General features: G+C 71.6%; 42 protein-coding genes and 1 pseudogene. 25 read left to right on the top strand and 18 right to left on the bottom strand.

The genetic code is table 11. The features are described from left to right. On the bottom strand, positions 1-1,131 hold a 1,131-nt coding region (locus C1J01_RS13115; protein ID WP_146615579.1), incomplete at its 3' end, for a tetratricopeptide repeat protein. Positions 1,132-1,383: 252 nt separating this feature from the next. Further along, positions 1,384-2,760, bottom strand: coding sequence for a DUF4331 domain-containing protein (locus C1J01_RS13110; RefSeq protein ID WP_111179219.1), 1,377 nt, complete (start codon positions 2,758-2,760; stop codon positions 1,384-1,386). A 214-nt stretch (positions 2,761-2,974) separates the two neighbouring features. Here C1J01_RS13110 and C1J01_RS13105 point away from each other — a divergent pair, with 214 nt between their 5' ends. The 3 genes from C1J01_RS13105 (at position 2,975) to C1J01_RS13095 (ending at position 7,375) form a co-directional block, all read left to right on the top strand. Continuing rightward, the gene (locus tag C1J01_RS13105) at positions 2,975-4,681 is read left to right on the top strand and encodes an ABC transporter ATP-binding protein (RefSeq protein WP_235854409.1); all 1,707 of its coding nucleotides are present in this window, start codon (positions 2,975-2,977) and stop codon (positions 4,679-4,681) included. 168 nt (positions 4,682-4,849) lie between these two features. Next, a complete protein-coding gene (gene hutU, locus C1J01_RS13100; protein ID WP_220039888.1) occupies positions 4,850-6,502 on the top strand; it encodes a urocanate hydratase in 1,653 nt (550 codons plus the stop codon). 39 nt (positions 6,503-6,541) lie between these two features. Further along, entirely contained in the window at positions 6,542-7,375 is an 834-nt protein-coding gene (locus C1J01_RS13095) for a MurR/RpiR family transcriptional regulator (RefSeq protein ID WP_111179216.1), read from the top strand. On the opposite strand, the gene C1J01_RS13090 is transcribed toward C1J01_RS13095, so the two are convergent. From C1J01_RS13090 to C1J01_RS13080, 3 genes are read right to left on the bottom strand one after another with little or no spacing between them, the layout of a single operon-like run. Next, positions 7,355-8,104 carry an ABC transporter permease gene (locus tag C1J01_RS13090; protein ID WP_111179215.1) on the bottom strand — a complete coding sequence of 250 codons (750 nt, stop codon included), beginning with the start codon at positions 8,102-8,104 and terminating at the stop codon, positions 7,355-7,357. The genes C1J01_RS13095 and C1J01_RS13090 overlap by 21 nt on opposite strands. Continuing rightward, positions 8,101-9,054 (bottom strand): ATP-binding cassette domain-containing protein, encoded by a 954-nt coding sequence (locus C1J01_RS13085; RefSeq protein ID WP_111179214.1) that lies wholly within the window; start codon positions 9,052-9,054, stop codon positions 8,101-8,103. The genes C1J01_RS13090 and C1J01_RS13085 overlap by 4 nt, the downstream gene beginning before the upstream one ends. 20 nt (positions 9,055-9,074) lie before the next feature. After that, positions 9,075-9,605: a PadR family transcriptional regulator gene (locus C1J01_RS13080; RefSeq protein WP_111179213.1), complete on the bottom strand. Its 531-nt coding sequence runs from the start codon at positions 9,603-9,605 to the stop codon at positions 9,075-9,077. Positions 9,606-9,661: 56 nt separating this feature from the next. Here C1J01_RS13080 and C1J01_RS13075 point away from each other — a divergent pair, with 56 nt between their 5' ends. The 5 genes from C1J01_RS13075 (at position 9,662) to C1J01_RS13055 (ending at position 15,058) form a co-directional block, all read left to right on the top strand. Beyond that, positions 9,662-10,348, top strand: coding sequence for an SDR family oxidoreductase (locus C1J01_RS13075; protein WP_111179212.1), 687 nt, complete (start codon positions 9,662-9,664; stop codon positions 10,346-10,348). A gap of 43 nt (positions 10,349-10,391) precedes the next feature. Further along, positions 10,392-11,558: an allantoate amidohydrolase gene (locus tag C1J01_RS13070; protein ID WP_111179211.1), complete on the top strand. Its 1,167-nt coding sequence runs from the start codon at positions 10,392-10,394 to the stop codon at positions 11,556-11,558. Next, the gene (locus tag C1J01_RS13065) at positions 11,549-12,871 is read left to right on the top strand and encodes a formimidoylglutamate deiminase (RefSeq protein WP_111179210.1); all 1,323 of its coding nucleotides are present in this window, start codon (positions 11,549-11,551) and stop codon (positions 12,869-12,871) included. The genes C1J01_RS13070 and C1J01_RS13065 overlap by 10 nt, the downstream gene beginning before the upstream one ends. Continuing rightward, complete coding sequence (gene hutI / locus C1J01_RS13060) at positions 12,868-14,052, top strand: imidazolonepropionase (protein ID WP_111179209.1); 1,185 nt, start codon at positions 12,868-12,870, stop codon at positions 14,050-14,052. Before C1J01_RS13065 ends, hutI begins: the two co-directional genes overlap by 4 nt. A 67-nt stretch (positions 14,053-14,119) precedes the next feature. Further along, positions 14,120-15,058 carry a sigma-70 family RNA polymerase sigma factor gene (locus C1J01_RS13055; protein WP_111179208.1) on the top strand — a complete coding sequence of 313 codons (939 nt, stop codon included), beginning with the start codon at positions 14,120-14,122 and terminating at the stop codon, positions 15,056-15,058. Between the two features lie 352 nt (positions 15,059-15,410). Here C1J01_RS13055 and C1J01_RS13050 read toward each other — a convergent pair whose 3' ends face one another. Beyond that, positions 15,411-15,809: a VOC family protein gene (locus C1J01_RS13050; protein ID WP_111179207.1), complete on the bottom strand. Its 399-nt coding sequence runs from the start codon at positions 15,807-15,809 to the stop codon at positions 15,411-15,413. 92 nt (positions 15,810-15,901) lie between these two features. Between C1J01_RS13050 and C1J01_RS13045 the strand changes: the two genes are divergently transcribed. Then, positions 15,902-16,891, top strand: a complete 990-nt coding sequence (locus tag C1J01_RS13045) for a helix-turn-helix transcriptional regulator (RefSeq protein ID WP_111179225.1) — start codon at positions 15,902-15,904, stop codon at positions 16,889-16,891. A gap of 184 nt (positions 16,892-17,075) precedes the next feature. Here the strand turns inward: C1J01_RS13045 and C1J01_RS13040 are convergent, their stop codons facing one another. Further along, a complete protein-coding gene (locus tag C1J01_RS13040) occupies positions 17,076-17,642 on the bottom strand; it encodes a TetR/AcrR family transcriptional regulator (RefSeq protein WP_111179206.1) in 567 nt (188 codons plus the stop codon). A gap of 82 nt (positions 17,643-17,724) precedes the next feature. Here C1J01_RS13040 and C1J01_RS13035 point away from each other — a divergent pair, with 82 nt between their 5' ends. Both C1J01_RS13035 and C1J01_RS13030 read left to right on the top strand, forming a co-directional pair. Then, complete coding sequence (locus C1J01_RS13035) at positions 17,725-18,528, top strand: alpha/beta fold hydrolase (protein WP_111179205.1); 804 nt, start codon at positions 17,725-17,727, stop codon at positions 18,526-18,528. A gap of 10 nt (positions 18,529-18,538) precedes the next feature. Beyond that, positions 18,539-19,312 (top strand): MOSC domain-containing protein, encoded by a 774-nt coding sequence (locus tag C1J01_RS13030; RefSeq protein WP_181448730.1) that lies wholly within the window; start codon positions 18,539-18,541, stop codon positions 19,310-19,312. On the opposite strand, the gene C1J01_RS13025 is transcribed toward C1J01_RS13030, so the two are convergent. Next, positions 19,296-20,222, bottom strand: a complete 927-nt coding sequence (locus tag C1J01_RS13025) for an ABC transporter substrate-binding protein (protein ID WP_111179204.1) — start codon at positions 20,220-20,222, stop codon at positions 19,296-19,298. The two genes, C1J01_RS13030 and C1J01_RS13025, sit on opposite strands and share 17 nt — an antisense overlap. Before the next feature lie 205 nt (positions 20,223-20,427). Here C1J01_RS13025 and C1J01_RS13020 point away from each other — a divergent pair, with 205 nt between their 5' ends. The 7 genes from C1J01_RS13020 to C1J01_RS12990 all read left to right on the top strand — a co-directional run bounded on the left by C1J01_RS13020 (position 20,428) and on the right by C1J01_RS12990 (position 29,004). After that, positions 20,428-21,738, top strand: a complete 1,311-nt coding sequence (locus C1J01_RS13020; RefSeq protein WP_181448729.1) for an ammonium transporter — start codon at positions 20,428-20,430, stop codon at positions 21,736-21,738. Continuing rightward, on the top strand, positions 21,735-22,073 hold the full coding sequence (locus C1J01_RS13015; protein WP_043616024.1) for a P-II family nitrogen regulator: 339 nt from the start codon (positions 21,735-21,737) through the stop codon (positions 22,071-22,073). Before C1J01_RS13020 ends, C1J01_RS13015 begins: the two co-directional genes overlap by 4 nt. 154 nt (positions 22,074-22,227) lie before the next feature. Next, positions 22,228-24,453 (top strand): [protein-PII] uridylyltransferase, encoded by a 2,226-nt coding sequence (locus tag C1J01_RS13010; RefSeq protein WP_111179202.1) that lies wholly within the window; start codon positions 22,228-22,230, stop codon positions 24,451-24,453. Positions 24,454-24,585: 132 nt separating this feature from the next. Then, the gene (locus C1J01_RS13005) at positions 24,586-27,615 is read left to right on the top strand and encodes a sensor histidine kinase (protein ID WP_111179201.1); all 3,030 of its coding nucleotides are present in this window, start codon (positions 24,586-24,588) and stop codon (positions 27,613-27,615) included. A gap of 21 nt (positions 27,616-27,636) precedes the next feature. Then, positions 27,637-28,059 carry a roadblock/LC7 domain-containing protein gene (locus C1J01_RS13000; RefSeq protein ID WP_111179200.1) on the top strand — a complete coding sequence of 141 codons (423 nt, stop codon included), beginning with the start codon at positions 27,637-27,639 and terminating at the stop codon, positions 28,057-28,059. Between the two features lie 26 nt (positions 28,060-28,085). Next, positions 28,086-28,448, top strand: coding sequence for a DUF742 domain-containing protein (locus C1J01_RS12995; protein ID WP_111179199.1), 363 nt, complete (start codon positions 28,086-28,088; stop codon positions 28,446-28,448). Beyond that, on the top strand, positions 28,429-29,004 hold the full coding sequence (locus C1J01_RS12990; RefSeq protein ID WP_111179198.1) for a GTP-binding protein: 576 nt from the start codon (positions 28,429-28,431) through the stop codon (positions 29,002-29,004). The genes C1J01_RS12995 and C1J01_RS12990 overlap by 20 nt, the downstream gene beginning before the upstream one ends. A gap of 6 nt (positions 29,005-29,010) precedes the next feature. Here C1J01_RS12990 and C1J01_RS12985 read toward each other — a convergent pair whose 3' ends face one another. Beyond that, a complete protein-coding gene (locus C1J01_RS12985; protein WP_111179197.1) occupies positions 29,011-29,802 on the bottom strand; it encodes a nitroreductase/quinone reductase family protein in 792 nt (263 codons plus the stop codon). 75 nt (positions 29,803-29,877) lie between these two features. Between C1J01_RS12985 and C1J01_RS12980 the strand changes: the two genes are divergently transcribed. Continuing rightward, positions 29,878-30,330 (top strand): MarR family transcriptional regulator, encoded by a 453-nt coding sequence (locus tag C1J01_RS12980; RefSeq protein WP_111179196.1) that lies wholly within the window; start codon positions 29,878-29,880, stop codon positions 30,328-30,330. Position 30,331: 1 nt separating this feature from the next. Here the strand turns inward: C1J01_RS12980 and C1J01_RS12975 are convergent, their stop codons facing one another. Next, the gene (locus C1J01_RS12975) at positions 30,332-31,288 is read right to left on the bottom strand and encodes a TIGR03619 family F420-dependent LLM class oxidoreductase (protein WP_111179195.1); all 957 of its coding nucleotides are present in this window, start codon (positions 31,286-31,288) and stop codon (positions 30,332-30,334) included. A 93-nt stretch (positions 31,289-31,381) separates the two neighbouring features. Between C1J01_RS12975 and C1J01_RS12970 the strand changes: the two genes are divergently transcribed. Further along, on the top strand, positions 31,382-31,822 hold the full coding sequence (locus C1J01_RS12970) for a MerR family transcriptional regulator (protein ID WP_111179194.1): 441 nt from the start codon (positions 31,382-31,384) through the stop codon (positions 31,820-31,822). Positions 31,823-32,139: 317 nt separating this feature from the next. Here the strand turns inward: C1J01_RS12970 and C1J01_RS12965 are convergent, their stop codons facing one another. Then, positions 32,140-32,949, bottom strand: a complete 810-nt coding sequence (locus tag C1J01_RS12965; protein ID WP_111179193.1) for an ABC transporter permease — start codon at positions 32,947-32,949, stop codon at positions 32,140-32,142. Then, complete coding sequence (locus tag C1J01_RS12960; protein WP_328589621.1) at positions 32,946-33,872, bottom strand: ATP-binding cassette domain-containing protein; 927 nt, start codon at positions 33,870-33,872, stop codon at positions 32,946-32,948. The genes C1J01_RS12965 and C1J01_RS12960 overlap by 4 nt, the downstream gene beginning before the upstream one ends. Before the next feature lie 80 nt (positions 33,873-33,952). Here C1J01_RS12960 and C1J01_RS12955 point away from each other — a divergent pair, with 80 nt between their 5' ends. Next, positions 33,953-34,726 carry a TetR/AcrR family transcriptional regulator gene (locus tag C1J01_RS12955; RefSeq protein ID WP_111179222.1) on the top strand — a complete coding sequence of 258 codons (774 nt, stop codon included), beginning with the start codon at positions 33,953-33,955 and terminating at the stop codon, positions 34,724-34,726. A 290-nt stretch (positions 34,727-35,016) separates the two neighbouring features. Next, positions 35,017-35,748, top strand: a complete 732-nt coding sequence (locus C1J01_RS12950; protein WP_111179192.1) for an alpha/beta hydrolase family protein — start codon at positions 35,017-35,019, stop codon at positions 35,746-35,748. On the opposite strand, the gene betA is transcribed toward C1J01_RS12950, so the two are convergent. The 4 genes from betA to C1J01_RS12930 form a co-directional block, all read right to left on the bottom strand. Next, on the bottom strand, positions 35,745-37,376 hold the full coding sequence (gene betA, locus C1J01_RS12945) for a choline dehydrogenase (RefSeq protein WP_220039887.1): 1,632 nt from the start codon (positions 37,374-37,376) through the stop codon (positions 35,745-35,747). The genes C1J01_RS12950 and betA overlap by 4 nt on opposite strands. Before the next feature lie 197 nt (positions 37,377-37,573). Beyond that, positions 37,574-38,548, bottom strand: coding sequence for an ABC transporter substrate-binding protein (locus C1J01_RS12940; protein WP_111179190.1), 975 nt, complete (start codon positions 38,546-38,548; stop codon positions 37,574-37,576). Further along, entirely contained in the window at positions 38,545-40,458 is a 1,914-nt protein-coding gene (locus C1J01_RS12935; protein ID WP_111179189.1) for an ABC transporter permease, read from the bottom strand. The genes C1J01_RS12940 and C1J01_RS12935 overlap by 4 nt, the downstream gene beginning before the upstream one ends. Then, positions 40,455-41,510: a quaternary amine ABC transporter ATP-binding protein gene (locus C1J01_RS12930; RefSeq protein WP_328589620.1), complete on the bottom strand. Its 1,056-nt coding sequence runs from the start codon at positions 41,508-41,510 to the stop codon at positions 40,455-40,457. Before C1J01_RS12930 ends, C1J01_RS12935 begins: the two co-directional genes overlap by 4 nt. A 237-nt stretch (positions 41,511-41,747) precedes the next feature. Here C1J01_RS12930 and C1J01_RS12925 point away from each other — a divergent pair, with 237 nt between their 5' ends. The 3 genes from C1J01_RS12925 to C1J01_RS12915 are packed head-to-tail and all read left to right on the top strand — an operon-like array spanning position 41,748 to position 43,022. Then, complete coding sequence (locus tag C1J01_RS12925; RefSeq protein ID WP_111179187.1) at positions 41,748-42,170, top strand: roadblock/LC7 domain-containing protein; 423 nt, start codon at positions 41,748-41,750, stop codon at positions 42,168-42,170. Between the two features lie 38 nt (positions 42,171-42,208). After that, positions 42,209-42,475 carry a DUF742 domain-containing protein gene (locus tag C1J01_RS12920; protein WP_235854408.1) on the top strand — a complete coding sequence of 89 codons (267 nt, stop codon included), beginning with the start codon at positions 42,209-42,211 and terminating at the stop codon, positions 42,473-42,475. Next, on the top strand, positions 42,456-43,022 hold the full coding sequence (locus tag C1J01_RS12915) for a GTP-binding protein (RefSeq protein WP_111179186.1): 567 nt from the start codon (positions 42,456-42,458) through the stop codon (positions 43,020-43,022). The genes C1J01_RS12920 and C1J01_RS12915 overlap by 20 nt, the downstream gene beginning before the upstream one ends. 4 nt (positions 43,023-43,026) lie before the next feature. Here the strand turns inward: C1J01_RS12915 and C1J01_RS12910 are convergent, their stop codons facing one another. Beyond that, the gene (locus tag C1J01_RS12910) at positions 43,027-43,980 is read right to left on the bottom strand and encodes an SIS domain-containing protein (RefSeq protein WP_111179185.1); all 954 of its coding nucleotides are present in this window, start codon (positions 43,978-43,980) and stop codon (positions 43,027-43,029) included. Beyond that, positions 43,977-44,534, bottom strand: a pseudogene (locus tag C1J01_RS49800) (hypothetical protein); the annotation flags it as partial. The pseudogene C1J01_RS49800 and the gene C1J01_RS12910, both read right to left, overlap by 4 nt.

The following is a 44,534-nucleotide window of genomic DNA, read 5'->3' as shown; positions in this document are numbered from 1 at the left end:
GGTGAGGGACTGCTCGATGCGGGTGCGGTGGTAGGCGATCAGCGCGTTGCGCCAGCCGGTCGCGGTGGCCTCCTTCGCGTAGGGCAGCGCGTCCTCGGGCCGGTCCGCCTTGAACAGGGCCCAGGCGAGGGCGTCGGCGGCGACGAGGCTCGGGTTGCGGGCGTACTCGGCCCTGGCGTGTTCGACGGCACGGGCGGGGTCGCCGTGGTCGGCCTCGAACTCGGCCCAGGTCAGGTCGTCGCGCACCCCCGCGGCCTCGAACAGCCGGCGCTGCGCCTTCAGGAGCGTCCAGTCGGCTTTCAGGCCCGCCTTGAGACGGGTCTCGCCCTGTTCGATGAGGTACTGGGGGAGCGGGAGCCGTTCGACGACGGTCTCGTAGAGGTCGAGCGCCCGGGGGAGGTCGCCGCTGAGCGCCGCGGCCCTGGCCTGGCCGGCGAGGGCGGGCGTGTAGGCCGGGTACGCCCGCAGCGCCTTGCCGTACCAGTCGGCGGCCGTGGCGAGGTCGCCGGAGTGCAGGGCGAGCTCGCCCAGGTAGTGGCGGGTGTAGGCGAGATCGGCGGGCGTCCAGGCGTCGGCGTGGGCGTACTCCAGGTAGCGGCGTGCCTCGCCCGTGTCGCCGCGCAGCTCGGCCGCGTACGAGGCGCGGGAGAAGGCGGCGACGCCGGGCCGCAGCTCCATCATCCGGTCCACTGCCCGCCGGGCCGCGCGCAGGTCGCCGAGCTGGGTGCGGGCGTCGGCCAGCACGCCGTAGGCGGCGGCGCCGTACGGGTTGGCGTCGACGGCGCGCTCCGCCAGTCTGGCCGCCTCGGCGAACTCGTGGCGTCCGGCCGCCAGCGCCGCCTGCCCGGTGAGCACGGCGTCGTCGCGCGGGCTCAGCCGCGCGGCCGTGGCGAGTACGCCCTCCGCCTTGGCGTAGTACGACGGGTCGCCGGTGACCCGGGCCTGGTCGACGTACTGGATGCCGAGCTCGGCCCAGCCGCGGTGGTCGTCCGGCAGGCGCCTGAGCCGTTCCTGCAGCGTCTCACGGAACGGCGCCGCCGCCACGGGCGCGGGTGTGGGCGCGGCGACGAAGGAAAGGACGGTGAAGGCCATCGCCCCGGCCAGGGCGACGGCGATCGCGAAGGCACGCATGTCCACGAGCTCCAGGTGGTGGATGGGGGCGGCCGGTCCCTGACGCGATGCACGGGCCGGCCGTCCTTTCGTCGGTGACGGACGGGTGGCCCGCCGTAGGTGGGCGTCGAACGGGCGATCCGCCATGGACGGCGAACGGACGGGGCCTGCCGGTCATGGGGCGGGCAGAGGGGATCAGCGGCCTCGTCCGGAGAGAGCAGGGGTGGCCGTTCGGGCCAGGGTGCCGCCGTGCGGGGCGGCGGGTGGCGGAGGTCAGCCTTGGGTGGCGGCCGTGTTGCTGGGCAAGGGGATGTACGGGAACGACGGGAGGAAGGGCTTGTCGTTCCTGTCGACCTTGTCCGTCAGCCCGGGGACGAGCTTGCCGGTCAGGGCGGCGCCGGCGACGGCCTGCAGGGAGATGTCCACGACGTCGTCCCCGAGGCGGCGGCCGTTCGGGAAGCCCTGGAGGTCGCCGGCGAGCACGCCGAGCCGGTTCGGGTCCTTGGACGGCGGGATCGCCATGTTGAGCCGGAGCATCTCCGACGGGCGCAGCTTGGCCGCGTCCCGGTTGAGGGACTGGGAGTTGAGGTCGGCCTTGATGGGGCCGTTGGCCTTGGCGATGCCGGTCAGGAAGATCTCGACCAGGTCGTCGCGCGGGGTGGCGGGCGCCTTGATGCCGTAGATGCCTTCGAGGAGCCGGGCCACCTCGGGGTCGGTGACGCGCTTGACGAGCGCGGGCACGCCGGCGTCCTTGTCCGGGGGCAGCGCGTTGAACGCGTCCTTGAGCCCCGCGGGCGCCACGACCTCGTTGACCAGTGGGTTGCCCAGGCGCGAGACCTGCACGAACCGGTGGCCGTTGTGCTTGTCGGTGGTGGACCAGACGCCGATCACCGGGTTGCGCCGCACGTCGCCCTTGACGGCCAGGTCGGACGCGGGCACCTGCACGGCGAGGGTGCTGACGTTGTAGCCCCTGGTGGTGTCCTGGCCGACCTCGGACAGGTCGCCGCCGTAGAGCAGGTCGAACACCCGCAGGTCCAGGAAGAACGCCTCGTCCGACTGTCCGGCGAACGCCTTGCCGCCGCCGGGCAGGCCCCTGATGGACTGGGCGCGCAGCCTGCCGTAGTCGGGCATGGAGGCGGGGCCGACGTTGCTGGGGGCGACGACGCCGTTCGAGACCAGCGTCCGGGTGCCGCCGTGGGTGATGCGCTTGAGGGTGTAGTGCTGGCGGTAGAGCAGGTTCGGGTCGTCCAGGGAGGTGACGGGCCCGTTGTTGTACAGGAACGTGCTGGTTCCGCGCTTGTCGTCGTCGCGGAACGTCCACTGGTAGGTGATGTCCGGCTTGGCGTCGCCGTTGTTGTCGATCTTGATGTTGTAACGCGACTTCGTGTCGAACGTGTAGAAGTTCGGGCCGCCCTGCGGCTCCTGGAACGGGATCCAGTTGGCCATCAGGGTGACCGTGCTCGCCTTGTCAGGGCTGACGAACGCATACACGTCGGTGTTGTCATTGCGCGGGTCGCCCGCGATCATCGGGGCCTCGCGGTGCGAGGAAGCGGTGCCGGAGTCGGTGCGGAGCACGGCCGTCGACGCCGCGGCGAGTGCCGCGGCGAGGCCGAGCCCGACTAGAGCGCGCCGGGTGATCCGGAGCTCCATGGTCGGTCCTTTCGGGAAGGGCTGATGGGCAGAGGTTCCGGCCGGGTTCCTCGACGGCCTATTCGTCCGTGGGCCGCGTCTGGATGTCGTCTCCTCCTGGAGAATGAGCGTCAACGAAAGTTGACATACTCAGGTCGTCAATTTAGGTTGACTGGTGCGGAATTCGCGGCCCCGTTCGTTGGGGCGAATGAGACATGTCGTGAAAGGAGATGCGGTGGTCAAGGAACTGCTCACCTATGTCCGCCCGCACCGGAACGTCCTCGTCCTGGGCGGATTATTGGGCCTGGTCGGCTCGGCGGCGGGCCTGGCCATGCCGCTGCTGGCCAAATACGTGGTGGACGCCTTCGGCGAGAACCGCTCGATGAGCGGGCCGCTGCTCTGGCTGACCGTCGCGGTGGTGGCCGGCGCGGCCGTGAGCGCCGCGGGAAGCTATCTGATGGAACGCACGGGCGAGGGCATCGTGCTCGGCGCCCGGCGCAGGCTCGTCGACCGCATGCTCCGGCTCAGGGTCGCCGACGTGGACCGGCTCAACCCCGGCGACCTGTTGTCACGGGTGACCGGCGACACGACGTTGCTGCGGTCGGTGCTGACCAACGGCATCGTGGAGTCCGTCGGCGCGGTGTTCATGCTCGTCGGCGCGATCGTCATGATGAGCGTCATGGACGGCGTGCTGCTGCTGGTCACGCTGCTCGTGGTGGTGGTGATCGGCGGGCTCGTCGGCCTCATCATGCCGCGGATCCAACGGGCGCAGACCCAGGCCCAGGAGGCCGTGGGCGAGATGGGCTCGGTGCTGGACCGGGCGCTGCAGGCGTACCGGACGGTCAAGGCCAGCGGAGCCGAGGAACGGGAGATCGCGATGGTCGCCGAGGCGGCGGGACGCGCCCGCGACCGCGGGCTGCGCGTCGCCGGCTGGACGTCGCTCGCGGGGGTGGCGACGTTCATGGCGGTGCAGATCGCGTTCGTCGCCGTGCTGGGCGTCGGCGGCGCGCGGGTGGCCTCCGGCGCGCTGGAGGTGTCGTCGCTGATCGCGTTCCTGCTCTATCTCTTCTACCTCGTCGCGCCGATCGGCCAGCTCGTCAACGGCGCCGTCCAGCTCCAGCAGGGGCTGGCCGCGCTGAAGCGGATCAAGGAGATCGAGGAGCTGCCCGCCGAACCGGTCGGCGCCCCCGCGCGGGCCTCCGCCGAGCCGGTCGGGGTGACGTTCGACGACGTGAGCTTCCGGTACGGCGACGACCGCCCGGTCGTGCACGACGGCGTGAGCTTCGCGGTGCCGCCCGGCGGCCTGACCGCGCTGGTCGGCCCTTCGGGGGCGGGCAAGTCGACGGTGTTCGCCCTGATCGAGCGCTTCTACGAGCACCAGGGCGGCACGATCACGATCGGCGGCCGCGACATCCGCGACTGGCCGCTGACCGAGTTGCGCGCGGCACTCGGCTACGTCGAGCAGGACGCCCCCGTGCTGGCCGGCACCCTGCGGGAGAACCTGCTCTTCGCCGCCCGCGACGCCACCGAGGACGACCTGCGCGACGCCATCGCCCGCACGAGGCTGGACGACCTGGTGGCCCGGCTGCCCGAGGGCCTGGAGACGCCCGTCGGGCACCGCGGCGTGCTGCTGTCGGGCGGCGAGCGCCAGCGCGTGGCCATCGCCAGGGCGCTGCTGCGCAAGGCCCGGCTGCTGCTGCTCGACGAGGCCACCTCGCAGCTCGACGCGGTCAACGAGCTGCGGCTGCGCGAGGTCATCGCCGAAGCGGCCAAGGAGACGACCGTGCTCGTCATCGCCCACCGCCTGTCCACGGTGACGGGCGCCGACCGGATCGTGGTGATGGACCGCGGCCGGGTGCGCGCGGTCGGCACCCACGACGAGCTGGTGGGTGAGGACGACCTCTACCGGGAGCTGGCCGCGACCCAGTTCCTCGTGGGGTAAGCGCGGGGGTCGTGGGCCCTTTGGAGGCGCGATCCCCGCTGCCTGCAACGGTCCGCTGGACGCGGGCCGTTGTAGGCGCGAATCCCGCTGCCTGCAACGGTCCGCTGAACGCGGGCCGTTGTAGTCTGCGGGTGACATGGGTGAATGTTCTCATTCAGGAGGGTCACGATGAGCCGCAGCGTCCGGGCGCCGCGAGGCACTGCGATCACCGCCAAAGGGTGGCCGCAGGAAGCCGCGCTCCGCATGCTCCAGAACAACCTCGACCCCGAGGTCGCCGAGCACCCCGAGCAGCTCGTCGTCTACGGCGGCTCGGGCCGGGCGGCACGCGACTGGCCGTCGTACGACGCCCTGGTCAGGACGCTGACGACGCTGGAGGGCGACGAGACCCTGCTGGTGCAGTCGGGCCGGCCGGTGGGCGTCTTCCGCACCCACGAGTGGGCCCCCCGGGTGCTCATCGCCAACTCCAACCTGGTGCCCGACTGGGCGAACTGGGAGGAGTTCCGCCGCCTGGAGGCGGCCGGGCTCACGATGTACGGGCAGATGACCGCGGGCTCGTGGATCTACATCGGCACCCAGGGCATCCTCCAGGGCACCTACGAGACGTTCGCCGCCGTGGCCGCCAAGCGCTTCGGCGGCTCGCTGGCCGGCACGATCACGCTCACCGCCGGCCTCGGCGGCATGGGCGGCGCCCAGCCCCTCGCCATCACCATGAACGGCGGCGTCGCCATCTGCGTCGACTGCGACCCCCGCTCGGTCACCCGCCGCATCGAGCACCGCTACCTCGACGTCCAGGCGGCCACGCTGGAGGAGGCGCTGCGGCTGGCGTACGAGGCGCGCGACGCCCGCAGGCCGCTGTCGATCGGCGTCGTCGCCAACGCGGCCGAGGCCGTGCCCGACCTGCTGGCCCGGGGCGCCGAGATCGACGTCGTCACCGACCAGACCTCGGCCCACGACCCGCTCGCCTACCTGCCGGTCGGTGTCGCCTTCGAGGACATGGCGGCCGAGCGCGACAAGGACCCGGCCGGGTTCACCGAGCGGGCGCGGGCGTCGATGGCGCGGCACGTCGAGGCCATGGTCGGCTTCCAGGACGCGGGGGCGGAGGTGTTCGACTACGGCAACTCGATCAGGGGCGAGGCCAAGCTGGCCGGTTACGAGCGGGCCTTCGACTTCCCCGGGTTCGTGCCGGCGTACATCAGGCCGCTGTTCTGCGAGGGCAAGGGGCCGTTCCGGTGGGCGGCGCTCAGCGGCGACCCCGCCGACATCGCCGCCACCGACCGGGCGATCCTCGAGCTGTTCCCCGACAACGAGCCCCTCGCCAGGTGGATCCGCAAGGCGGGCGAGAAGGTGCACTTCCAGGGCCTGCCGGCGCGCATCTGCTGGCTCGGCTACGGCGAGCGCGACGTCGCCGGCGAGCGCTTCAACGACATGGTCGCCTCCGGAGAGCTGCGCGCGCCGATCGTGATCGGGCGCGACCACCTCGACAGCGGCTCGGTCGCCTCCCCCTACCGCGAGACCGAGGCGATGGCCGACGGCTCCGACGCGATCGCCGACTGGCCCCTGCTCAACGCCATGCTCAACACCGCCTCCGGCGCCTCCTGGGTCTCCATCCACCACGGCGGCGGCGTCGGCATCGGGCGTTCCATCCATGCCGGGCAGGTCACCGTGGCCGACGGCACCGCCCTCGCGCGCGAGAAGCTCAACCGCGTGCTCACCAACGACCCCGGCACGGGCGTCATGCGTCATGTGGACGCCGGTTACGAGGAGGCGGCGCGGGTGGCCGCCGACCGTGGCGTACGCATCCCGATGCGTGAGTCACTCTGAAAGGGATGAGAAAAGCGGTGCCGGTGCGTTGGAGGTTGCGTGGCGGACGGATATCACGGTGGGCTGGGCTTGCTGCTGGATGGCCGGAGGTTGTCGCCCGTACAACGCAGGATCGCGCACTATCTGAGCGAGCACCTGGACGAGGCGATCTTCCTGTCCAGCGTCGAGCTGGCCGAGCGGGCCGGGGTCAGCCAGCCGTCGGTGACGAGGTTCGCCATGGTGCTCGGCTTCGCCGGCTATCCCGAGTTGCGCCAGGCGCTGCGCCCGCTGGTGCTCGGCGGCGGCGCGGGTGAGCCGCGGGAGAGCGTGCTGCGCGGCGCCATCGACCGTGAGATCCGCAACCTCGCCGTGGTGCGGGAGCGCCTGCAGGCGTTCCCGCTCAAGGAGCTGGGCGAGCACCTGGCCGCGACCGAGCCGCTGCCCGTGGTGGGGCTGCGCGTCTCGTGCGGGCTGGCCACCACCTTCGCCTACTACGCCCGCCGCATCCACCCCGACGTGCGGCTGCTCACGCACGGCGGGTCGGAGCTGGTCGACGGGCTGCACGCGGCCCGCAGGGCCGGGGCCGAGTGGGTGGTGGCCGTGGTGCTGCCGCGCTACCCGCGCGAGACCGTCGAGGCGCTCGAGTACGCCGGGAAGCTGGGCCTGCGGGTGGCCGTCATCACCGACCGGCCCGACTTCCCGGCCGAGATCGTGCTCGACGCGCCGGTGAGCGACCGGCTCGTGTTCGACTCCCACGCGGCGCCGCTCGCGCTGGCCATGGCCCTGGTGGAGGCCATGGCCGACGCGGTCCCGCTGCGCACGCGGGCCCGGCTGGAGGAGTACGAACGCATGACCGACGAGGCCGGGACGTTCCTAACCGGCGATCTTCCGTAGCGAGCGCATCGACCACATCGTGCTGAGCACCGCGAGCACGAGGAAGACCGCGAACGCGATCGGGATCGCCGGCTCCGACAGCCGCCCGTCGAACAACGCCCGCCCCGCCTCCACGGCGTGGTAGAGCGGGTTGAACGGGGCGAGAAGCCGCATCCAGTCGGGCGCGAACGCGATCGGCACGAGCAACCCGCCGAGCAGCATGAGCGGCAGCATGAACAGGTTGATCGTCTGCGACATGCCGTTCTCGTCGCGGATGGTCAGCGCCAGGCCCTGCGACAGCCCCGAGGCGAACAGCCCGGTCGCCGCCATGAGCAGCAGCACCAGCACGAGGTCCAGGGCGCCGATCCGCACGCCCATCACGATTGCGACGACCAGCACCAGGACGGCCTGGAGGACCAGCACCACCATGTCCCTGGCGACCCGCCCGAGCACGATCGCCGGCCGCCAGGCGGGGCTGACGGCGTAGCGCTCCAGCGAGCCGTTGCGCAGCTCGGCGATCAGGCCGAAGCCGGAGAACAACGAGCCGAAGACCGCGATCATCATCATCGCCGCCGGGGTGAACATGCGCAGCGCGTCGACCGTCGTGCCGCCCGGCGTCATGGTGCGCAGCAGCGGCGCGAACATCAGCAGATACAGCAGCGGCTGCATGATGCCGAACAGCGGCCAGATCGGGTTGCTGAACTGCTTGCGCAGCTCGTAGCCGGTGAACAGGAGGGTGTGGCGGATCATGCGGCGGCTCCCGCGTCGCGGAGGGTCCGGCCGGTCTTGGCCAGGAACACGTCGTCGAGGGTGGAACGGTCGAGTGCGATCGAGGTCAGCGAGACGCCCTGCTCCTCCAGGGCGCGCAGCAGGCCGGGCAGGGTGTGCTCGCCGTCGTCCACGTAGACGCGCAGCAGGTCGTCGTCCACGCGGGTCTCGCGGGCCAGCGCCTTGACCGTCTCGGCCGCGCGGCCCGGCTGGTCGGTCCTGAGCGTGATGACGTCGCCGGACACCTCGCGCTTGAGGTCGGCCGGGGTGCCCTCGGCCACCACGCGGCCGTGGTCGACGATCATCAGCCGGTCGCAGAGCGCGTCGGCCTCGTCGAGGTAGTGGGTGCTGAGCAGCACGCTCGTGCCCGACTCGCGCAACTGCCTGATGCGGTCCCAGAGGTTGGCGCGGTTCTGCGGGTCGAGGCCGGTGGTGGGCTCGTCGAGGAAGAGCAGCGGCGGGCCGTGCACGAGGCCGAGCGCGATGGCCACGCGCCGTTTCTGCCCGCCCGACAGCGTGCGGCCCGGGCGGTCGGCGAGCTCCGTCAGGCCGAAGCGGTCGAGCGCCTCCGCGGTCGCCCGCCCCGGGTCGGCCACGCCGTGGATCCGGGCGGCCATCATGATCTGGGCGCGGGCGCTCGCGGTGTCCTCGACCCCGCCGGCCTGGCTGACGTAGCCGAGGTGGCGCCGGACCGCCGCGGGCTCCTTGAGCAGGTCGTGCCCCGCGATCACGGCCGTGCCCGCGTCGGGGGTGATGAGCGTGGCGAGCATGCGGATCGTGGTGGTCTTGCCCGCGCCGTTGGGGCCGAGCACGCCGAAGATCTCGCCCTTCTCGACGTCGAGGCCGACGCCGCGGACGGCCTCGACCGTCTGGACGCCCTTCCTGCTCCTCGTGGTGAACGTCTTCCGCAGGCCGTGTGCCTGGATGATCATTGGGGGGTTCAGCTCCTTAGTCAGGGCAACTCGTCGGACTCGACGCGCGGGATGGCCTGCTCCACCCAGTCGAGCTGGGCCTGGAGCATGGCTCCCATCAGGCGGAGGTTCTCGTTGACGTGGCCGGGGGCCCCGTAGCGCTGCTTGGCGCCGACGGCCTGCGCGGTGGCCTCGACGTTCATCGCCAGCTGCCGCCTCCGCTCGTGGAGCGCGGCGACGATCTCCTCCTTCCGCAGCCTGTCCATGAACGTCAAGGCCACCTGGAACGGGTCGATGATCGGCTGGACGGTGCTCCAGGAACCCATCAGCAGCCGGTAGAACTCCATGCGGCCGGTGTCGTTGACCGCGTAGACCACCTTGCCGCCCTTGCCCGCCTCCACGACGTCGAGCAGGCCCTCGTCGGCCATCTTGCTCAGTCCGTGGTAGATCGAGCCGAAGGCCACGTTGGCCCACTGGTCGGCCCCCATGATCTCCAGGCGGCGGCGGACGCCGTAGCCGTTCATGGGGCCGTCGAGGAGGGCGCCGAGGATGAGGATGCGCGTCGGTGACATGCACTCAAGTTTGTATTCAAATTTGAGTAGCTGTCAAGGGTCAATAAGCTCCTGCCATGACTGAACGACCGACCGCGCTGGTCACCGGCGCTTCCCGGGGGGTCGGCGCGGCCGTCGCCCGCGCCCTGGCCCCCACCCATGACGTCCTCCTCGGCGGGCGCGACGAGCAGGCCCTCGCCGCCCTGGCGGCCGAACTGCCCGGCGCCCGCGCCTGGCCGGTGGAGCTGACGGCCGTCACCGAGGCGGACGTCGCGGGCGTCGAACGGCTCGACGTGCTCGTCCACAGCGCCGGCATCGCCGAGCTCGGCCGCCTCGCCGACCAGCCGGCCGACGCCTGGCGGCGGACGATGGAGGTCAACGTCGTCGCGGTCGCCGAGCTGACCCGGCTGCTGCTGCCCGCGCTGCGCAGGGTCGGCGGCCACGTCGTGTGCGTCAACTCCGGCGCCGGGCTGCGCGCGAACCCCGAGTGGGGCGTGTACGCGGCCAGCAAGTTCGCCCTGAGGGCGTTCGCCGACGCGCTGCGGCTGGAGGAGCCCGCACTCAGGGTCACGACGGTCTACCCCGGCCGCGTCGACACCGACATGCAGCGCGGCGTGCGCGACTACGAGGGCGGGCCGTACGAGCCGGGCAAATACCTGCAGGCCGAGACGGTGGCGCGGGCGGTGCTGGCCGCCGTCACCGCCGGCCCCGACGCCCACCTCACCGAGCTGACCCTCCGCCCGAGCGGCGGTCCCGTCAGCTGAGCCCCGCCCCTCGGTGAATGGTTCCATTCATTACAGTGGGGCCATGCTTGAGCCACTCGCGCACATCGGACGAGATCCCCGCACCGGCGGCTATCTGCGGGACGCCTGGTCGCCCGCCGACCTGGAGCTGCGCGAGTGGTTCGCCGGCGAGGCCGCGCGGCGCGGTCTCGACCTGCGCGAAGACCGCAACGGCAACCTCTGGGCGTGGTGGGGCGACCCGTCGCCGTCCCGCCCGGGAGTGGTGACCGGCAGCCATCTCGACTCCGTCCGCCAGGGCGGCGCGTACGACGGCCCGCTCGGCGTCGTGTCGGCCTTCGCCGCGCTCGACGTCCTGCGCGAGCGCGGCGTGCAGCCGTCCGTGCCGGTGGGCGTCGCCTGCTTCACCGACGAGGAGGGCGCCAGGTTCGGCGTGCCCTGCGTCGGATCGCGGCTGCTCACCGGCGTGCTCGCCCCCGAGCGGGCGCTCGGGCTCACCGACGACGAGGGCGACACGCTCGCCGACGTCCTGCGCAAGGCCGGGCGCGACCCGGACGCGCTCGGGCGCGACGACGAGACGCTGCGCGGCGTCGGCGTGTTCGTGGAGCTCCACGTCGAGCAGGGCCGCGGGCTCGTCACCGAGGGCCGGCCCGTCGGCGTGGCCAGGGCGATCTGGCCGCACGGCCGCTGGCGCTTCGACTTCCGCGGCCGGGCCGACCACGCGGGCACGACCCGGCTGGCCGACCGCGACGACCCGATGATGCCGTTCGCCCGCCTGGTGCTCGCGGCCCGCGAGGAGGCCGAGCGGCTCGGCGTCGTCGCCACCGTCGGAAAGGTGCGCGTCTCGCCGGGCAACGCCAACGCGATCCCCGGCCTGGTCTCGGCCTGGCTCGACGCCCGTGGGCCCGGCGAGCGGGCGGTGCGCGAGCTGGTCGCCGCCCTCACCGGCGGCGCCGCCGTGCACGAGGAGTCGTGGACCCCCGAGGTGCGCTTCGACGCGGCGCTGCGCGACCGGCTGGCCCGGGTGGCCGGCGGCGGCGAGCCCGTCCCGATCCTGCCCACCGGCGCCGGTCACGACGCCGGGATCCTCGCCGCCGCGGGCGTGCCGAGCGCCATGCTCTTCGTCCGGAACCCGACCGGCGTGTCCCACTCCCCGCAGGAGCACGCCGAGCGGGCAGACTGCGAGGCGGGCGTGGTGGCGCTCGCGGACGTGCTGGAGGACCTGTGCCGCTGACCTACTGGTGCGAGCGGGCCTGGCTGCCCGACGGGGTCGCCGACGACGTGCTCGTCGAGATCGACGGCGACCGGATCACCCGCGTCGAGCAGGGCCCGCCCGGCGCGGCCGAGCAGCTGCCGGGCCTGACGGTCCCCGGCCTGGCCAACGCCCACTCCCACGCCTTCCACCGGGCCCTGCGCGGCGTCGTCCAGCAGGGCAGGGGCGACTTCTGGACGTGGCGCGAACGCATGTACGAGGTCGCCGGCCGCCTCGACCCCGACTCCTACCTGCGCCTGGCCCGCGCCGTCTACGCCGAGATGGCACTGGCCGGCGTCACCTGCGTGGGCGAGTTCCACTACCTGCACCACGCCCCCGGCGGCACCCCGTACGACGACGCCAACGCCATGGGCCACGCCCTCGTCGGCGCCGCCCGCGAGGCCGGGCTGCGCATCGCGCTGCTCGACACCTGTTACGTCTCCGGCGGCATCGGCGCGCCCCTCGCCGGGCCGCAGCTGCGTTTCAGCGACGGCGACGCCGACCGGTGGGCGGTCAGGGCCGAGGAGCTGGCGGCGGCGTACAAGGGGCAGACCGACGTGCTGGTCGGCGCGGCCATCCACTCGGTGCGGGCGGTGCCGCCGGAGCAGATGTGCGTCGTCGCCGAGTTCTCCCACCGCCACGCCGCGCCGCTGCACGCGCACGTCTCCGAGCAGCGCGCCGAGAACTCCGCCTGTGTCGAGATGTACGCCGCCACACCCGTCCAGGTGCTGCACGAACGCGGGGCGCTCGGGCCGCGCTCGACCGTGGTGCACGCCACCCACGTGACCGACGTCGACATCGAGCTGATCGGCCACTCCGGCACCTACGTCTGCATGTGCCCCACCACCGAACGCGACCTCGCCGACGGCATCGGCCCCGCCAGGGCGCTGGCCGACCGGGGCGCGGGCATCACGCTCGGCTCCGACAGCCACGCCGTGATCGACCTGTTCGAGGAGGCCAGGGCGGTGGAGCTGGACGAGCGGCTGGCCACCGAGACCCGCGGCCACTGGACCGCCGCCGACCTGCTCGCCAGCGCCACCGGCGCCGGCCACACCTCGCTCGGCTTCCCCGACGCCGGCATGCTGATCCCCGGCGCCTGGGCGGACCTGGTCACCGTGCGCCTCGACTCCGTGCGCACCGCCGGCGCCGGCGGCCTGGAAGCCGTGGTGTACGCGGCCACCGCGGCCGACGTGCACTCCGTGGTCTCCGGCGGCCGGCGCGTCGTCGAGAACGGCCGCCACGTGCTCGGCGACGTCGGCGCCCTGCTGGCCGAGGCGATCGGAGCACTGCGATGACCACGACCCTGATCGACCGCATCGGCCTGCTCTACACCGGCGACCCCGAGCGGGAGGAGATCGCCGACGCCGCGCTCGTCGTCGAGGACGGCCTGGTCGCCTGGACCGGCCCCGCCTCCCGGGCCCCCGACGCCGACCGCCGGGTGGACGCCGCGGGCCGGGCCGTCATCCCCGGCTTCGTGGACAGCCACGCCCACCTCGTCTTCGCCGGCGACCGCACGGCCGAGTTCCAGGCCCGCATGTCCGGCGAGCCCTACACCGGCGGCGGCATCAGGACCACCGTCGCGGCCACCCGCCGGGCCGGCGACGCCGAGCTGACCGCCCGTGCCCGCCGCCTGGTGAGCGAGATGCTCGCCCAGGGCACCACCACCGTGGAGATCAAGAGCGGCTACGGGCTGTCCGTGGAGCACGAGCGGCGCTCCCTGCGGATCGCCTCCGAGCTGACCGCGGAGACCACGTTCCTCGGGGCCCACGTCGTGCCCGCCGACATGGACGCCGACTCCTACGTGCGGCTCGTCGCCGGAGACATGCTGACGGCGTGCGCGCCGTACGCCAGGTGGGTGGACGTGTTCTGCGAGCGGGGCGCGTTCGACGGCGACCAGACGCGGGAGATCCTCCAGGCGGGGCTGAAGGCGGGGCTCGGCGCGCGGGTGCACGCCAACCAGCTCACCGAGGGGCCCGGCGTGCGGATCGCCTGCGAGCTCGGCGCCGCCTCCGCCGACCACTGCACCCACCTCACCGACGCCGACGTGGACGCGCTCGCCTCGTCGGGGACGGTCGCGACGCTGCTGCCGGGAGCGGAGTTCTCCACCCGGTCGCCGTATCCCGACGCGCGGCGGCTCATCGACGCGGGCGTGACCGTGGCGCTGGCCACCGACTGCAACCCCGGCTCCTCCTACACCTCTTCGATGCCCTTCTGCGTGGCGCTCGCCGTGCGGGAGATGCGCATGACGCCGCTGGAGGCCGTCAGGGCGGCGACGTACGGGGGAGCCCGCGCGTTGCGCCGCACGGACGTAGGCTGGTTGCGTCCCGGCGCCCGCGCCGACCTCGTCGTGCTCGACGCCCCCTCCTACGCTCATCTGGCCTACCGGCCCGGCGTGCCCCTCGTTCACCAGGTGTTTCGCGGCGGCCTCCTCCTTGAGGAGGACATCCAGAACCCTCCCCCGGTCGTAGTGCTTTAGGGAATCTTTGCATCTGGTCAAACGTTGCCGGGATATAGAACGCAGCTGCGGAACGAGGTGCCTGGGGATGGCAAGGCCTACGGGGAGTCGCACGCAGGAGCAGCACATCGCGGAGCGCGATCTGCTGGGGACGTACCTGGCCGAAATCGGCCGGGTCCCGCTGCTCACAGCGGAGGAGGAGGTCGACCTCGCCAAGCGGATCGAGGCGGGCCTCTTCGCCGAGCAGCTGCTCGACAGCGGGGGCGCGGAGCCGCGCATCGGAGACGCGGCCGACGAGGAGCTTGAGCGCCTCGCGATATCGGGCCGGCGTGCGAAAGACGAGTTCATCCAGGCCAACCTGCGCCTGGTGGTGGCGGTGGCCAGGAAATACTCCGGCCGGGGGATGCCGCTGATCGACCTGGTGCAGGAGGGGAACCTGGGCCTGGTGCGCGCGGTGGAGAAGTTCGACTACCGGCGGGGGTACAAGTTCTCCACGTACGCGACGTGGTGGATCCGGCAGTCGGTGGGCCGGGCGATCCACGAGCAGGCCAGGCCGGTGCGCCTGCCGACGCACGCCGGGGAGCAGATGACCCGGCTGATGCGGGTGCGGCGCGACCTGCTGGCGGAGTACGACGCCGAGCCGACCGACGACGACCTCGCCGAGATCCTCGACCTGCCGATCGAGCGGGTGCGGGAGCTGCGGCGCTGGGCGTCCGACCCGGTCTCGCTCCAGCTGGGGGTCGGCGACGAGGACGAGACCGAGCTGGGCGACATGATCGCCGACGAGACGTGGGCCGATCCCGAGCAGCAGGCCATCGACATCCTGGAGCGGGAGCGGCTCGACCAGTGGCTGACCGGCCTGGAGGGCTCGACCAGCGAGATGCTGCGCTGGCGTTACGGGCTGGTCGACGGGCGCGAGCACACGCTGACGGAGGTCGGCGAACGCTACGGCATCGGCCGCGACCGCGCCCGCCGCATCGAACGCGACGCCCTGGCCCGTCTGCGCAAGATGGCCACCGCCGCGTGAGCGGCCTCTCCACGTGATCCGCGGCGCCCGCCCCACCCGGCCGGGCGCCGCACCCTTTCCCGCCCAGTTCGCCCTACGTCGGGGTCGAAGCTCGTTGGGAACTCTCCCGCCGCTCAGGGCCGAAAATCCTTTTTGGCAACCCCCTCGGGTCGGGCGCCGTTATGCGTGCCTCCGGCCCGCTGGACCCGCCGTAGGGTCGGGGCGCCGCTGTGGAGTTTCCGCGGCCGAGGGTGTGCGCACCCCCGGGTCAGTCGACGGGGCCCTTCACCGTGAGGGTGTGGGCGGCATGGCGGGACATGGTGAGTCGCTGATCGCCGGGGGGGTCGTTCGGCAGGGTGGGCCGTGCGGGGCGTCAGCGTGCGAACTTCTCGAGGGCCGCCGGGGTGACGGGGGTGAAGAAGTTGACGAGGTTGCCGTCGGGGTCGCGGAACAGCAGCGACCGGTTGCCCCAGGGCATCGTGGTGGGCTCGGTGACGAAGTCGGTGACGAAGCCGGTCAGGTTCTGGTGAACGCGGTCCACGTCGTCGACGCGGAACTCGATGATCAGGCTGTGGTTGTCCGCCGGGCGGGCGGAGCCCGGGGCGAACAGCGGGACGGTGCGGGTGCCGGCGATCGCGAGGGTGGCCTTGGGGGTCTTGAGCTCGGCGAAGTCCTCGGTGGCCCACGTCGCCCGCACCCCTGTGGCTCGCTCGTAGAACTCGACAAGACGCGCGACGTCGCTGGTGATGATGCGGATCGAGACGAAGTCCATGGTGATCTCCTTGGCTGCTGGAATCGCTGCGCATCGCAGACTAGGAGAAATAGTGGACAGAATCGGCCCTGTATTCGCGTTAGCCTGTGAACATGCCTCGACCCACCGGCCGCGTGCTGACACTCCTGGAGTTGCTGCAGTCGGGCGGCACCCGGACGGTGGCCGAACTCGCCGACCGGCTCGGCGTCGACGGGCGCACCGTGCGGCGGTACGTGGACCATCTGATCGACCTTGACGTGCCCGTGGAGTCGGTGCGCGGCCGCTACGGCGGGTACCGGCTCGCCCCCGGGTACCGTCTGCCTCCGCTCATGCTCAGCGACGACGAGGCGCTGGCCGTGCTGCTCGGCTTGGTCGCCGGCCGCCGGACCGGGTTGATGACGGCCGGTCACACCGCGAGCGAGACGGCCTCGGCCAAGATCCGGCGGGTGCTGCCCGAGCGCGTCGCCCGCCGGCTCGACACGCTCCTGGAATCTCTCGCCTTCACGGATCAGCCCGGTGAGTTCGCCACCCCGGACGCCGGAATCCTGCTCACCGTCGCCGATGCGGTGCGCCACCGCCGGCCGGTCTCGATCAGATACACCGACCGCGACGGCCGGCGCAGCGAACGCACGTTGCACGCGTACGGGATCGTCGCCCATTCGGGCCGGTGGTACGTCACGGGCACGGACCCCGGGATCGGCGAGGACCGGACCTTCCGGCTCGATCGCATCGCGGACGCGAGGACCCTGCCCGGCTCATTCGAGGCGCCCGCGGGTCCGGGTCCGGCACAGCGCGTGTTGTCGGGGTTCGCCACGGCCGAGTACCGGCATGAGGTGACCTTGCGGATCCACGGGACGGTCGAGCAGATCCGCGCCCACCTTCCCGCCGGCGTCGCGAGTCTGGAGGAGCACGAGCCCGCGGCGGACGAGGACCGGGCGACCGAGCGCTGGCTGCGCGTGGAACTACGGGCGGAGCGGCTCGACTGGTTGCCTCCCGTACTCGCCTCACTTGACCGGCCGTTCGTCATCGAGCGCCCCGATGAACTGCGCGACCTCGTCATCGCGCTCGCCGACCGCCTCGCGTCCCACGCCCGCCGAGCCTGACAGCGAGGAACCCGTGTCATGGTCTACGGCGGGTCCAGCGGGCCGGAGGCACGCATGGCGGCGCCCGGCCCGAGGGGGTTCCCAAGAGGCCCTTCAAAGACGGGAACCGCTACGGCGAGAACATCGACAGCGGCGGCCGGCCCCCGATCGGCCCCTGGCTCGGACGCCCGCGGCGGGAACCGCGTCAGGGGTTGAGCAGGCGGCGGAGGAATTCCTCGACGGCCGCTTCGGCGGTCCGGTGGTCGCCGCCGCGGGCGACCAGCAGGGCGCTCTCGTTGACGGCGGCGAGCAGCATGTGGGCGTGCAGGTCGAGGAACGCGGCCGGGATCGCCCCCGTCGCCTGCAGCGCCGCCTTCAGCATCCCGAACGAGTAGCGCTCCTCCATGGCCCGCCAGCGCTCCCACCCCAGCACCGCCGGCGCGTCCAGCAGCACGATGCGCTTGATCACCGGGTCGCCGGCGAGGCGGATCCAGGCCAGCGTGCCCGCCCGGAGCGTCTCGACCGGGTCGTCGATCCCGCGCACGGCTTCGACGATCTGTGCCCCGATCGATCTCTCGGTGGCCTCGAGCACGGCCTCGAACAGCGCTTCCTTGCCTGCGTAGTGGTGGTAGAGGGCACCGCGGCTCAGCCCCGACTCCTGCAGGACCGTCTCGATCGAGGTGTCGTCGTAGCCCCGGTCGGCGAAGAGTCGCGTGGCGATGGCCAGGACCCTGTCGCGGGTGGCCGCGCCACGTTCCGCCTTGAGGTTCATGGACCCACGATAGACAAACCGACTCATGGTCGGTAATTTCCTATACCGACAGTCGGTCTGTAATCTCTGAAGGGAATCCTCCATGGACGGCATCAGTTACGTCGACGTCGGTCAGGGTCCCGTCGCGCTTTTCGTGCACGGCGTCGGCACCGGCTCCCACCTGTGGCGGCACGTGATCGCCGAGCTCAAGGACGAGCGGCGCTGCGTGGCCGTCGACCTGCCGCCCCACGGGGGCAGCGCGCCGCGCGACGACCTGTCCATCCCCGTGCTCGCCGAGATCGTCGAGGAGCTCTGCGACCACCTCGGCCTCAGCGACGTCGACCTCGTCGGCAACGACACCGGCGGCGCGGTGGCCCAGGTCTTCGCCGTGCGCCACCGCGAACGCCTGCGCACGCTGACCCTGACCAACTGCGACGTCCACACCGACACGCCGCCGCGGAGATTCCGGCCCACGGCGGAGCTGGCGGCGCAGGGGCGGCTGGCCGCGCTCACCGAGACCGTGCTCGACCGGCCCGAGCTGGTGGCCGGGACGGCCTTCGGCGACTCCTACGAGCGCATCGACGACCCGGAGGCGGTGGTGGACGCCTACCTGCGGCCGATCTTCGCCAAGCCGGGCGGCGGGCGCGCGTTCGAGCGGCTGGTGGCCTCCATCGACGCCGAGGACATGGTCGCCATCGAGCCGCTGCTCAGAACGCTGACCGTGCCGTCCCTCGTCGTGTGGGGCACCGGCGACGTGTTCTTCGACGTGCGCTGGGCGCACTGGCTGCGCGACACGATCCCCGGCGTCAGGCGGGTCGTGGAGATCGAGGGCGGGCGGCTGTTCTTCCCCGAGGAACGGGCGGGGGAGCTGGTCGCGCACCTGCGCGCGTTCTGGGAGCGGCCGTAGGCTCGGCGGCATGCATGTCGAGACGTTGCGCCGTTACCCCGTGAAGTCGATGCTGGGCGAGGAGGTCGCCGAGGGCGAGGTGAGCGAGCGCGGGCTGGCCGGTGATCGGGCGCGGGCGGTGCTCGACGTGGCGACGGGGAGGATCGCCTCCGCGAAGAACCCGCGGTTGTGGCGGAGCCTGCTGACGGTGGAGGGGGCTCGGGCGCCGGGCGACGCCGAGCTGTCGGCGCTGCTCGGGCGCGAGGTGCGGCTGATCGACGTGCCTCCCGAGGGGGCCGCCTTCGAGCGTTCCGTGCCGGAGCAGGTGCTCGCCGAGGGGGTCGAGGCGGAGGTGTCCCACACCGTCGGGACGCTCGGCGCCGCCGCCCCGCCCGGCACGTTCTTCGACTACGCGCCCCTCCACCTGATCACCACGTCCACGCTGGAGCGGATCGCCGCGCTCGGTCCGCGCGGACACGTCGAAGCCCTCCGCTACCGGCCGAATCTGGTGATCGCGACCGAGGCGGAGGGCTTCGTGGAGAACGGCTGGACCGGCGGGGAGCTGCGCGTCGGCGACGACGTGGTGCTGCGGGTCATGGTGGCCAGCCCGCGGTGCGCCGTGCCGACGCTGGCGCACGGGCCGCTCGACCGCGACCCCGACGCCCTGCGCACGGTGGCCCGGCACAACCGGGTCGAGCCGCTGCCCGGAATGGGGGAGCAGCCGTGCGCGGGGGTCTACGCGCGGGTGCTGCGCCCCGGCCGGATCCGCAAGGGCGACCGCGTACGGCTCACACCAGCGGCGTGAGGTGCTTGTCGAGGTCGTCGAGGATCTTGTTGGCGGCGGTGACGCCGATGCCGGTCATCCAGATCTCGTCGTCCACGTTGTAGGCGTGACCGGCCTTGACGGCATCGAGGTTCTGCCACAGCGGCCCGGCCGTCACCTCGGCCTGCGACTTGGCGGCCTCCTCGCCGAACGCGCTGTAGAAGACGACGTCGCCGTCGGCGTCGGCGAGGTTCTCCTGGCTCAGCTTGGCGAAGCGCCTGTCCTCCGCGCCGGCGAGCAGCTGCACCTCCGGCCGGGGGATGCCGGCGTCGCCCAGCACGATCCCGGAGAACGAGTCGGGCCCGTAGATGCGGATCTCGGTCGGACGGAACCGCACGATGCTCACCTTGAGCGAGGAGAACTTCGCGCCCTCCTCCTTGGCCCGCGTCTCATAAGCCGTCAGCAGCTGCTGGGCCTGCTCCTTCTTGCCCAGCGCCTCGGCGTCGAGCAGGAAGTTCTCCTTCCACGTGATGCCGACGCGCTCGGTGAACACCGTCGGCGCGATCTTGCTCAGCTTGTCGTAGAAGGCGGCCTGGCGGAACTTGGAGCCGAGGATGAGGTCGGGCTTGAGCGCGGTGATGGCCTCGAGGTTCGGCTCTCCGAGAGTGCCCACCTGCTTGACGTTCGCCAGGGCGGGGCCGAGGTATTCGGGCCAGGTCTGGTTGCCCTCCGCCTGGGCGGCGCCGACGGGCGTGACACCGAGGCTGACCAGCGAGTCCAGCTTGTCGGTGTCGAGGACGATGACGCGTTTCGGCGTCATGGGCACCTGGGTTTCGCCCATGGCGTGCTTGACCGTCCGGGTGGGGCCGGTCTCCTGCGTCGTGGTGGAGGTGCCGCACGCGGCGAGGGTGATGAGCGGGAGCATGGCAACGAGGGCCAGGCGAAGTCGCATGGGCGTTCCTGTTCGCTTAGGTTAGGCGAGCCTAAGTATGACATGCCCGATATCGCAGACCCCCAAGGCGTCTCGTGAGGCGACCGAAACGTCTCGGAAACACCGCCACGGCGAGATTCACGAATGTGAAACACACCTGGTCGAGCCACGAAACCCCGGACGAACACGCTGTGGCCACACGTCACACGTAAGGAGGGGTCGCGTCGTGGAGATCGATGGCGGCACTACTGCCTGGATGCTCGTGGCCACCGCCATGGTGCTACTGATGACTCCGGGCCTCGCGCTGTTCTATGGCGGTATGACCAGGGCCAAGAGCGTCCTGAACATGATGATGATGTCGTTCGGCGCCATCATCGTCGTGACCGTCCTCTGGATGCTCTTCGGCCACTCGCTGGCATTCACCGACAACCCCAGCTCGGCGATCAACAACTTCGTCGGCGGCTTCGACGCTCTCGGCCTGCAGAGCCTGGTGGACACCGCCACCAAGGACGACGGCACCGGCATGCCGAGCCTGATCTTCTCCGCCTTCCAGTTGACGTTCGCCATCATCACGGTCGCCCTCATCAGCGGCGCGATCGCGGACCGGGCGAAGTTCGGCGCGTGGATGCTCTTCGGCGCCCTGTGGGTCACGATCGTCTACTTCCCGGTCGCGCACTGGGTCTGGGGCACCGGCTGGCTCAACACCATGGGCATCGAGGACTTCGCGGGCGGCACCGTCGTCCACATCAACGCCGGAGCCGCGGCGCTGGCGCTGGCCCTCGTCATCGGCAAGCGCCAGGGCTGGCGCAAGGAGCCGATGCGCCCGCACAACCTGACCATGGTCCTGCTCGGCGCGGGCCTGCTGTGGTTCGGCTGGTTCGGCTTCAACGCCGGCTCCGAGCTCGCCGTGGACGGCACCGCCGCCCTGGCGTTCATCAACACCCAGATCGCCACCGCGGTCGCGGCCGGCGCCTGGATCGTGGTCGAGAAGCTGCGTGACGGCCACTCCACGACCCTGGGCGTCGCCTCCGGTGCCGTCGCCGGTCTGGTCGCCATCACGCCCGCCTGTGGTTTCGTCGACCCGTGGGCGGCCGGCGTCATCGGCCTGTTCGCCGGCGCGATCTGCGCCTACGCGGTCGGCCTGAAGTACAAGCTCGGCTACGACGACTCGCTCGACGTCGTGGGCGTCCACCTGGTGGGCGGCGTCGTCGGCGCCGTCTCGCTCGGCTTCCTGGCCGCCTACCCGTTCCTCGACCAGCAGAGCGAGGGCCTGTTCTACGGCGGCGGCTGGGGCCAGCTGGGCCTGCAGGTCCTCGGCCCGATCGCCGTCGGCGGCTACTCGTTCATCGTCAGCTGGGTGCTCGGCAAGATCATCGACAAGACGATGGGCTTCCGCATCAGCGCCGAGGACGAGGTCACCGGCGTCGACATCACCACCCACGCCGAGACCGGCTACGACCTCGGCACCATCCACGCCTCCGGCGTGTCGTCCTCCAACGGCCCGCTCACCCCCGCTCCTAAGAAGGTGGACGCATGAGGCTCATCACCGCGATCATCAAGCCCTTCAAGCTCGATGACGTGAAGGCCGCGCTCGAACAGTTCGGCATCAAGGGCATGACCGTCAGCGAGGCGAGCGGCTACGGCCGCCAGCGCGGTCACACCGAGGTCTACCGCGGCGCCGAGTACCAGGTCGACCTGGTGCCGAAGGTGCGGCTGGAGGTCCTGGCCGAGGAGGATGACGCCGAGGACGTGATCGACGTCATCGTCAAGGCCGCCCACACCGGCAAGATCGGCGACGGCAAGGTCTGGTCCGTCCCGGTCGACACCGTGATCCGTGTGCGCACGGGAGAGCGGGGTCCGGAAGCCCTGTGAGGGACTGGCAGCGAGGCGAGGACGCATATCAGGGGTGCGTCCTCGCGGAGCGGAGCCGGGGCGGCACGAACCCGCGGCGCCGCCCGGACGACACCGTCCGGCCGGCGCCCGCCGGGATCTCGAAGGAACCGGGCCGCGCCGAGGGGGAGCAGCAGTGAGGGGAGAGGCCCGTTCGTACGCCGCGGCCCGCAAGGAGCGGACCGCCGACACCGACCGCTGGCTCAAGGATCTCTTCCGTACGGCGAGCGACGGCGAGCACGTCTCCCTGGTCGCCGTCGGCAGCCTCGGCAGGGGAGAGCCGGCCCCCGGGAGCGACCTCGACCTGGTGCTCCTCCACAACGGCCGGGCCGACGTGGCGCGGATCGCCGACCGCATCTGGTACCCGATCTGGGACTCGGCGGTCAACCTCGACCACTCCGTGCGCACCGTCGAGGAGGCGGTGTCCGTCGCCCGGAAGGATCTCAAGGCCGTGCTCGGCCTCATCCAGGCCCGGCACGTGGCCGGCGACCCCGACCTGACCAGGAAGGCCAGGGAGGCGGTGCTGGCCGAGTGGCGCGCCGACTCCCGGCGCAGGCTCGGCGAGCTGCGCGAGTCCGCCGACAAACGCGCCCAGGTCAGCGGTGAGCTGGCCTTCCTCCTCGAACCCGACCTCAAGGACGGCCGCGGCGGCCTCCGCGACGTACAGGCCATGCAGGCCGTGGCCGCGGCCTGGGTCGCCTCGGCGCCGGGACCGCGGGCGCGGGAGGCGTACGAGTTCATCCTCGACGTGCGGCACGCGCTGCACCTGGTCACCGCGCGCGGCACCGACCGGCTCGTCCTGCAGGAGCAGGACGCGGTCGCGGGGCTGCTCGGCCTGCTCGACGCCGAGGCGTTGATGCGCAGGCTCGCCGAGGCCGGCCGGACGATCGCGCACGCCTTCGACGCCACCTGGCGCACGGTCGACAAACTGCTGTCGGGCCCGGCCCCGCGCGGTCGCCGCCCGCTGGCCGACGGCGTGGTCGAGCACGGCGGCGAAGTCGTGCTGGCCAGGGGCGTCAACGTGCGCGAGGACCCGGTGCTGGTGCTGCGCGCCGCCGCCGCGGCGGCCGACTCCGGGCTTCCGCTGGCGCCCGCCACGGTGTCCGTGCTCGCCGCCAAGTCGCCTCCCATGCCGGTGCCCTGGCCCGAGGAGGCGCGCGACGCGCTGGTGTCGATCCTCGGCGCCGGCCGGGCCGCCGTGCCCGTGTGGGAGGAGCTCGACCAGGCGGGCATCCTGGTCAAGCTGCTGCCCGACTGGGAACGCGTGCGCCACCGCCCGCAGCGCAACCCCATCCACCGCTTCACCGTCGACCGGCACCTCATCGAGGCCGCCGCCAACGCGGCCGGCCACACCCGTGAGGTCTCCCGTCCGGACCTGCTGCTCATCGCGGCGCTGCTGCACGACATCGGCAAGGGCTGGCCGGGCGACCACTCGGCGACCGGCGAGGTCGTGGTCCGCGACATCGCCGCCCGCATCGGCCTGCCGCCGCAGGACGTCGACACCCTGGCCACCGTCGTACGGCACCACCTGCTGCTGCCCGAGACCGCCACCCGGCGCGACCTCGACGACCCCGTCACCATCGAGAAGGTCGCCGGCACCGTCGGCTCGCGCGAGGTGCTCGACCTGCTGGCCGCGCTCGCGGTCGCCGACGGCAACGCGACCGGCCCGGCGGCCTGGAACGGCTGGAAGGCCGGGCTCGTCGCCGACCTCGTCCGCCGGGTCAGGTCCGTGCTGGCGGGCTCGCCGCCGCCCAAGCCGCCCACGCTCTCCGAGCAGCAGGCCGCGCTCGCCCGCCACGGCGGCGGCGCTGTCCGGGTCAACGGGGGAGCGGTCACGGTGGTCGCGCCCGACCGCGTCGGCCTGTTGTGGAGCGCCGCCGGGGTGCTCGCCGCCCACCGCCTCGTCGTCCGCTCCGCCTCGGCCGCCTCCGCCGGCTCCACGGCCGTGATCGAGTTCTCCGTCATCCCCGAGTACGGGTCCCCGCCCGACCCCGCGACCCTGGAGGCCGATCTCCGTCTCGTCCTTGCCGGCCGTCTTGACATCGAGCAGCGGCTCGCCCGCCGGGCCCGCGCCGTCCGCCCGCCCCGCGTGCCCGTGGCCCCACCACGGGTGACGCTGGTCGACGACGCCTCCGCGACCGCCACCGTGGTGGAAGTCAGGGCCCATGACAGACCGGGGCTTCTTTGGCGTATCGGACGGGCGTTCGGTGACTGCGGTCTTGACGTGAGGGCCGCCCGCGTGGAGACTCTCGGCGCGGAGGCGGTGGACGTCTTCTATGTTGTGGACCGCGCTGGTCGCCCCCTCAGCGACGACGCGCAGAGGAGCCAAGTCCGCGATCAGGTCCTTTCCGCGCTGCGATAACCAACAACACACAACTATCGGTCACGTTTGTAACAATTGTGTCCGAAATGCCTGGTAATGCATGGGCTGCGGATACCTTGTGGGACGGCTTGGTGCCGTTACGGGCGGGACGAATGAGGGGTAGCGGAAGCGGTGACTACGGGGAACTCCGGCAGCGGCCTCGCCGCGCAGCCTGACCGCGACAAGCGGTCGCTGCGGCGCTTCGGCCTGCGGAACTGGCGCGTGAGGTGGCGGCTCACCGCTCTCATCCTGGTGCCCACCGTCGCCGTCGTGGTGCTCGGCGGCGAGCGCGTGGTGGAGTCGGTGCAGAGCATCGGCGTGTACGAGCGCACCGCCGCCGCCGCAGAGAAGGCCGGCCGGGTCCGCGACCTCGCGGAGGCCATCGGGCTGGAGCGCGACACCGCAGGTTGGAGCGGGGCCAACCGCGCGGTGCGCAGGCAGCTGGCCCAGGAGCTGGCGCAGCGCAAGGCGTCCGTCGACACGCTGGTCAGAGCCGTGCGCGCGGACATCGCGACCCTCGACGACTCCTATGGCGACCGTGTCGTGCGGGCGGCCGAGCAGGCCGACTACGACCTCGCCCGGCTGTCGCAGATCAGGGAAGAGGGCGCCACCGAGACCACCCGGTACGACTTCCTCACCGACACGCTGCTCAAGCTGCACGACGAGCTCGGCCTGCTGTCCGACGACTCGCAGATCGTCGGTGACTTCCGCGCCCTGAACGCCCTCGCCGCGGCCAAGGAGGAGATCTCCCGCCAGCGCGTCCAGCTGCTGCGGGCCTCCTACGACGCCGTCAACGTGGACGCCAAGGAGGTCGAGGACTTCATCGCCTCCAACGCCCGCCAGCAGAGCGACCTCGCCACGGTTGGCGCCGAGGCCGGCACCGAGGTCGGCACCGAGCTGTCCAAGGTGCTGATGTCCCAGCCCGAGTACGTCAACATCCAGCTCACCAAGTCGCGCGCGATCACGCTGGCCAGCGGCCGCTCGCCCGGCGCCCGGATCACCGACAACCTGATCTCCGCCAGGGCGGAGCGCCAGCAGTGGTTCAACGACAACTCCACCGTCATCGAGATCCTGGGCGGCCTCGAGAAGGACCTCGCCGACAAGGTGAACCTGCGCAGCCAGGAGCTGCGCGACTCCGAGACCCGCAGCGCGATCATCGCCGGTGTGCTCATCCTCGTGTTGCTGATCGCCGTGCTGCTGCTGGCCGTCGCCATCGCCCGCTCGATGGTGACCCCGCTGCGCCGGCTGCGCACCGAGGCGCTGGAGATCGCCGGTTTCCGGCTGCCCGACGTGGTGCGCCGGCTGCGCGTCAGCGGCGACGCCGGCACGGGCGAGGTCCAGCCGATCGCGGTCGAGGGCAACGACGAGATCGGTGAAGTGGCACGGGCCTTCGACCAGGTGCACCGGCAGGCCGTCCGCCTGGCGGGCGAGGAGGCCGAGCTGCGCAGCAACATCAGCTCGATGTTCGTCAACCTCTCGCGCCGCACCCAGACGCTGGTCGAACGGCAGATCTCACTGATCGACGGCCTGGAGAAGGGCGAGGAGGACGGCGCCCGGCTGGCCGACCTGTTCAAGCTCGACCACCTGGCCACCCGCATGCGCCGCAACTCCGAGAACCTGCTGGTCCTCGCCGGCCACGAGGCCACCCGCAGGCGCAGCCAGCCGGCCAAGCTCGTCGACGTCGTGCGCGCCGCGCTGTCGGAGGTCGAGGGCTACGAGCGGGTCCAGGTCAGGGTGCACCGGACCACGTCGGTGGTCGGCAGCAGCGCCAACGACCTCGTCCACCTTGTCGCCGAGCTGGTCGAGAACGCCATCCAGTTCTCCCCGAGCAACTCCCAGGTCACGGTGACCAGCAGCCTCATCGAGGGCGGCGGCGCGCTGGTGTCGGTGACCGACACCGGCATCAGCATGACCGAGGACGAGCTCGCCGAGGCCAACCGCCGCCTGGCCGAGCCCCCGGTCGTGGACGTGTCGGTCTCCCGGCGCATGGGCCTGTTCGTGGTCGGCCGCCTCGCGCTGCGCCACGGCATCCGGGTGCAGCTGCGCAAGGGCGACGGCAGCGGCCTGATCGCCATGGTGCTGCTCCCGCCCACGATCATCGCCGACGGCGCCCAGCAGCAGCCGCTGCCGCAGCGGCCCGCGTTCGGCGGCGGCACCGCGCCGGCCCCTCAGAACGGCACGTTCCGCTCGTTCGGCAGCTTCGACTCCTTCGACGGCGCCCCGGCGCGGCCCGGCGCGGTGAACGGCCTCACCACCGGCCTCACCACCGGCCCCGCCACCGGCCCCACCAACGGACACAGCCGGCCCAACAGCCCGGTCGCCCCCGGCCCCGCCCGGCAGAGCCCGTTCGACAGCGGGCCGCCGGACGGCCCGTCGAACAGCGGCCCGAGCAGCCCGTCGAACGGCAGCCCCTACGACAGCGGCTCTCTCAACAGCGGCCCCATCAGCGGTGGGCCCGGCCGTCATGGCCCCCGCACGTTCGACAGCACGCCGGGCATGCCGCGGCCGTCGTTCGGCGCGGGACCGGCCGGCAACGGCTCCGAGTTCGGTCCGCGGCGCAGGCCGCCGGGCGGGTTCGACTCGGGCTCGTTCCCGAGCACGGGCTCGTTCCCGTCCGTCGAGGGTCCATCTGGTAATGGCGCGTTCCAAACTCCGCCGCCCCCGCCGGCTCAGCCGTCGTACTCGACGAACGACGTGCGCAGGCCCGACCCGGCGCCCTCGGTGGAGGTCTCGCCGATGGAGGCCGAGCAGGAGGAGTTCCTGCCGATCTTCGCCTCGGTCGAGTCGGCCTGGTTCCGCAGGCCGGACGGCGAGGCCGAGCCCCAGGCGAACGGCGGAGGAGAGACCGCGTCCGCGCAAGCCGTACCCTCTGGGGAGGAAGCGTGGCGGACGGCCGCAGACGCCGGATGGCGGGCGGCGGCCAAAGCCAGCGAGCCCAGTCTGGGCGGCGTGACCGCCGCCGGGCTGCCCAAGCGCACCCCCAAAGCCAACCTGGTGCCCGGTACGGCCAGCCAGCCGGCCCAGGCCCAGCAGCCGCAGCGGCAGGCGCCGGCCGCCCATCCGGTCTCCGCGGACCGGATGCGCAGCCGGATGGCCAGTTACCAGCAGGGTGTGCGACGGGCCCGCCAGGAAGTTCGTGGACAGGAGGAACAGAGTGAATAAGCGTCCCGCCGGGGAGGATGCGTGACAACCCTTAGCCATGAGGCGCACAGGTTCGACTGGCTGATCACCGACTTCGTGCGTAACACGCCCGGAGTCGCTCACGCCGTCGTGGTCTCGGCGGACGGGCTGTGCCTGGCCGCCTCGGAGGGATTCCCTCCGGACCGGGCCGACCAGCTCGCCGCGGTCTCCGCGGGCCTGCTGAGCCTGACCGTGGGTGCGTCCAGGGTGTTCGAGGGCGGTGCGGTGACGCAGACCGTCGTCGAGATGCAGCGCGGCCTGCTGCTGGTCATGGCGATCAGCGACGGCTCGGTGCTGACGGTTCTGGCGGGGCCGGATTGTGACATGGGCCTCGTGGCGTACCAGATGACCTTGCTGGTAGACAGGGCGGGACAGGCTCTGACGCCCGCGTTGCGTGCTGAGCTGCAGGCCGCCAGGAGCCGGTGATGTGATGGAACTGATGGGAGCGGGCCGTGTACGGCACTGACGGCACAGGGGACGAGGAGCCCCTGTTCCGTCCTTACGCGGTGACGGGCGGCCGTTCGGAGCCGCGTTACCACCTCGCGATGGAGACCTTGATCTCTGCGATGTCCATCCCGGACGACGAGATGGCCATGCTCACCCCCGAGCAGGAGGCCATCATGCAACTGTGCCGGTCGTTCCGGTCGGTCGCCGAGATCTCGGCCCTGCTCCGCGTCCCGCTGGGCGTGGCGCGGGTGATCGTGGCGGACATGTCCGACGAAGGACTTGTCCGCCTCCACCACCCGCGCCTCAGTCAGGGACAGCCAGACCTAACCATGCTCGAAAGGGTGCTCAGTGGACTACGCAGGCTCTAGCCCCGGCCTCACGTCGACGAAGATCGTCGTCGCCGGGGGGTTCGGCGTCGGGAAGACGACGTTCGTGGGGGCGGTGTCCGAGATCCTCCCGCTCACCACGGAAGCGGTGATGACGGACGCGTCCGCGGGCATCGACGACCTGGGCATGACGCCGAACAAGCAGACCACGACCGTGGCGATGGACTTCGGCCGGCTGTCCCTCGACCGCGACCTGATCCTGTACCTGTTCGGCACGCCGGGGCAGCACCGGTTCTGGTTCATGTGGGACGACCTGGTGCGGGGCGCGATCGGCGCGGTGGTGCTGCTCGACACCCGCCGCCTGGCCGACAGCTTTCCGGCCATCGACTACTTCGAAGAGGCCAAGTTGCCGTTCGTGGTCGGCATCAACGGCTGGGACGGGCAGTTCCTGCATTCCGACGAGGAGGTCAGGGAGGCGCTCGCGCTGTCGCCCCACGTGCCGATCGTGCGGACCGACGCCCGCAACCGTGAGTCGGTCAAGGCGACGCTGATCGCGCTGGTCGAGCACGTCGTGCGCCTGCGTGCGGCGCCCGTCTAGCGCCGTTCACGCCCAGGGCACGCTCGTCAGCGTGTTGAGCAGCGGGACGAGCCGCTCCTCCTCATAAGTGAAATGCGCCTCCAGTTCGCCGGCGACGCGCTCCAGCGTCGCCGGTCCGGTGGCGCCGCGCAGCTCCTCGATCAGCGCGGCGATGGCCACGTGCTCGCGGCGCAGCCGTTCGAGCGGCTCCTTCAGCTCGGGGTGGCGCTCCGCCAGCCACGGGAACGCCACGTGGTCCTCGCCGCCGTGGTGCGCCGACAGCCCGTCGCAGAACGCCAGGCAGTTCACCCGCAGCTCGGAGGCGGGGGCCTGGCCGGCGCGCAGCCGGGCCAGCTCCTCGCGGAAGTAGTCGTGGATCTTGACGAGCTCGTCGCCGAACGCGCGAAGCCGCTCGCCGTCCAGGTGCAGCGCCACGACCGGGATGACGCGGCCGGTCTTTTGCCGGTACGCGGCGAAGGCCGGGTCGAGGGCGGCCTGGCGGGCGTAGGCGCGGTCGCGTTCCTCGCCCTGCAGCGGCACGGCGCGGGCGGTGAGCGTCTGCTCGCCCAGCTCGACGGTGACCTCGGGGTGGGCCACGAGGTTGTGGTACCAGGCCGGATGGGTGTCGGCTCCGGCGTTGGTGGCGAAGACGAGGACGCGTTCGCCGTCGCGCAGGTAGACCGCCGGGGTGGTGTGGCGCCGACCGGTCCTGGCTCCTTTGGTGGTGAGCAGCACGAGCGGCGCGCGCGCGAACCTGCCGCCCACCTTGCCGCCGTTGGCCCGGAACTCCTCGATGACCTGCTGGTTGACGTCAGCCATCTCACTATCCTTGGGTGAGGCCGTTAACAGATTTGCTTTGATAGCAAAGCTAATTTAGACAGCAAGGTATTGGGGATGTCAACAGCCGACTCGAACCTGGACGAGAGCGTCAGGACGTTGCTCCTGCTCATGCCGCGGTTGGTGGGCCGGGCCAAGCGCGCCAAGGTGCCCGAGGAGCTGCAGTCGTTGTCGCTGGCGCCGCGACACCTCTCCCTGCTGGCGTACCTGCTGTTCGACGGCTCGATGACGGTGAACGAGCTGGCCGCCCGGCTGGAGGTGGCCCCGGCCACGGTCAGTCTCATGGTCGGCGAGCTCAGCAGGAAAGGCGTCCTCGACCGGCGCGAGGACGACGCCGACCGCCGCCGCACGATCGTCAGCATCGCCGACCTGCACCAGCACGCCATCCACGAATGGCTCGGGTACGGCGTCAGCGCCTGGCGGCAGGCGCTGGAGCCGCTCACGCCGGAGGAGCGCCAGGTGGTCGTCCGGACGCTCCTCGCCTACGACACCGCCCTGACGGAGCGCTAGCTCACGAGGCTGCGGCCCGTTCGCGGATCTCCACGGCCGTCTCGAGCATCTGCCGAGTGCCGGTGAACCAGTCCTGCAGATTCAGATCCACGATGAGTTCGTCCGCGCCGGCCTCCTCGGCCGTTCGGACATCGTCCATGACCTGGTCGAGAGTGCCGACGAACGCCGATCGGTCAGGTCCTGCCGGACGGTCGGTGAAGGTGACGTTTCCCACCACGACCAGCTCCATCCGGCTCGGCTCCCGGCCGTACTCAGCAGCCATCCCCCGGATACGGTCCCAGCTCGCGCGCAGTTCCGCGGCTCCGGCCGGCCCGGGGGTGGAAAGCAGCGGCAGCCAGCCGTCTGCGCGTTCGGCGATGCGCTGCACGGCCTTGGAGCTGGTGCCGCGGCCTATGTTGCTGCCACCGCCGCCCAGCATCACGGGGATCCTCGAAACGGGCTTGGGCAGGACCGAGGCGTTGTCGATGACCACGCGCGGGCTCCGGAAGTTCACCGGGTCCGGCCCCCACACGGCGTCGAAGACGTCCAGCGTCTCGTCGAGGAAGCGGCCGCGATCCGCTCGGGTGGCGCCCGTGGCCTGGAATTCGTCGGTGGACCAGCCGGTGGCCATGCCGGCGATCACCCGGCCGCCGCTGATCTGATCGACCGTGGCCAGCTGCTTCGCCAGCTGGACGGGTGTGTGGAGCGCGGCGATCAGAACGGCCGTGCCGAGGCGCACCCTTTCGGTCGCCACCGCCGCTGCCGTGAGCACGGCCAGGGAGTCGGCGGCCTGCCGCTGGGTCTCCGGCCACGGCACGTTCGGCGGGGCGTACGGTTCGGCGGGCGTCTTCGGGAAGAGCAATCGTTCGTACGTCCACAAACTGGCGTATCCGGCAGCTTCGGCCGTTCTGGCCGCTTCGACCAGGTCGTGCTGCAGGTCGACGCCCAGCCTCTGGGGCAGGCGAAGTCCGAGTCTCATGGGAAACCCCCGATGTAGTGGTGAATGTCGGCCCCCTCGATCGAGTCTTAAACGCTCACATTGATGTGAAGGTCAAGTCGTAGGCTTGAGCACATGAGAATCGGGAAGCTCGCGGAGCGCACCGGCGTATCGCACCGGCTGCTGCGCTACTACGAGGAGCAGGGGCTGATCATCCCCAGCCGCGCTCCCAACGGTTACCGCGAGTACACAGAGTCGCACGTGGACATCGTGCTGCAGATCAAGGGACTGCTCGACGCCGGACTGCCCACCCGGATCATTCGGCAACTCCTGCCGTGCCTGGACAGGCCGGAGACCATCTACGTGCCCAACGTGACACCCGAGATGATCGCCACGCTGCAACGCGAACAAGCTCGGCTGTCCGAACGCATCGAGTTCCTGACCCGCAACAGAGACGCCATCGCCGACTACCTCGACACGGTTCTCAGCGTCAGGTCGGTGAACACCGGGGCACCACCGAGCGTCTCGCCGGCAGCGCCTCCAGGCTCTAGCAGTAATGCGGGACCCGGGCGGTGAATTCGGCGGTGGAGAGGAGGATCGCCGCTCGTCAGGGACCACCCCGGCGAGAGCTTCTCCAGATCCAGGAGAGCCATGGATCCGGGCAGCGGCGGTGCGGTGAGATCGGCCTGCTCCACACACCCGGTCGCGGCAGCGAGTGCGAGCAGGGCGAGAACGCCTCGCACCGGACGGCTTCCGGTCGTGGCTCTCACTACGGAGGCGAGCGGCATCAGGCGTCTCTTCTCCGTTCATGGCTTCTGCGGGATGAGACGCCTGTGACGGGGGAACGGGTTCGACCTTCCCGATCTCGATGCGATTGCGGATGCCGATCGGCGCTAGCGGTCGAGTCGCTGGTAGCGGCGGAGCGACAGGACGAAGAACACCACGGTGATCACCACCGGCCAGGCCACCGCCATCGGCACGGCGTGCTGGGCCATCCATGAGTCGCCGCCCCAGCCCGGGTTGCCGAACAGTTCCCTGGCCGCCGCCACCGTGGACGACAGCGGGTTCCACTCCGCGACCGCCCCGAGCCAGCCCGGCATGGTGGCGGGGGCGACGAAGGCGTTCGACAGGAACCCGATGGGGAACTCCAGCGTCTGCACCGCCACCACCGCGCCCGGCTCCCTGGTGATCAGCCCCAGGTAGATGCCCGCCCACAGCAGCGAGAAGCGCAGGAGCAGCAGCAGGCCCACCGCGCCGAGCGCGCCGGAGAGCGTGGCCGGACGCCAGCCGACGGCCAGGCCGCAGGCCAGCATGCCGGCCAGGACGACGACCGAGTGCAGCAGGTCGGCGATGGCGCGCCCGATCAGCACGGCCGACGGGGACATCGGCAGCGAGCGGAACCGGTCGGTGACGCCCTTGGCGACGTCGGTGGTGACGGCGATCATGGTGGAGCTCAGACCGAAGAGCATCGTCATGCCGTACATGCCGGGCATGAGGAACGCGAAGTAGCCGGCCCCCTCGGGCACGTCCACCGCGCCGCCGAACAGGTAGCCGAAGGCCAGGGTGATCATCACGGGGAAGAGCACCCCGAAGACCACCGTCATGGGCTGGTTGGCCCAGTGGACCAGGTCGCGGCGGGCGACCGTCCAGCCGTCGGCCAGGGCCCAGCGCAGCCGTCCTTCCATCGTGGTCACGGCGGTCATCGGGTGTCACCTCCGGTCAGGCTCAGGAAGACCTCGTCGAGCGTGGGGCGGCGCACGGCGACGTCCTCGGCCTCGACGCCGGCCTCGGCGAAGGCGGCGAGCACCCCGGTGAGGGCCGCGACCCGCTCGCCGACCGGCGCGCTCACGCGCCGGGTGTCCTGGTCGACCTCGGGCGGGCCGTCCGCCGCCCGGGCGACGATCTCGGCCGCCTCCGCCAGCCGCGCGGGGTCGTGGACCACCACGTCGAGCCGGTCGCCGCCGAGCTTGGCCTTGAGCTCGGCCGGGGTGCCCTCGGCGACCACCCGGCCGGCGTCGATGACCGAGATCCGGTCGGCCAGCTGGTCGGCCTCCTCCAGGTACTGCGTGGTCAGCAGCACCGTGGTGCCGCCGGCGACCAGCTCGCGCACCGCCCGCCAGATCTCCGCGCGGCTGCGCGGGTCGAGGCCCGTCGTCGGCTCGTCCAGGAACAGCACGGGCGGGGCCAGGATCATCCCGGCGGCCAGGTCGAGCCGCCGCCGCATGCCGCCGGAGTACTCCTTGGCCGGTCCGGCGTGCGTCAGGCCGAAGCGTTCGAGCAGCTCGCCGGCCCTGGCCCGGGCCCGCGCGGCGCCCAGGTGGGACAGGCGGGCGAACAGCTCGAGGTTCTGCCGGCCGGTGAGCAGCTCGTCGACCGCGGCGTGCTGGCCGACCAGGCCGATGTTGCGGCGTACCTGTCGCGGGTGGGTCGCCACGTCGAAGCCGGCCACCTCCGCCCGGCCGCCGGAGGGGCGGAGGAGGGTGGTGAGGATGCGTACCGCCGTGGTCTTGCCGGCGCCGTTGGGACCGAGCAGGCCGCAGACCGTGCCCGGGCCCACGTCGAGGTCGATGCCGTTTAGTGCCGTCGTGCCGCCGTACGTCTTGCGCAGGTCGCGCGCGACTATCAATGCCGCCTCCCTATCGTTTCGTACGGCGTACCGTACAGCATACGGAACAGTGTGGCAACCGTACGGTGTACCGTACGAAGGTGACCGTGGAGTACTCAGGAAAGGGCGACCCCGCTCGCAGCCTCGCCCTGCTCTGGCGCACCGGCGAGCGGACCAGCCGCAAGGGCAAGCCCGAGCTGAGCGTCGACCGCATCGTGCGGGCCGCCATCGAAGTGGCCGACGCCGAGGGCCTGCAGGCGTTGTCCATGCGCCGCGTGGCCGAGCGTCTCGGGGTGGGGACGATGTCGCTCTACACGTACGTGCCGGGCAAGCCGGAGCTGTTCGACGTCATGCTCGACACGGTGTACGGCGAGACCGCGCGGCCCGAGGACGTCCCGGGCGGCTGGCGGGGCCGGCTGGAGCAGATCGCGCGCGAGAACTGGGCGCTCTACCTGCGCCACCCGTGGCTGCTGCAGGTGGCCGCGAACCGCCCGGTGCTCGGGCCGAACGTCACCGCGAAATACGACTACGAGCTGCGCGCGGTCGACGGCATCGGCCTGACGGACCTGGAGATGGACTCGGTGATCACGCTGATCACCGGGTTCGTGCACGGCGCGGCCCGCGGCGCGGTGGAGGCGGCGCAGGCCGAGAGCCGTACGGGGATGAGCGACGAGCAGTGGTGGGCCGCGCACGCGCCCTTCCTCAGCCGCATCGCCGACCCGGCCCGCTTCCCGGTCGCCTCCCGCGTCGGCCAGTCGGCCGGCGAGGCGCTGAACGCCGCCTACAGCCCCGAGCACGCCTTCGAGTTCGGCCTGCGACGCGTCCTCGACGGCATCGAAGCCCTGGTGAACACCCGCCGCGAACCCCAGACGTAAAGACGCCCCGCGAGCCGCGCTGACGGTCCTCGGCGGATGTGCAGGCGGGACGGTAATCGGGCGGCGCGCAGCCGCTTGGTATGCGGCCCGTCCGCGCCGAGGACCTGGGCGGAAAAAGGTTGGCCGGGGTCAGGGGCGGGTTGGTAGGTTGCGGGGGATCGTGACATCGCGCGAGGAGGTGAGACCCATGAACGTTGTATCGATGTGGGTGCTCCCCCTCGTCGTCACGGTCGGGCGATCGACGTAGGGGTCGCCGGGAGCGCCGCAGGCACTCCTGAAAGGCAACACCTATGCGTTTCACTGCGCGGACATCGTCGGACGGTGTCGTCGAGCGCGAGTTCACCGTGGGCGACGTCCCCGGCGTGCTCTGGTCGCCCGCCTCCGGGGCCGAGCGGGCACCCCTCGTGCTGATGGGGCACGGCGGCGGCATGCACAAGAAGGCGCCGGGAATGGTGGGGCGGGCCCACCGCATCGTGGCAGATTGCGGGTTCCACGTCGCGGCCGTCGACGCGCCCGGTCACGGGGAGCGGCCGCGTACGGCCGTCGACGAACGGGAGACCGCCGCGCTGCGGCAGGCGATGGCGGCCGGCGAGCCGGTCGGCCCGATCATCATCCGGTACAACGCCCATCTGGCCGAGCGGGCCGTGCCGGAGTGGCGGGCGGTGCTGGACGCCCTCCAGGAGCTGCCGGAGATCGACGGGCCGGTCGGCTACTTCGGCCCGAACATGGGCACCGCGATCGGGGTGCCGTTGACGGCGGCCGAGCCGAGGATCACCGCCGCGGTCTTCGGCCTCTTCTGGCACGACTCCCTGACCGAGGCGGCGGGGCGGATCACCGTGCCGATCGAGTTCGTGCTCCAGTGGGACGACGAGCACATCCCGCGCCGGTCCGGTCTCGCGTTGTTCGACGCCTTCGCCTCGAAGGAGAAGACGTTGCACGCCAACTCCGGCGGGCACCTGGACCTGCCGAGGTTCGAGGTCGACAGCGCCGTACGGTTCTTCGCCCGGCATCTCGGGCACTAGCGCGCGCCGTGCCGGTAGAACTCCACGGGTTCGGGGGGTGGCGGGGTGTTGCCGAGGATGAGGTCGGCGGACTTCTCGGCGAGCATCATGACCGGGGCGTAGATGTTGCCGTTCGTGATGTACGGCATGGCGGAGGCGTCCACGACGCGCAGCCCGTCGAGGCCGTGCACCCGCAGCGTGTCGGGGTCGAGCACCGACATCTCGTCGGTGCCCATCCGGCAGGTGCAGGAAGGGTGCAGGGCGGTCTCGCCGTCCCTGGCGACCCAGGCGAGGATCTCCTCGTCGGTCCGCACGCTCGGACCGGGGGAGATCTCGCCGCCGTCCAGGCCGTTCCAGGCGGGCTGGGAGAGGATCCTCCTGGCGTGCCTGATGGCCTCCACCCATTCGCGGCGGTCCTGCTCGGTGGACAGGTAGTTGAAACGCAGGGCCGGCTTCTCGCGCGGGTCGGCCGACCTGATCCGCACCGAGCCGCGCGCGTCGGAGTACATCGGCCCGATGTGCACCTGGTAGCCGTGCCCCCCGGCCGGGGCGGAGCCGTCGTAGCGCACGGCGATCGGCAGGAAGTGGAACATCAGGTTCGGGTACGCCACCTCGTCGTCGGAGCGGATGAACCCGCCGGCCTCGAAGTGGTTCGTGGCCCCCGGCCCGCGCCGTAGGAACAACCAGTTCGCGCCGATGAACGGCCGCCGCCACCACGCCAGCGACGGCTGCTGGGAGACCGGCCGCGTGCAGGCGTGCTGGACGTAGACCTCCAGGTGGTCCTGGAGGTTCTCGCCCACGCCCGGCAGGTCGTGCACCACCTCGATACCCAGTGGCTCCAGCAGCGCGCGCGGGCCCACCCCCGACACCTGCAGCAGTTGGGGGCTGTTGATCGCGCCGCCGCAGAGGACGACCTCGCCCGCCTCGATCCGCTCGCCGTCGCAGAGCACGCCCACCGCCCGCGTGCCGTCGAAGAGGATCTTCTCCACGAACGCGCGGGTCCGCACGGTCAGGTTGCGGCGCCGGCGCACGGGATGCAGGTAGGCGCGGGCCGCGCTGAGCCGCCGCCCGCGGTGGATGGTGCGGTCGAAGGCGGCGAAGCCCTCCTGGCGGTAGCCGTTCACGTCGTCGGTGAGCGGATGGCCGGCCTGCTGGACCGCCTCGAAGAACGCCTCGAACAGCGGGCCCCTGGCCGGGCCGCGCTCGAGCTTCAGCGGCCCGGCGTCACCGCGGAACGGCGTGCCGGGGTCGGCCAGGCAGTTCTCCATCTTCCTGAAGTACGGCAGGCAGTGCGCGTAGTCCCACTGCTTCATGCCGGGATCGGCGGCCCAGCGCTCGTAGTCGAGCGGGTTGCCGCGCTGGAAGATCATGCCGTTGATGCTGCTGGAGCCGCCCAGCACCTTGCCGCGGGCGTGGTAGACGCGCCGGCCGTCCATGTGCGGCTCCGGCTCCGACTCGTACTTCCAGTCGTAGAAGCGGCTGCCGATCGGGAACATCAGCGCGGCCGGCATGTGGATGAAGACGTCCCACAGGTAGTCGGGGCGCCCGGCCTCCAGCACGAGCACCGAGGTCGAAGGGTCGGCGCTGAGCCGGTTGGCCAGGGCGCAGCCGGCCGAGCCGCCGCCCACGATGACGAAGTCGAACCTCAACGGGGGATCCAGTCCTTTCATCGCGCTGCCTCAAGGCGTCACCACGGCTCGGGAGAAACGCCCGTGTGCGTTTTCCGCGGCGTCGTGGCGAGGGCGCCCTGATTCACGAACGCCCCCTTCTCCCGATATTTCCGGTTTTCCACGGAACGGGCCCGATAAGGTCACTTATCGGGGTTTCGGTAGTCCGTAATATCGGCTTATTTCGGAATCCATGCCTGCCATACCGTGGGATTGGCCTCGACCCATTTCTTGGCCGCCTCCTCACCCGTCATCCCGCCGTTCGTCATGTCGTCGGCGACCGCGTTCTGGTGCTCGTTCGTCCAGGAGAAATTCTTGACCAGCTCGTACGCCTTGCCCCCGGTGTCCGCGAACCGCTTGCTGACGATCTTGTCGAGGTCCATCTCCGGGTAGTCGCAGGCGACCTTCTTCGGGTCGGCGTCGCAACCCTCGGTGTACGGCGGCAGGTTCACCCGGACCAGCTCGGTCTTGCTGAACAACCAGTGCGGGTCCCAGAAGTAGAACAGCAGCGGCTGCCGCTGCTCCTGCGCCTGCTGGGCGCTCTTGATCAGCGCCGCCTCGCTGCCGCCCACCACGACCTTGTAGTCCAGCTTGAGGTTCCTGATCAGGGCGTCCTCGTTGGAGACGTACGACGGGTCGCCGAACAGCAGCTGGCCCTGGTCGCCCGACTCGGAGGTCCGGAACAGCTCGGCGTACTTGTTGAGGTTGCGGTAGTCGGTGATGCCGGGATACTCGTCGGCCATCCACTTCGGGATGTACCACCCGATGACGCCCTTGTTGCCGGTCGAACCCGCCTCGACCGCGACCTTCTTGTCCTCGATGAACTGCTTCTTCAGGTCGGGGTGGCCCCAGTTCTCGATGATGACGTCGACGTCACCGGTCTCGAAGCCCTCCCAGGCCAGCTGCTCCTTGATCTCCGGCAGCTCGACGTCGTAGCCCAGCTCGTTCTCCAGCAGGTACGCCACCACGTTAGCGCTGGCCTCGTACCCCACCCACGGGTTGATCGCGATCTTCACGGTGCCGGCCGAACCGGCGGAGGCGCTGGACCCTCCGGCCGGGGCGGAGGAGCCGGCCGTGCCGTCGACCGTGGCCCCGCCGCAGCCCGCGACGGCGAGCCCGAGGGCGACGAGCCCCGCGAGCAGGCGAATGTTCATGTCACTTTCCTCTTTCGGGGGGACGGACGCCTGTCGGCGCCCTGCGTGATGCGGTCGAGCATGACCCCGAGCAGGACGGTCGCGACGCCGGCCACGAACCCCATGCCGAAGTCCGTCCGCTGGGAGAAACCGCTGACCACGTCGTAGCCGAGGGCCCCCGCCCCGACCAGCCCGCCGATGACCACCATGGCCAGCGTCATCACGATGCCCTGGTTGGCCGCCAGCAGGATGGCCGGCCGCGCCATGGGCAACTGCACCTTCCACAACAGCTGTCCCGGTGTCGAGCCCGCGGACACGGCGGCCTCCACGACCGGGGCGGGCACGGCCCTGATGCCGTCCTCGACCAGGCGCACCACCGGCGGCACGGCGTAGACGACGGAGGCGAAGATCGCCGTGAACCTCGTCGTCCCGAACAGCGCCAGCGCCGGCAGCAGGTACACGAACGCGGGCATGGTCTGCGCGGCGTCCAGCAGCGGCCGCTGCACGGCCGAGAACCGCGGCGAGCGGGCCGCGGCCACCCCGAGCGCCAGCCCGATCACCAGCGCCACCAGCACGGCGACGGCGACCGTGGTCATCGTCTGCATGGTGTGCTCCCAGACGCCGAGCAGCGCGATCGCCAGCAGGCAGGCCAGCGCCGTCAGGGCGCGCCGCAGGCCGCTGACCCGCCAGGCCACGAGCAGCACCGTGAGGGCGACCAGCCACCAGGGGGCCGAGGTGAGCAGCGACTCCAGCGGGTTGAGCAGCGCGTACGAAGTGGCGTCCTTGACGAACGTGGTCACCGCGTACCAGTTCGTCTCCGCCCACGCCACGGCCGCGTTGACCTCGGCGACCATGTCGATCGTGAGGCTCTCGGGCCAGACCTGGGGCAGCACGGGGATCAGCGCGACCCCGGCGGCGGCCGGCACGCCGGCCGCGACGAGGTCGAGCCGCCGCAGGCGGGCGTGCGGGTCTCTGTCCACCAGGGCCATCGTCATGCGGTCGAGCACGACGGCCATGACGACGACGGCCACGCCCGCCGGCAACATGATGCCGACCTGGGCGCGGGACAGGCCGCGGATGATGTCGCCGCCCAGGCCGGGCGCGGAGATCAGGTTCGCGATGACGACCATCGACAGCGCCATCATGATCGTCTGGTTGACCGCCAGCGCCATCGTGGACCTGGCCAGTGGCAGGTAGACCTTGACCAACGTCTGCCGGCGGGTGGCCCCGAGCGAGACCGACGCCTCGACCGCCGTGGGGGAGACCTCCGAGACGGCCAGCGCGGTGATGCGGATGGCCGGCGGGATCGCGTAGATCATCGTCGCGATGGCCCCGGCCGGCGCGCCGATGTGGAAGAACAGCGCGAGCGGCGCCAGGTACGCGAACGTCGGCATGATCTGCATGACGTCCAGCACCGGGGTCACCGCGCGGCGCACCCGGGCGGACAGCCCGGCCCAGACGCCCACCGGGATCCCGATCGCCAGCGACAGCAGCACCGCCACCCCGACCAGGGCCAGCGTGTCCACGCTCGACTCCCACAGCCCGAGCACCCCGAACGTGCTCACGCCCGCGACCGCCACCAGCGCGATCCGCCGGCCGCCCGCGAGCCAGGCCAGCGCGCCCATGACACCGGTGATCCCTGGCCAGCCGAGGGCGTGCAGCACGCCCTGGAAGAAGGTGTAGAGCGCGCCCACGAAGAGCCTGATGTAGTTGAGGAAGTACAGGAAGAGCGGGTTGTCGTTGCGGTGGTCGTCGATCCACTCGCGCAGCTCGGTGACGGCGAGGAACTGCGGCGCCTCGTCGTCGTGCGGCAGCGTCGCCGTGCCGCGGAAGACGACGTACGCCGCCGCGATCACGACCGCCGCCCCCGCCGGGACCGCCCATCTCGGCAGCCGGAGACCGGCGGCCGCGCTGACGGCCGTGCTGCTCATGCCTTCGCCCGCGCGGGCGTGTCCTGACCTGCCAGGAACGCGAGCAGGTCCACGCGGTCGACCACGCCGGCCAGCTCACCGCCGGCCACGACCTTGATCGGCCGGGAGGAGGCCGACGCGACGCCGACGGCGTCGGCGACCCGCGTGCCGGCGGGTAACTCGGGCCCGTCCAGCGGTTCGCCGGGCTCGGGATCTCGGCAGATCCAGCGCAGGGTCAGCACGTTCGCGCGCGGCACGTCGCGGACGAAGTCGGCCACGTAGTCGTCGGCGGGCGCCCCCACCAGCTCCTCGGCCGTGCCGACCTGCACGATCGCGCCCGCCCGCATGATCGCGATGCGCTCGCCCAGCTTGAGCGCCTCGGACAGGTCGTGCGTGATGAAGACCATCGTCTTGCCGACCTCGCGGTGCAGGCGCACCACCTCGGCCTGCATGTCGCGCCTGATCAGCGGGTCGAGCGCGCTGAACGGCTCGTCCAGCAGCATCACCTGCGGGTCCACGGCGAGCGCGCGGGCCAGCCCGACGCGCTGCTGCATGCCGCCGGAGAGCTGGTCGGGGTAGGCGTCGGCGTGGCCGTCGAGGCCGACGAGCGAGAGGATCTCCGCCGCCCGCGCGTGCCGCTCCGCCCGGGCCGCGCCCTGGATCTCCAGCCCGTACGCGACGTTGTCGATCACCCTGCGGTGCGGCAGCAGGCCGAAGTGCTGGAAGACCATGCTGACCCGGTGGCGGCGGATCTCGCGCAGCCGGGCGGGGGAGGCGGCGCGGACGTCCTCGCCGCCGATCGTGATCGTGCCGGCGCTCGGTTCGACCAGCCGGGTCAGGCAGCGGACGAGCGTCGACTTCCCGCTGCCCGACAGGCCCATGACCACGAAGACCTCACCGGGCCGTACGGCGAAGCTCACGTCGCGGACGGCGGCGGTGCAGCCGGTCTTCTCCCTCAGCGCGACGGGATCGAGGTGCCGGTCGTCGCCGTCCAGCACTTCGTGGGCTCGGGGTCCGAAGATCTTCCAAAGGCCCTCGACCGTGATCGCCGCGCTGTCGGGAGAATCTCCCACGCCCGCCTCCTCGTCGCCGCGCTCAACATATGTCGTGAATGGCGACCTTCTCAACGGCGTGATCGTTCGGAGATCTCTGCTGGATCGTTCCAAACACTCATTGGCGGACATTTATCGTGTTAAAGGTTTATTTCCGCTTGGGCGGCTTCGAAGTGCGGGGTGAAATTACCGCTATTGCTGGTCTAAATTCTGATACGGGTGCGTGACCGAGAAGCATGTCGAACCCCTGGAGGGCTCATGAAGGAGCTGAGCCAGGCCGCCAGAGACCTCAACTGGCTGGTCACCGGCTTCGTCGACGAGGTTCCCGGCGTGGCGCACGCCGTCGTCGTCTCCGCCGACGGCCTGCCCATGGCCTACTCCCGGGGGTTCCCGAAGGACCGCGCCGACCAGCTCGCCGCCATCGCCGCCGGACTGGTGAGCCTCACCCAGGGCTCGGCCCGGGTGTTCGAGGGCGGCTCCGTCGTGCAGACCATCGTGGAGATGCGCCGCGGCCTGCTGCTGGTGATGTCGATCAGCGACGGCTCCAGCCTGGCGGTGCTGGCCGCGCCCGACTGCGACATGGGCCTGGTCGCGTACCAGATGACGATCCTCGCCGAACGCGCCGGTCAGGTCCTCACCCCCGCCGTGCGCAACGAGCTGTCCTCCCGGCGCCTGTGGTGATGACGCCGTGGCGGGACGGGGATCCGGATGATCTTGCGGTGGAGGCCCTGGTATCGTCGGCGACCTCGGCGCAGCTCGGCACGACCTACACCCGCGAACACCGCGCCATCAGCGAGCTGTGCCGGCGGGTGCGATCCGTGGCGGAGATCTCTTCGCTCCTCGCCGTCCCCCTCGGGGTGACGCGGGCGCTGGTCGCCGACATGGAGGCCGACGGGCTGGTCCGGGTGTACCAGCCGCAGCTTGAGGCAGGCCCGCCTGGCAGGGGCCTGCTCGAAAGGGTGCTGAGTGGACTTGGCAGGCTCTAGCGGGCTCACCTCCACGAAGATCGTCGTGGCGGGCGGGTTCGGCGTCGGCAAGACCACGTTCGTGGGCGCCGTCTCCGAGATCACGCCGCTGACCACCGAGGCGGTGATGACCGACGCCTCGGTGGGCGTCGACGACCTCGCCCACACCCCCGGCAAGTCGACCACCACCGTGGCGCTGGACTTCGGCCGGGTCTCGATCGACGACGACCTGATCCTCTACCTGTTCGGCACCCCGGGCCAGCACCGCTTCTGGTTCATGTGGGACGACCTCGTGCGCGGCGCGATCGGCGCCGTGGTGCTGGTCGACTCGCGGCGGCTGGCCGACAGCTTCCCCGCGGTCGACTACTTCGAGGACACCGGCATCCCGTTCGTCGTCGGGCTGAACGGCTGGGACGGCGAGTTCCCGCACATCGAGAGCGAGGTGCGCGAGGCGCTGACGCTCTCGCCGCACGTGCCCATCGTCCGCACCGACGCGCGGGCCCGCCAGGCGGTCAAGAACACTCTGATCACCCTGGTCGAGCACGCGATGTCGGTACGGTTCGGCTGAGCGCTCAGTCCCACCACGCGGCGGCGACGAGTTCGGCCACCAGCGTCTCGGTCAGCAGGGCGACGTCCGGGTCGTCGTCGTGCGCGTACCGGATCGCCGCCGCGGCGTCCTTCACCTCCGCGCCGACGGCGACCACCGTCGAGCCGCGCTCGCGCACCCACTCCATGGCCTGGTCGTCGTAACGGGAGCCGGGGAAGAGCAGCGCGCGGTAGTCGAGGGTCTTGGTGAGGTAGACGTCCACGTGCGACCAGTCGCCGCTCTCGCAGGCGTCCGCCGGTCGGCGCGGGCCCTCGCGGAACATCAGCGCCGACTGCTCGGCCGACGACAGACGCTCCGCCGGCGCGACCGTGTAGACGCCGTGCGGGCCGTCGAGCAGCTCGATGGCCAGGGGCAGCCATTCGTCCCTGCGGTCGAGCAGGTCCGCCGTGGCCTGCGCCGCCTTGTCGAGCAGGGCCGGCAGGTCGCGGTCGCGGCCGGTGAGCCGGGCCTCCAGCGCCAGCAGCAGGGCGAGGGTGTGCTGGAACGTCCGGCAGGCGACGCCGCCGCGCTCCTCGCCCGCGTGCATCGGGATCACCAGGTCGGCCGCCTCGGCCAGCGGCGAGCCGGGCCGGTTGGTGAGCGCGGCCAGGAAGGCCGGTCCGCCGGCGTAGCGGGCCGTGGCGTCCAGGGTCTCGCGGCTCGTGCCGGTCGCCGAGATCGGGATCACCAGGGTGCCCGCGGCGGGCGGGAAGCTCGCGGCGGCCGAGGCGTATTCGGCGTGGGCGTCCACCCCGGCGGCCCGCAGGCGCAGGGTGGCCACGCCGGCGGCGTACCGGGAGCTGCCCATGCCGAGGAACAACACCCGGCGGACGTCCCGGGGGAGCCCCGCGAACGGGTCCTGCGCCCGCAGCACGCCGGCCAGCACGGCCAGCGACTCGGGCTTGGCCTCCAGGTCGGCCAGGTAGAGCTGGGAATTCACGACATCTTCTCCTCTGGGTACCAGGTACGCAGCACGCCCATGGGGGCGTAACGCCAGCGGGGCAGGTGACGGGCGGCGTAGATCAGCTCGCGGCACTCCTGCTCCACCTCGAACGGGCGGATCAGGCGCTCGTCCAGCAGGCCGAGCCGGCCTCGCCCGGCCAGCCGGTCGCGGTAGGCGGCCAGCAGCGCCGCCCGCGCCGCGCCCGCCCACGCCGCGGCCCGGGCGGGCGGGACGGACCTGCGCTTGATCGCCACCTGGGCCACGTGTTCCAGGCTCGTGGTGAGCTGGGCGACGTCCCTGGCGGCCGGCTGGCGGAGGTCGGCGCCGGCGACCGTGGGGTTGCCGTCGAAGTCGATGACCGCGTAACCGTCGCGCCACCGCAGGACCTGGCCCACGTGCAGGTCGCCGTGGATCCGGATCAGCGGGGTGTCGACGGGCGCGGCCAGCGGGGCGAGCTCCCGCCGCAGGGCGCCGGCGCGCGAGGCCAGCCATGCGCCGTCCTCCCCGCCGGTCAGGCCGAGCGCCTCCATCGCCGCGATACAAGATCGAGG

Origin of the sequence: Nonomuraea aridisoli (assembly GCF_003236395.1) — a bacterium.
Classification (GTDB): Bacteria; Actinomycetota; Actinomycetes; order Streptosporangiales; family Streptosporangiaceae; genus Nonomuraea; species Nonomuraea aridisoli.
The sequence above is the reverse complement of the archived record's forward strand: the minus strand, read 5'-3'. Positions and strand labels throughout refer to the sequence as shown.

Coding starts and splice junctions, on each gene's coding strand:
- C1J01_RS13110 (WP_111179219.1), bottom strand. CDS start 2,760: ATGGAGCTCCGGATCACCCGGCGCGCTCTAGTCGGGCTCGGCCTCGCC.
- hutU (WP_220039888.1), top strand. CDS start 4,850: ATGAGCCGCAGCGTCCGGGCGCCGCGAGGCACTGCGATCACCGCCAAA.
- C1J01_RS13090 (WP_111179215.1), bottom strand. CDS start 8,104: ATGATCCGCCACACCCTCCTGTTCACCGGCTACGAGCTGCGCAAGCAG.
- C1J01_RS13085 (WP_111179214.1), bottom strand. CDS start 9,054: ATGATCATCCAGGCACACGGCCTGCGGAAGACGTTCACCACGAGGAGC.
- C1J01_RS13080 (WP_111179213.1), bottom strand. CDS start 9,605: ATGTCACCGACGCGCATCCTCATCCTCGGCGCCCTCCTCGACGGCCCC.
- C1J01_RS13075 (WP_111179212.1), top strand. CDS start 9,662: ATGACTGAACGACCGACCGCGCTGGTCACCGGCGCTTCCCGGGGGGTC.
- C1J01_RS13070 (WP_111179211.1), top strand. CDS start 10,392: ATGCTTGAGCCACTCGCGCACATCGGACGAGATCCCCGCACCGGCGGC.
- hutI (WP_111179209.1), top strand. CDS start 12,868: ATGACCACGACCCTGATCGACCGCATCGGCCTGCTCTACACCGGCGAC.
- C1J01_RS13055 (WP_111179208.1), top strand. CDS start 14,120: ATGGCAAGGCCTACGGGGAGTCGCACGCAGGAGCAGCACATCGCGGAG.
- C1J01_RS13050 (WP_111179207.1), bottom strand. CDS start 15,809: ATGGACTTCGTCTCGATCCGCATCATCACCAGCGACGTCGCGCGTCTT.
- C1J01_RS13045 (WP_111179225.1), top strand. CDS start 15,902: ATGCCTCGACCCACCGGCCGCGTGCTGACACTCCTGGAGTTGCTGCAG.
- C1J01_RS13040 (WP_111179206.1), bottom strand. CDS start 17,642: ATGAACCTCAAGGCGGAACGTGGCGCGGCCACCCGCGACAGGGTCCTG.
- C1J01_RS13035 (WP_111179205.1), top strand. CDS start 17,725: ATGGACGGCATCAGTTACGTCGACGTCGGTCAGGGTCCCGTCGCGCTT.
- C1J01_RS13030 (WP_181448730.1), top strand. CDS start 18,539: ATGCATGTCGAGACGTTGCGCCGTTACCCCGTGAAGTCGATGCTGGGC.
- C1J01_RS13025 (WP_111179204.1), bottom strand. CDS start 20,222: ATGCGACTTCGCCTGGCCCTCGTTGCCATGCTCCCGCTCATCACCCTC.
- C1J01_RS13015 (WP_043616024.1), top strand. CDS start 21,735: ATGAGGCTCATCACCGCGATCATCAAGCCCTTCAAGCTCGATGACGTG.
- C1J01_RS12985 (WP_111179197.1), bottom strand. CDS start 29,802: ATGGCTGACGTCAACCAGCAGGTCATCGAGGAGTTCCGGGCCAACGGC.
- C1J01_RS12980 (WP_111179196.1), top strand. CDS start 29,878: ATGTCAACAGCCGACTCGAACCTGGACGAGAGCGTCAGGACGTTGCTC.
- C1J01_RS12975 (WP_111179195.1), bottom strand. CDS start 31,288: ATGAGACTCGGACTTCGCCTGCCCCAGAGGCTGGGCGTCGACCTGCAG.
- C1J01_RS12970 (WP_111179194.1), top strand. CDS start 31,382: ATGAGAATCGGGAAGCTCGCGGAGCGCACCGGCGTATCGCACCGGCTG.
- C1J01_RS12965 (WP_111179193.1), bottom strand. CDS start 32,949: ATGACCGCCGTGACCACGATGGAAGGACGGCTGCGCTGGGCCCTGGCC.
- C1J01_RS12950 (WP_111179192.1), top strand. CDS start 35,017: ATGCGTTTCACTGCGCGGACATCGTCGGACGGTGTCGTCGAGCGCGAG.
- C1J01_RS12940 (WP_111179190.1), bottom strand. CDS start 38,548: ATGAACATTCGCCTGCTCGCGGGGCTCGTCGCCCTCGGGCTCGCCGTC.
- C1J01_RS12935 (WP_111179189.1), bottom strand. CDS start 40,458: ATGAGCAGCACGGCCGTCAGCGCGGCCGCCGGTCTCCGGCTGCCGAGA.
- C1J01_RS12925 (WP_111179187.1), top strand. CDS start 41,748: ATGAAGGAGCTGAGCCAGGCCGCCAGAGACCTCAACTGGCTGGTCACC.